This is a genomic window from Paenibacillus elgii NBRC 100335 (assembly GCF_004000865.1).
Lineage (GTDB): Bacteria > Bacillota > Bacilli > Paenibacillales > NBRC-103111 > Paenibacillus_G > Paenibacillus_G elgii.
Map to the genome: position 1 here is coordinate 1 of NZ_BIMB01000041.1, position 57,671 is coordinate 57,671.

Genomic DNA, 57,671 nt, shown 5'->3' on the forward strand with positions numbered 1-57,671 from the left:
TTGCGCTATCGGCATTCCGGTTTTTTCTTTGCTTCCACAGACACCGTCGAACGTCTTGCCCCCTCAATGTGCAGTACGGCCCCTTTCATTGGAGACTTCGATCAAATTGCCGTCGGGGTCCCGAAAATAGACCGACAGGATCGGTCCTTCGGCGCCGGTTCGAGCGACCGGTCCCTCCGTGACCGCAACACCGCACACATCCAGATGGCTTAGCACCTCGGCCACCGGCACCTTCGTCAGAAAGCAAAGATCCGCCGAGCCCGGCACCGGCTTGTCCGCCTTCGGCTCCCACTCGCGGCCTTGGGGGTGAAGATTGATCTTTTGACGGCCGAACCGCAATGCCTTCCGGCCTTCGCCGAAAGTTACGACCTCCATCCCCAGCACGCGGGAATAGAAAGCGCATGTCGCCTCCACATCCGCTACGGTCAATACCAAGTGATCCAATCGTTCGACGTTCATCCTCATCGCTCCTCTGTACCGTACTATGCTCCCAAGTTCCAATCCTACTCTTTTTCGGCATGGAAATCGACTTTTCGCACAACCCCGCCATCGGGCCATATAAAAAAGCGAAGGCCGCTACCCTCCCCTATTCCGGAAGGCATGGCACTTCGCTCCGTACACATGATGAAGTTAACTGAACACAACCGTTTTGTTCTGATGCACGATGACCCGGTCCTCGACGTGCCAGTTGACGGCGCGCGCCAGTACCGTACGCTCGATATGGCGGCCGATCCGCTTCAAATCGTCCACGTTGTCGCGGTGGCTTACCCGCTGGACGTCCTGCTCGATAATCGGTCCGCCGTCCAGCTCCTCCGTGACGTAATGCGCGGTTGCGCCGATAATTTTCACGCCGCGGTTGTACGCCTGCGCATACGGCTTGCCGCCCACGAAGGCCGGAAGGAACGAGTGATGAATATTGATGATTTTGTTCGGGAAGTGCTCGATAAATTTCGGCGATATAATCTGCATGTAACGGGCCAAAATGACGACGTCCACTTGACCGCTAACCAGCTCAAGCTGCCGCTTCTCCGCCTCCGCCTTCGTATTAGGCGTGACCGGAATATGATGGTACGGAATGCCGAGCGGCTCCACCAGCCCGCGCATATCGTCGTGGTTGCTGATGACCATGGCGATATCGGCATCCAGGTCACCCGACTGCCAGTGCCACAGCAGCTCCAGCAGACAATGGTCTTCCTTCGAGACGAAGATCGCGAGTCTCTTCTTGCGGCTTGCCCGGGTGATGCTCCACTTCATGTTGAATTCCGCGGCAACCACGGCAAAATCGGCCTTCAACTGCTCGCGGCGCGCATCCAGATTGTCCAAATCGAACTCGATTCGAATGAAGAACAACCCGCCTTCCGGGTCCATCGTATATTGATCGGACTGTACGATGTTGGCGCCGTGTTCGTACAGGAAGCGCGATACCGCAGCCACGATACCGGGGCGGTCCGGGCAGGACACGAGCATCCGCGCGCGATTCGTTAAATTCGTGCTTTTCGATTTGGAAGTAACGTTCGAAACCATGCGTTGTTGATCTCCTTCATTGTCAAAACATAGAATGTCTTTTCTTATACCGTAGCGAACAAATGCTCGCCCGCAAACCACGCGGTCAGGCGGTGGTTAATTTGTTCCTCGTTCAGCTCAGGGAACAGGCTGTCTGCGACGATCAGGTCGTACAAGCGCTCCATCGGCTCGCGGCCGTCCGCCTTTTTCGCTTTGGCGTCCGTCTTAAGCACTTCCCAGGTTTGCAGCACGTACGCTCTAGGATCGATATCCTGCTTCGTGAAGAAATGAGCCAGTCGCTCGACATCCGACAGGAAGCCGTCGCCGAAACGCGTTTTGACCGTACCGCCGAGCAGCGCGATTTCCGCTTCGTACATCGGCCGCTGCGAGCTGTCTTCCTTGCCGATCCACGGCGTCTCCAGAATGAACGGAAGATGCTTCAGCTTCTCATGGTGAACGACGTTATGCATCGCTTGGAAGCCGATCCAACCGGCGCCGACAGGGGCATGGCGGTCTTTGGATGCGCCTTTCGGGTTTTTGCTGTCGTTCAGATGCACGACGGCAATGCGGTCCAAACCGACCGTGCGGTCGAACTGCTCCAGCACGCCGTCGAGATCGTTCACAATATCGTAGCCCGCATCGCTGACGTGGCACGTATCGAGGCAGACGGTCAGCTTGCCGTTATCTTCTACCTTTTCGATAATAGTGGCCAGCTCCTCGAAGCTGCGGCCCATCTCCGTGCCCTTGCCTGCCATCGTTTCCAGCGCGATGTTGACATTCGTATCCTTCACGCCGCTCAGCACTTCGTTCAAGCCCTGCGCAATGCGTGCGAGCCCGTATTCGGCATCCTTGTCCGTATAAGCCCCGGGATGAAGCACGATCTGCTTCACGCCCAGATAATCCGTACGGCGGATTTCTTCCTGCAGGAAGCGGACAGCCAGCTCGTACGTGTCATCCTTGTAGGAGCCCAGATTGATAATATACGGAGCATGAACGATAATCTCTCCGATGCCATGCTGCTCCATCACGGCTTTGCCTTCTTCGATATATTGATTTTCGATCGGTTTGCGGCGCGTATTCTGCGGCGCCCCCGTATAAATCATAAACGTTCCGGAGCCGTAAGATACGGCTTCGTTGGCCGCATTCAGCAGCCCTTTATCCGAAAACGAAACGTGCGATCCGATTCTGACCATGACCGGGAATCACTCCTTTTTCATCTCACTTCCATCTATTTTACTAGGATCGGGACAAGAAATCTAGAATAGGAAATATTCTCTTGCAGGTTCCGTTTTCCTCCAGCGGAAAGTGAGGTATAATGGAAGGGAGGTGAACGTTTTCATGTGGTATGCGATGAACGATGCCCCGGCCGAGGGGTTTATGTGGTTTATCATTTTTTGGGTATTCGTGCTGCTGTTCATGATGTCGGTGGGCGGCTATTTTATGTTCCGAAAGTTTTTCAAGGTGCTTCCCCGGGAGGACGGCAAATCGAAGCTGGATTGGCAAAATCATTACGTCGAATCGTCCCGCCACCTGTGGACGGAAGACTCCAAAGCGTTCCTCGACATGCTGGTCGAGCCCGTGCCTACTCCGTTCCGCGACATTGCGAAGCATTCCATCGCCGCCCGGATCGGTCAAGTGGCGCTGGAGGCGAAGGCCGACGCGGTCACGCGGGAGCATTGCATCGAAGGATATATCTTGGCAACGCCCAAGCGCGATTACCGCAGTCTGACCTCGTATTTGGACAAAAAGCAGATCGACTACAGCCCCTTCAAGCATCTGCTTCAATAAATTGTTTTTTCGAGCAAACGTAACGAAGCCCGGACCTATTCGTCCGGGCTTCGTTGTCGTACATCAGGATCAGGGCTCGTCGAGAACCTTCTCCTCCTCATTCTGATCTTGGCGCGCAGCTTCGAGTACGTCTAGATCCGTCTCGCTCTGCCCTTGGATGGCGGCCGCCGCATCCGCCTGATTGGCGAGCTGCTCCTCCGCTTGTCCTATGCCGTGCGCGCCTTGATGTCCTCTGCTGGATGCCATGGGGAACCTCCGGTTTTGTCCGTTTTGTCGGGAAGACACCGTTTAGTATGATCCCTGCGGCCAGCCTTTATCCGGTTAATAAACCATTCCGCTTAGCCTAAGGCTTCGTAGAAGTCGATTTGGTCTTCTCCTTCTTCTTGCTCGGCTCTACGTCCGACAATTGCACCGACAGCGTCGTCAGATCGTCGGTCCGCTTGTTTTTGTCCGGATTGCGCAGCTGCGAGCGGAGGCCGACCGTCGTTACACCGCTGACTTGTAGCGTTAGCGGAAACTCCTCCTGCTTGACGAAGCCGACGCGGCCGTCAACGATCACGTACATATCGACCTTCTCATCGGACTTCAAGGTAATGGTCAAATATTTGGCGCCTTTTGGCTGCACGGCGGCCTCGATTTCGCCCTTCTGCTGCAGATTTTTCACGATAACGCCCTTGTCGTCAAAATAGTCGGTGACTCTAACGATCGATTTATCCGACCAATTGATCGTACCGTCCTGCGAATAGCCGCCGTTCGGAGGCGTGATCGTATTGCTGTTCGGGTTATTATTGAAGCTGCTGCTGCCGGAAGATCCGTTCGAACTGCCGGTGCTGCCCGAATCCGTCCCTGTCCCGGCCGGATTGAAAGGAAGCGCTAAATCCACCGTCGTATAATCCCAGAGCCAGCCGTTCTTTTTCAAATACGTGTACACACGGTCTAGAATCGTCACCGCTTCGGCGCGGGTCACGTAGTCTTTCGGACGGAAATAGCCCTGATCGTTCGGCGTCATAATGCCGCTTGCTTTTAGGCTGGCCAACGCTTTGGCCTGTACATTGGACAGCTCGTCCTTCCCCAGACTGCAATCCCCGGTGTTTTTGCCGAGAATGAGCGTGACGAACACATCGTTGCTTTCCACGTCCATCAAGCCGTCCTCGACATATCGTCCGTCCGCTTGAGCGACTTGGTACTCCGCTTCCGTTTTGAACATTTTGACCGGAACGTCTTTCAATTCCGAAACGACCGAGCATACGTCATTATCGCTAAAACGCTTTTCCATCAAACGATTGTCGAAATACGCATACAACAGCTGGGCAAGCTGCAGACGAGTCAGCTGCATATCGGGGCGAAAAGCCAAATTTCCGTCCCGGCTCAGCCCGTACCCTCCGATCTTGAACGAGCCATCGTAAATCTCCGATATGGGCTTATGCGCCCAATGCAGTTCAGGTACGTCGGTAAAATAAGTAATTTTTTGCATCCCGGTGGCCAGTGCGTTCGGACGATACTTATCGAATAACCGATACACCATAGCCGTCCATTCCGCCTTGCTGATCGTCTTGTTCGGACGGAAGTTGCCGTCGGGATACCCAGTCAGCACCTGCTTATTCGCCATGAGTCGGATCGACTCGACGGCCCAAGCATACTGCTTCGCATCAACATCCGGAAACACATTCACTTCCGCCGATGCGGGTCTGGGCCACAACGACAACAGCACAGACAACGACAGCAGTACCGCAAGCTTGCGGTACCATGAAGAATACATCTTGTTCATTGCGAAACCTCCCATCTCTTTCCTTATTATCGGACGAACGGGCGCAGAATGTTACCTTTTGACAAAATTGCCCACGAAAAAAAGCGCACAGGCATAACTGGACTCTTTTCATCCGTTGTGTGCCTATTGCGCTCCTTATTAAAATCCCCTTCAGGCCTTTTCTTCGTTCAACAAGTTTCTGAGTCGCCCCGGAAAGTCCGTAATGATCCCCGAAACGCCGGCATCGATAATCCGGCGAAGGTCTTGCGGTTCGTTGACCGTCCAAGGGTAGACCCGAAGGCCGTATCCTGTCGCTTCAGCCGCGTCCCCGGCATCGATCGTATGATGCTGCGGATGAATCGAATAGACGTTCAGTCCCTCGGCTGCCGCAGCCATCTGACGATGCGAGACGAAATTGGCCACATAGAGCAGCCCCGCCCGCAGATTGGGAATCGTCTCTTGCAGCTGTTTTAACACCTTATGGTTAAACGACGAGACAACCACGCTGTCTAGCCGATTGTACTGTGCAAGCAGCTCCGCCAGTCGTTCCGCCAGTCGTGGAGTATAGGAGCATTTAACCTCGACGTTGATCATAATTTCCAAAGGAACGAGCTGGAATACTTCTTCCAGCAAAGGCAGCCGCTCCCCGGTGAACCGTTCGTCGAACCAGCGTCCGGCATCCAGCCGCATCAGCTCCGCCACCGTCAGCTCCGCGATGGCCCCGGTACCGTCCGTCGTGCGTCCAACCGTATGGTCATGGCAAACGATTACTTCCCCGTCCGCCGACAGGTGCACGTCCAGCTCAATCGCGTCCGCACCTTGCCGAAGGGCTAGCTCGAATGAAGCCAGCGTATTTTCCGGCGCCTCGCCGGCAGCACCGCGGTGGCCGATTACTATAGGTTGTTGTATGGTCATATCCGTTTCCTCCCCTGGTTCAACCGCTTGGGTCTATTATCCGATGGAAGAAACGGAGAGGCAAGCCCTATTAGGCAAATCCGATGTAAAGAAACTGTAAATTCGTTAAATGGAGCCGTGTCCTAGTCAGGATTGCACGGATTCCTCCTGCAACTGGTGAATGATTGTTTTCCGCTTGACGAGGTAGAGCATAACAAGCGCGCCGACGCCGTATGCCGCCAATATCAGCGCATCGTTCGCAATCGTTGCAGCGTCGCCGATCGAAATCAGATGCCTGAATCCTTCTACCGCGTAAGTCATCGGCAGTGCCGGATGGATGAAATTGAAGAACCTCGCTTCCAGCTCGACCGGATACGAGCCGCTGCTGGACGTCAGCTGGAGCATGAGAATAACGATGGCAACAAAACGTCCCACATCGCTGCCGAGAATCGAGATCAGCATGAACAGAATCGCCGCGAACGTTAATCCGAGCAGCAGCGCGAACCCGTATAAGTTAATCGCCGGCAGCACCGTCGGAATCCCGAGTCCTGTATGGAGAATGAAGACCGACAGCACCGATTGAAACACGCTGACGGAAGCCAGCGCAAGATATTTGTTGATAAGGTACGAGATCGGCCGCTTCGGCATTGAGACGACCTTGTTCAGATCGATAACGAAAAAAAGCACCAGCGACCCTACCCACAAGGACAGCGCGATAAAATAAGGCGCAAATCCCGTGCCGTTGTTCGGCACCGGATGCAAGTTGTTCTCCGTTACCTTCACCGGGGAGACGATCGTATTGATCCGCTGCTCCGCTTGCCCGTCCATCGCCGCCATGCCCGCCGCCTCGCCAAGCTTCGCGGCAAGCTCCTGCTGGCCGGCGTTAATGTCCTTCAGACCGGCGGAAAGCTGCGTACTGCCGTCGTACAGCCTGGTCACGCCGTCCTGCAGCTGATGGAATCCGCTGCCGAAGGCATTGAGGCCTTCGACCAGCGCCGTGCTGCCTTGCTGCAGCTGATTGACGCCATTGGCGAGTTGGCCGAGCCGTCCGGACAAATCGTCCACCAGCTGCTTATTCCTGTTCAGTTGGTCCAAGCTGTTGCGAACGGTGGTTTGCATCGACTGCAGCCCGGCTTGCAGCTCGTTCATATGCGCCGAGAGCTGGTCACGGGCAACCTTGATCTGTTCGACCGACTTGGAGGTAGAGCTGCGCATCTGGTCAAGCGATGCCTTCACATCGCGCAAGGCCTGATCTAATTCAAGCCGCTGCGCATTCGCCGTCTTCAGTTTGTCGACCGCCCCCTTGAACCGCTCATTGCCGGTAATTTCGCTGAACTGCTCGCCAAGCGCCAGCAGATCTGCGATGGCACCGTCAAGCTGATCCTTTTGCTTCTGCAATCGGCCGCCTATGCCCGAATCCCAGACGCGCTGTAGCTCATCGATTCGGCGATTCGTATCCTGCAGGGACGCGCCGATCACATCCAGTGCGTTAAGCCCGAACTTCAGCGATTGATTGGAAGCGTCGATCACCTTGCTGAGCCGCTCCGCCTCAGCCGTCAGCTGATTGATCGGCTCCAGTATCTTCGATAGCTGCGCATTCAGCTTGTCGATCCCTCCTGCGCCTAATCCGACGGCCGTATCCAGCCGAATGATGCCGTTCTCCAGCTGGTTCGCGCCGTCCAGCAGCTTCGTCAGCCCGTCCGAGAGCGGCTTCATACCGTCCTGGGCTTGCTTCAGACCATCCTGCAAGGAAGTCGCGCCGTCCTGCGCCTTCTTCGTTCCTTCCGCCAGCTTGGCCGCCCCGTCGGCCGCCTTCTTCAGCCCCTCGCCGCCGTTAAGAATTTGGTCGAAGATGATGCGCACATATTTCTCCGTCATTTGCTTTTCCAGCTCGTGTGCAACCTTATCCATCACGCTGCGCACCACTTTGACGCCGAGCATGTTAGCCCCTTCGTTGACGGCGTACGAAAGCTGACTCGCTCTGGGCTGCGGCGTGCCCGGGCTATAGGCCGTTTCGGTGAAGTCCGGCGGGATTGTCAGCACCATAAAATAGCGCAGCTTCTCGATTCCCCCCGCTCCTTGCTCCGGACTGACTTCCGTCCAAGAAGTCTGCTTGTCGGCAAGCAGCTTGTCCGTTAGCTCCCGACCCAGATGAATCGGGTTGCCATTCTGTGACATTCCGTGATCCAGATTAACAATCGCCAGGGGCAAATGGGGCAAAAAGTCGGTCGGATTCCAAAACGCCCATAAATAAATGAAACTATACATCAGCGGCAGGACCATCAAGCCGAGCACCGAGCGGCGCGCCATGTTGGAGCTCCACATTTGCCGGATATCGTGCCATGCCATTTGAAAACCGTTCATCAATCGCTCCACTCGCTTTTGTCCATAGATTCTCCCGCCTGCATACGATTTCCTTATGCTGTGCTTTTAGTATTCTTCGATCCGCAAAACCTATCCTAATCGGTAACGCAAAAAAACCTGCCCAGGCTTCGGATTTACCCAAAGCGCAGGCAGGTTCATGCATACTTCATGTTTTTGAATAGGTGAGGCTGAGGGAGATCAGATACGAATATCCAAGTTTTTGCCCAAGTTCGGATGCTGTGCCGCCGCAAAATCCTGAAGCAGCGTTGCCGCTTGGGAAGCCTGGGAGTCCTTCATTTGACTTAGCAGAGCAATGCCGACCGCCTGCTTCAATGCGTCTCCGCCGCTAACGGCGTTCAATGCTGCGTTAATTTGCACAAGCTCGCCTCATTTCTTCGGAAGTGGAGCAAACGCCAAAAGTCCGTTCGCTAAGGCCAGTATAATCGAAATAAATAAGCCCTTCAATACAAATAAAGGAAATTGCCGTTTTCTGCCGAACCCTATTCCTATTGACATAATTCTTAGTAACGCGAGGTGTTTCCCCTGTCTATTCAGCCCTACGTCATCGTAATCGCCGGTATCCTGCTTGTGATTTGTTTGGCTGTCTTCCTTCCGAAGTTTTTCAGACGAAATCGATTCGGCCGGTCCGACGGTAAAACTCAAGCCAAACAAAGCTGCTCCTTTTGCCGACGAAAGGTTCCTTCGAAGGAGCTTGCCTTTTACGCCAGAGCCGGCAAACCCGTCGGCGTCTGTCGAGCTTGTCGGCCGAAAGCGGAGCGTCAGGACCTCATGCGTTTATGATCGTCCATCCGTTATGACGCTAGGAAGCGAATGGACTTTCTTTGAAGCAAGCAACCAGCCGGACGCCTTTCTTGTTCCGTTTCAGGTGCCCAGCACTTTTTTCCCGCGCGGCTCGGACCCACGGGAATCGGGCTCCAGCGTAATTCCGATGCCGTCGAAGGAAGTATCCTCAAGCCCCATGTCCCAAGTCAGCACTCCTGCTCCTTGAGAATCGACCTGGAACGTTCCGCAGTTGGAACGCTTCCCGTCGCGCAGCAGCCACACTTGATACGCCTGAACCCCATCCGTCGGCCGCAAACCGTGAAACTGTAGCACCAGCTGCGCTTTATTGCCTTGGCGCGTCAACCATCCCTGCCCGGCTGCCGACGGAAGCGCTTGGTCGAAAGCTTTCAGCCTGTATTGTCCGATCACTTCCACAGGAATGGCCAGCCGGGCTTCCGGCCGCTCGATAGAGGATTTGAACGGGAGGCTAAAGTCCCCGACGATGGCGGTTCCCGCTCCGCAAACGAAGAAGAACAGCGCAGCCGCCGTATACCCGAGCCCTTTCGTCCACCGTTTGCGGCGCCGTGCCGCCCCATCGTTAAGACGCCACTCCACGGTCGGCCGCTTATCCGCCGGACGCTCTTCAAGGAGCGTTTCCCCGCCCGCAGACACAGGCTCTCCAAGCACCTTTCCTAGCACCTGCTCTTTTAAGCCTTCAGGCAATTCCATCAGCTCAGCTTCAGCGGGCAGTGCTTGCCACGTCTGCCGAAGCTCCGCAAGCTCTTGAGTACAAGTCCGACACGCGGACATATGACGCTCGAACGCCCGCTTCCGTTCCTCCGAAAGCTCATCTAGAAAATAAGAAAAGCATAGCTCGCATCCCGATTCTTCTCGAACCATGTCGTTCACTCCTCTCTCCAAGACGTCATGTGCTTGCGCAGCAATTTCAAGCTTTGGTGGAGCCGGCTTTTCACTGTTCCGAGCGGCTCTTCCAACATCTCGGCAATTTCGCTTAAGGTGTAGCCCTCCCAATAAAAAAGCCGGATTAGCTTGATCTGTTGTTCTGACATATATCGGTATGCCTCTTCCAGCTGTTGCTTGAACAGCTTCCGAGAGACAGGATCTGCAAAAGGATGGACATCCGTCGCGCCTAATTCCGCTTCGATCCTATGCTCTAGCGGCACTAGGGCGGATTGCTTTCTTAATTTCCGCAGCTGGTCAATCGTCAAATTACGGGTAACGGTTAGCAGCCAATTGACGAATAGCCCCTTGGCCGGATCGTATCCGCTCTCCGTCGTCCAAATGCGGGTATATACCAACTGCACAACGTCCCGGGCAAATTCGGGGTCCTTCCTTGCTTTCATAGCGAACGAATAGACCAGCTTGGCATATCGGTCGTAAAGCGCATGAAGCGCTTCGCTTTGTTTGGCTTTGATTAGTTCCATCAACTGCTCGTCCGAATAATGCTGCACGTATCGGAACACCCCCGTCTCTGACGCCGCGTTCCTTGTTCCGGTTAAAAACGAATAACAGGAAGCGAATTGACTCCATATTCCGACATTTCTTTTCGTTTGGCAACATGCAATTTTTAGCCGTTCCACATCAAACAACCCGAGGCCCTCCTTGCGGCGGGTACCCCGGGTTAACGTTAAGTCACATCTTACTTGACGATAATCGTCGCTTTCATCTCTGCTTTATGCGGAGCGCAGTAATACGTATACGTCCCCGGCTTGGTCAGCGTGATCGTTTCGGATTCGCCTTCTCCCAGCAGCTTCGTTTCGAATACCGGCTTGCCGTTGTCGCCGAGCGTATCCGATACGGCATTATGCTTGACTTTATCTTTATTCGTAAACGTTACTTTCAAGCCCGCTTCGACCGTCATTTCTTTGACGGAGAAAGCGAACCCGGTCATCTGTACCTGATATTCCTTAGAAACAGCCGCCTGCTTATCTTCCTGCTTCGGGCTGACGCCTTCCGGTTTCGCTGTGAACCATACGTTGTTAACGCCTTGTCCGTTGACATCCCCCGCCTTCGTGTCTTTCAGGAAATAGTAAAGCGGGCTTCCCTTGTATGTCGTTTGCTTCGTGCCGTCCTCCCGCGTAATAACGCCAAAATCTTCTATGTTCAAGGACGCCGGAAGCTGCAGTGATTCCGCTTTGAATACCGGCCAGTTGACTGCGCATTGATCCTTGCAAGCGCTCTGGAACGGCGTGTCCTTCGTAAACGTGTAAAGCGCTTTGCCGGAACCGTCCGTCAAATAAGTACCGACCTTATCGTTCGTCGCGAGACGAACGGACGACGCGGCTGCAGCCGCCGCAGCTTCAGCAGTAACGACCTTTTGGCCAACGAGAGCATCCAGCAGCGTCTTGTCCCCGGCCTTTAGCTTCGCCCCGAGCGCCTCCACCGTTGCCGTAGCGATGTGCCCGTTATTCAGATTGCCCGCTTCGGCAATTTTTTTCAAGCCCTTGCCTTCCGCAAAGCGAATCGTATCTGCAAAAGCAAAATCGGTATCCTGCTTATAGCCAAGCGATTCCAAAATCACTTTGTAATACTGCTGCGCTGTGATCGAATCCATCGGTTCGAACCGTCCCGCGCCGGGCCCGGTCCACCCAAGCTGCGGATTCGCTTTCAAGTAGCCCAATACCGCCTGGTTGCTTTCATTGACCGCGCCGGCATCGTCGAAATTTGCGCTCCCTTTGAAGCCCAGAGCTTCGCTCTCCAAGCCCTTCAGCCGCAGAAACAAAATCGCCGCCTGCAAACGGGTCGTCGATTGGGACAAGTAGCTTGCCGTTACACCACTACCATCGCCCTGCAATACCCCCAGCTCCGCAGCGATTTGCGCATCCGTTTTGACAGCGACCGCCGTGGCCTTGGAATTGTCCGCAGCAGGTGCAGCGTTTGCAGACGTTGAGATCGTCAGGGCACTTCCCAGCAGTAGGACTGCACGTTTCCAGTGTTTGTTCATCATCAGATTCCTCCTCGAATTTTGAAGGCTATTGGTTCATTCAAATAGAGGAAACGCTGCCAAAGCGAAAACGGTTTGACGTTAAATGCAAAAAAGATTTTTTTGTCCGGAAAAAGCAAAAAGCCCTGAAGATTCAGGGCTTTGCACGACCAGTAGGCTATTTGGATATGCGGTTGAGAGGACTCGAACCTCCACGGGCGTACGCCCACTACCCCCTCAAGATAGCGTGTCTGCCATTCCACCACAACCGCGGATGTATTATTCATTGTATAGGTTTCACAGGAAAAAGTAAAGTGGCATCCTTTAGCAGAGCATTTCCCCCGGAAACGCCCGTAACAGACACAAGAAGCGAATCTGTCCCGAGGGAAACGGAGTTTGTCCGCAAAGTTTAGACGATCCCGCCTTTACATTCCCGCAGACCGCTGAAGCCTTCTCGCAATTTCCATAAACTCCTCTGGGCCGATGCCCGGAGCGAATTCTTCCTGCACCTCGTCCAGCTCCGGAACGGGTCCGCCTTCCGGCGTACCGTCAACCACTTCCAGCGGTTGCCCGTCCTCCGGATGAGAGCCTTTCCAGATTTGCCGTATCTCCTCATAAGCGTCGTCGCTGAAACGGTACAGCTTGCGATGGAGACCCTGTTCCTCGTATTTTCGGGTTGTTTCGAACGCCCGGTTGCTCAGATTAGGCACCGGAATGAGCTTCGTCATATCAACTCCAGTCGCGATTTCCAGCGCCTTGGCATAGGCAACGACATGCACGCCGCCGCGAACGAGCAGATAACCGACCATTTCGCGCGCCACGGGATGGTCCGTCATTTCATACACGCGCATTTTATGCGTCCTCGCCCCGCATTCCAAGAAAAAATTGTGCAGCAGGTCCAGCACCAGGTTGCCGCTATTGAACACGTAGTCCCCTGTCCAGCCTTTGCCCATGGAGTCCAACGGCAGAGCCGTTTGCGCCGAGGCGATAAAATGGTGCGAGTTCCGCTTGTCGAGCGCGTCCATCATCGGTGCCGCATTCGGATCGGTCGGCTGCGTAGACCCGGTCAAGCACAGGTTGATAGCATTCGTAACCAGCTCGACGTGGCCGAATTCCTCCGCCGTAATACTGCACACCAGATCGTAGAAGGGTTTCAGCTTTGTTTTGCCGCGAAAATTAAACGACTGAAACATGTAATTATTCAGCGTCGACATTTCCCCAAATCTTCCGCCCAGCAGCTCCTGAACGGCTGCCGCCGCATTCGGATCGGCGTGTTTCGGCTTCGGAAGCTCGATCGCAAGCTTATGAATACGTTTGAACACTCCTATCCCTCCCTGCTTGTCCCGACGGACCAAGTTATTTTTGCCACACTTGCGGCTCAGATTCCCCTTTGACGTATTCGATTCTCGTCGGATTCAGTTCAAGAACAATATAGTCCGGGTCGTGCGGCCCTTCAAACCAGCGGCTGAGTTCGTCGTTCCACAATTTCTCCTTCAGGTGGTTATCCGTACACAGCTTCGCTGTCGCTTCCATCTGCACGATTTCGGATGAGAGGGTTCCGTCATATCCTGTCAGAACAAATACGTTTGCATTTTCCCGCAGCTCGTCTACTTTGTCCGTTCGGCTGTTGGTCGCCAAATATACCGTGAGTCCTTCGTGAAACAACACCATGTACCGAATCTTTGGCCGATTGCCGTCGATCGTACCGAACGCGCAGACGTCATTCGCATCCAGCACCTTCATGATCTGCTCTTCCAGTTGCTCCGTCTTCAACATAAGAACATCTCCTTTCGGTTATGGAAGTCCGACTTCCTTCTTGATTACCCGAACGGCCGCAAGGCCAAACAAACCTTCGGCTCTCAAAAGAACTTGTTTCATAAGAGGACAGCCGGGTTAAATGCATAGTACATTTCTTCCAAAGGAGCTGATTCGAATGGATACTAACGTTTTGAAAGGAAAATGGAGGCAATTGAAGGGCGAAGCGCAAAAGCAGTGGGGCAAACTAACCGACGACGACCTCGATGTCGTTAACGGGGAAAAGGAAAAGCTCCTCGGGAAACTCCAAGAGAAATACGGGCATACCAAAGAAGCTGCGCAAGAGGAGTACGACCGCTGGGAAAGCGGCTGGCGCGACCGGCTTTAACTTTCCGCATGCTTAACTGCATGAAAAGTTTGCATCGCAGATAATTTATGGCACAAAGAGAAAGAGCCTACATCCGTTTGGATGCAAGCTCTTTCTCTTTGTGATGCGGTTGAGAGGACTCGAACCTCCACGAGCGTACGCCCACTACCCCCTCAAGATAGCGTGTCTGCCATTCCACCACAACCGCAGGTTAACGTAGGGATGCACCCGGCGGGTTCTCATCCCTACTATCTATGACCCGTAGGGGATTCGAACCCCTGTTACCTCCGTGAAAGGGAGGTGTCTTAACCCCTTGACCAACGGGCCATGCTGTGTATTAATGCCACCTTTTTGAGCGACAAGTGTTATTATAGCGGAATGCGTTGAGCTTGACAAGCCCCTTTTGCAAAAAAATCTCGCCTTTTTTGGAGGTCATCCTTCCCTATGTTACAATCAACTGCAAAAGGACCCCATTCCCCTACAGAGGTGTATTCGATGCTGGTATACAACCATGCTACCGGTCAAGTTACGGAACAGGAAGCCCGTTTTCCTGCCGACAATGAGAATGTTTGGCTCCATATGACAGCTCCAGAAGCCAAGCAGGTGGAACAAGTGCTTAAACATCAATTTCACTGCCATCCGCTTGTGGTCGAGGATTGCATCAAGCTAAAGCAGCGTCCCAAAGTGGACCGATACAAAGACCATGTCTTCATGACGTTCTTTGCCGTTGTGGACAAGCAGCTTACGACGGTCGAAATCGCTATCGTGATCGGTAAAAATTTTGTCATTACCATTTGTAAGGAACCGCTTCCTTTGTTCGACGAGCTGAAAACGCATTTGTTGCAGGTCGAGGGCAGCATGGAGCATAGCGGACGCATTTTATACTATTTGTTGGACCGCTGCGTGGATGACTATACCGACATCATCAATCAGATCGAGGACCGCGTCGACCGTCTGGAGCAAATGATTTACCGTAATCCTTACGTCCATGTAGCGCGTGAAATTTTTAAATCGAAACGAAAAATGCATCATCTCCGCCGTATTATTGCCGAAGAGAAAACGATGCTCGGCACGCTAACGCATCAGAACTTCCCTTACATCCGTCAGGAAGCGGATGTCTATTTCATCGACATCTATGATCACATTTCCCGTGTTGTCGATTCCTTGGATGTATTTCGGGAATCGCTAACCGGTCTGCTCGAGCTGCAGATGAGCATTAAGTCCGACCGCATGAACGAGATCATGAAGACGCTGACCATTATCAGCTCGATTTTTCTCCCGCTGACCTTTATCGTCGGCTTGTACGGTATGAATTTCAAAGATATTCCCGAGCTCAACTGGAACTTCGGGTACATATACGTTTGGATCGTTATGATCGTTGTTACGATCTCCATGTGGGCTATTTTTAAGTGGAAAAAATGGATTTAGCCCGGGGGAGCCTCCGGGGCGCATAGCTGCCGCTCCGACGCCCCCTTCGGCTCTCCGTAGACAATAAAAAAACCGCCTTTCGGCGGTTTCGTTTATTGTCTACGGAGAGAGAGGGATTCGAACCCTCGCACCACTTACGCAGTCTAACCCCTTAGCAGAGGGTCCCCTTGAGCCACTTGGGTATCTCTCCAAGAAAGAATGGCTCCCCGAACAGGACTCGAACCTGTGACAACTCGATTAACAGTCGAGTGCTCTACCAACTGAGCTATCAGGGAAAGACACTTTTAATTTATCATGAATGCGGCTGTAAGTCAAGGGAAAGCAGCTTTAATTTGCCTTTGCAGAAACCGCAGACGTACTTCTTCGGGTCGGTCTTGCGTTTACGCATATACTCCGCGCTGCAACTTGTACAAACGAGCTTGTACCGGTAAGGCTCGGTACGCTTCAGCTCCTGCGGGAGCGACCGGCAATAGCGCGTCCCTCCAACCTTGGCCAACAACCGCTTGAAATCATCATCCCGGTGCTGGTACCCTCCCCCAAGCAAATGCAGGTGGTAATGGCACAGTTCATGCTTAATAATTTTCTCCACGTCGGCGGCTCCGAACTGTTCATACTGCAGCCAGCTGATTTCGATATCATGCGTACGGGTGAAATAACGCCCTCCCGTCGACCTTAATCTCCGGTTGAACCTCGCCCGATGCAAAAAAGGACACCCAAACGACGACAGCGATATTTGCTCTACCCACAGCTGCAGCTGTCGGTCATCCATCGTTTTCCCACCCTTACTCTCTGGTTTCTCTTTGTTTTCTCTCTTGAATTGTAACCGCAGGTTAGGCTAAACTGTCAAGTAGGAATCTGGAATTGATTCGGACGAATTGTCGTTTTGACCCATAGAGAGGAGTTTAACCCGATGTTCAAAAAGAAATGCGCCCTGCTTAAGCTGGAGGACCAGATCGAATTCGTGGAAATGCCCGCTACCCATATGTACCAACTGGCTGCGCTTAATCAACGGCTGCATAAGGAGCTGGACAAGCTGACTGCCCCCAATGCTCCCAAACTGCCGGTGTTCATCGCAGAATTCGACGGACTTGAGCTTGTGCATCCGGGCTATACGCTCCAGCACGGCCTGGACTACATCAACCGCCTGGAACAGACGTTCAGCGCAATTCAAGAGCAGGAAAAAGAGTATCCGCTCGTCTCCCTCTTGACCGAGATTCGCGCGCTTCAGGCACAGCTTGAGCAGTGGTACGAAGAGGAAGAGGATTTCGCCTAAAAAAGGACCTGCACCCGCAGCGGCTCCCGCCCATATGCTGTATAGTGTACAGCAGCTAGATGGGAAGGGACTGATGGTGTTGCCACAATGGCTTTGCAACCAGCTGATGCGAGCATTTTACAACAAAAACCGCCGGCAAATCCGTTTGCTGAACGATTGCTGGTTTTTTTACCGCACCCGCAAAAGCGAGACGGACCCCACGACATCCCAGCTTCAATAAAAGATGAGCTCACGCTCAAAAACAAATAGAGCATACGCCAGAGTGAAGGACGCGGCTTCCGCTACATCCCTTTTCTCCGGCTTATGCTCTATTTTATGCTTAAGAAGGCTTTTTCATCGTTAGCCCGACGCGGCCCTTTTTCAGGTCGACGTTGAGCACCCGTACCGTTACGACATCCCCTACGGACACGACGTCCATCGGATGCTTCACGTAGGAATCGCTTAACTGCGAAATATGAACGAGTCCGTCGTTTTTGATGCCGATATCGACAAAAGCGCCAAAATCGATCACGTTGCGCACGGTTCCCTGCAGCTCCATGCCCGGTTTCAAATCTTCGATCTGCAGCACGTCCGTACGGAAAATCGGCGCCGGCAGCTCCTCCCGCGGGTCCCGTCCCGGCCGCTGTAGCGAATCGAGAATATCGCGCAGCGTCGGTACCCCGACGCCAAGCTTCGTAGCCAGCTCTTCGGGCTCTAGGCTTTGCAGCATCGCTTTCAGCTCGGCACTGCCAAGCTGCGACAGCTCCAGCTTCAGCTCGCGGAACAGCTTGTCCACCACGTCATACGATTCCGGGTGGATCGGCGTGTTGTCCAGCGGATTACTGCCATCCGCGATCCGCATAAAGCCGACGCACTGCTCGAACGCCTTCGCTCCGAGCCGTGGAACCTTTTGCAGCTGCGCCCGGCTGGTGAACTTCCCGTTGTCGTCGCGGTATTTTACAATATTTTTGGCAAGCGTGCTGTTGACGCCCGATACATACGATAGCAGCGACGGAGACGCTGTGTTCACGTCCACGCCCACGTGGTTCACCGCCGACTCGACGACAAACTTCAGGCTCTCTTCGAGCCTTTTTTGCGTGACGTCATGCTGGTATTGGCCGACGCCGATCGCTTTCGGTTCGATTTTGACAAGCTCTGCCAGCGGGTCCTGCAGCCGCCGCGCGATAGAGATCGCGCTACGTTCCGCCACGTCCAGGTCCGGGAACTCCGTCTGTGCCAGCTTGGAAGCCGAATAGACACTCGCACCCGCTTCGTTGACGATCAAATACTGAAGCTTCCGTGCCTTGATCTCGCCGATCAGCTCGGTTACGAATTGCTCCGTCTCGCGGGACGCTGTCCCGTTGCCGACGACGATCAATTCGACGCGGTAAGCGTCGATCAGACGCTTGAACGTCGCTTTCGCTTCCGCTATTTTATTGTTCGGCGGCGTCGGGTACGTGACGGCAATCTCCAGCATTTTGCCCGTATCGTCGACGACGGCCAGCTTGCAGCCTGTCCGGTACGCGGGATCGACGCCAAGCACCACCTTGCCCTTAACCGGCGGCTGAAGAAGCAGATTGCGCAAATTTTCGGCGAATACCTCGATCGCTTTTTCCTCGGCCTTCTCCGTCATTTCATTGCGCACTTCCCGCTCAATGGACGAGGCGATCAGCCGCTTGTACGCATCTTCAATCACAGCCGTCAACGTGTCGCGGACGATAGAAGGCCCCTTGATCACTTGCTTCGCGATATACTCGTGAATCCGCTCGACCGGAACGTCCAGCGCCACCTTCAGCACTTCTTCCCGCTCTCCGCGGTTGATCGCCAGAATCCGGTGCGGCGGCAGCTTACGAACCGGCTCCTGATAGCTGTAATACATCTCGTAGACGGATTCCTGCTCGGCGTCCTTGGCTTCGGTCCGCAGGATGCCCTGCTCGAACGTGTGACGGCGCACCCACGCCCGGATTTTAGCATCGTCGGCGATTTGCTCCGCAATGATATCCATCGCGCCTTGTACGGCTTCCTCGACCGTCTGGACGCCTTTCTCCTCGCTGACATACTTGCCCGCTTCGGCAAGCAGCTCGCCCTGCTTGGGCTGCGTCTGAATCCAGAGCGCCAGAGGCTCGAGACCTTTCTCCTTCGCCACGCTGGCGCGCGTCTTGCGCTTTTGCCGGTACGGGCGGTACAAGTCCTCGACTTCCTGCAGCTTAACCGACTGCTCGATTGCCGTACGCAGCTCGGCCGTCAACTTGCCCTGCTCGTCGATCAGACGGATGACCTCCAGCTTCCGGTCCTCCAGATTGCGAAGATACGCCAGCCGCTCTTCAATGTCCCGCAGCTGATTTTCGTCGAGCTCTCCGGTCATTTCTTTCCGGTACCGGGCGATAAAAGGAATCGTATTCCCCTCGTCCAACAGGCCGACCGTCGTCTTCACCCGCCCCGCCGCGATTTGCAGCTCGGACGCGATCTGCTTCAGAATGCGCTCCTGAATCGCCGCTTTCATCTCTACCGTCAGTTCCACAACTGCCCGAACTTCTTCCGTCTGTCCCGTTTGCTCTTTTGCCATCCGACTATTCTCCTCCCAGACATAAAAAAGCGAGGGTACCCGCACCCCCGCCTCGTCAGCATGTTAAAACTCAATCAGACCTACGCTTATTTGCAAAGCTTCATCGACCTTGCGCATGGTTTCCTCATCCAAGTGCGTGATTTTGTCCGTCAGGCGCTGCTTATCGATGGTCCGAATCTGCTCCAGCAGGATGACCGAATCCCTGTCAAAACCGTGCGCTTCCGCGTCAATCTCCACATGCGTCGGCAGCTTGGCTTTTTGAATCTGCGCCGTAATCGCCGCTACGATCACCGTAGGACTGAAGCGATTGCCGATATCATTCTGAATGATCAGTACGGGCCGAATGCCGCCCTGCTCCGAACCGACGACCGGTGAAAGATCCGCGAAAAAAACATCGCCACGTTTGACAATCAAGTGTCACACCCCGCTTACCAGGCGGTCCAGCGTGTTGTCCGCTTCTTCCTCCGCCTGAAACGCTTCCGAGGCCATGTTCAGGTTGATCTTAGCCATTTCCATATAGCCGCGCTGCATCGATTCGCGCAAATGCCGTTTCTTACGCTCCAACAAGTAAAGCTTCATCGCCTGACGGATAAACTCGCTGCGGTTGGAATTTTCCTTCTCCACCAGATGATCGACTTCCTGCAGCAAATAATCCGGCAAGCTGATCATGATTCGCTTCGTGTTATGCGCACCCGCCACCTATACATGCACCCCCAAAAACATACAAGAACCTATTTCCATTATGGCAAACATCCAGATAAAATATACAAAATCAATATATGCCGAAGGTATAGCATATATGTTATACCTTGACGCGCTCCGCAGCATTTTGCCTCTATACTTATTCGCGGCAAACCAAGAAAATCCTCTCATGTTAGGAGAAAAAATTCAATGGCAAATGCAGCCAGTTCTTTTTTTGGACAAAAAGTATGGCTTTCTACAATGTGCTTGCAGAGGCAGCAGAACCCTTGTTACGACTCCGGCTCCCATACGTGCCGCAGCAGCGGATTCACTGACCGTGCAGCGCAGCCTTCCTTCATATATACGCGGGGCACTCGGTGCGAAATCATGCAGACGACCTCGTAATTGATCGTTCCGAGCCATGCGGCATGCTCTTCCGCCGTAATCCGGTCTTCACCCTGGCTGCCCAGAATTACCACTTCTTCTCCCATTGGAATATCAGGTATTTCGGATACATTCAGCATGCATTGGTCCATACAAATTCTACCTACTACAGGCACACGCCGCCCCCGAATCAATACTTCTGCCTTACCGGTCAGCATCCGGGAAAAGCCGTCCGCGTACCCGATCGGCAGCGTCGCAATCGTCTCCTCGCCCTGTGTCCGGTATACGATGCCATAGCTGATGCCTGAACCCTCGGGCACTTGCTTCACCATGACGACGCTGGATTTGACGCTCATTACCGGCTGCAAATCAACCTGCTGCTTATTCACCTCTTCGGACGGATACAATCCATACATCGCGATCCCGAGCCGTACCATGTTAAAGGATAAATTCGGCGTATCAATCCCCGCAGCGCTGTTCCCGGCGTGAACGTACGGAAATTGAATTCCTTTTTGCGTAAAATGCTCAACGACCCGCTCGAATCGACCGTACTGCTCAAGCGTATAGCTCTTGTCCGTTTCATCCGCGCAAGCAAAATGGGTAAACAACCCTTCCACTCGAATCCCCGGCGTCCGCACCGCCCGTTCGATCAGCGCGATCGCCTCTTCCGCGTCCGTTAACCCGAGCCGGTTCATTCCGGAGTCGATTTTAATATGAATGTTTAATGGGCGCTCTTTAGCCCCTAATCGTTCCCACGCGTCCAGCAGCTCATGGGTATATATATTGAGAGTAATCCCGTTAGCCCAAGCGGTTTCCAGCCCTTCCGGGGGCGTGTAGCCCAATACGAGGATCGGGGCTGTAATGCCTGCTTGCCGAAGCTCCAAACCCTCATCCAAAAAAGCGACCGCAATATATTCCACGCCGCATTGCAGCGCCTCCCGGCATACCTCCACCGCTCCGTGTCCATAGGCATCCGCCTTGACGACTGCCATCATGCTTACATGCTCCGGAAGCACCCGCCGAAACTCGCCTAAATTATGGCGCAGCGCATCCAATGAAATCTCCACCCGGGTCGGCCGGTAAAACGAATCCACCTGATCCACCTTCTTCGGTCTCATAAAATCAAGGGAAGCCGCTTACAAGGCCACAGCTTGCACCTGTAAAGAAGCTTCCCGCTTAAAAATTCATATGATCATGGTAATGCGTACCGCAGGGCCCTGTCAACGAACAAAATAGTAACATCGTGTCCGTCAGTTTTTGATTATTAGCGGTTCGGTTCGTGTATAAAGGAACCGAATCACAATCGCTGGATTGCCGGTTTCAACTATTTACCGATTTCCCCCTGCACCGCTTGCGCCACCTTAATCATCTCCGTCTCCGGCAAGTCCCCTGTAGATAAGCGGAATTCGATGCCGTCGTAGGTCCAGGTCAATGTTTTCTTCGCATCCCCGGTTACAACGCCGAGCGTAAAGCCCAGATCCAAAATATCCCCCGGTAAGATTGACACCGTCTGTACCTGCGGACGGGACTCCATCAACGTATAGTTGTATTTTCCGGAATAACGGAGCATGACCGCTTGATCTTCACCCAGCTTAAGCTCCGTCACGTCTTGCTTCTTCACGCCGCTCGGCATGTAACGCGGTTCGATGATACCGAACGATTGCTGCTTGGAGGTGTCTTTTTTGGCGCCTGTGGCTGCCGCTTGCGCTCCGTTGGCCGCAGTGCCCTTGTCACTTCCAGCTTCCGCCGCTGTGCCTTGGTTGCCGCTGGCGCTGCTCGTCTTCGAGCTGTCGCTGCTGGATCCGGGTGCGGTAGCACCTTTGCTGTCACCTGTAGCTGTGCCTGCTGCATTGCCCTTGCTCGTGCCCGCTGCTTCGCCTTTTGCATCAGATCCCGCCCCTTGTCCCGTAGCGGTTCCGTTTGTTCCTGTCCCCATACCGTTACCAGTCGCCGTACTTTTGCCACCAGCCGTCCCCGTGCCGGCCTTGGAATCGGTCGCTCCCGATTTCTCCCCAGTTTTCGAATCCCCTTGCATCATCGTGGGCAGTGTCTTCAGGTTCCAGCCCGTCATATTGCGCTGCATGTCAAACTGATCCTTTTCAAACTTCGTACCGAATTCAAATTGATCGAATTTTACAATGACCATCACATTGGAGTTGGCATCCGACACTTCCACATGCTGCGGAGCATAGTTTCTCTTGTCCAGCCACACCTTCTGACGCGCTAAAGAGCCATTCTGGTAATTCGCCACTACATCGAATACATACGCCTTCTCGTCCGACGTAAAATGCCGTTCATTGTCCATCAGAATGCTTTGGACGAGCGACTGGTATAAGTAAACTTGGCCTTGATTCTCCGGCCAATCGCTTTGGAAGCGGAAGCTTTTGTTCAAATGTGGCGTTAGCACGAATACTCCGTCATCGTTGCGCAGCACAATTTGCGTAATATCCTTCTTCGCATTCGTCAGCGAGATCCGATAAAACGAAGGGGCCTGAAAACTAACCTCCACGTCGTATTCCTGAGGATCCTGCCCCGTACGCAGCGTCATCTGCCCTTTTCCGTGATAGCTCTGCAGCTTACTCATCACACCGTCCAATTCCTTTACCACCGATCCTGCATCCTTTTTGCCGCACCCGGACACTACCAGGCTTAAACAAACCATCACAAGGGCCACCACCCACGTGAACCGCCGCATCGTCTCATCCCCTCCACCACATAATCAATCCAGATTGATACCATGTCTATGTGGGGACTTGGCCAATTATGCAGACAAGGTTTGGCGAGGAAATAAAAACTCCTATAACCGGTTGGTTATAGGAGTTGGGCTTAATAAGCATTTTTATTAACAAAGCCATTAATAATCGTCTTCCAAATAATCTTGATGTCGAATAAAAAGCTCCAGTTCTCGATATAGAAAATATCGTACTTGATCCGATCCTCGATGGACGTATCGCCGCGAAGCCCGTTGGACTGAGCCCAGCCGGTAATCCCTGGGCGGATATGATGCTTTACCATGTACTTCGGAATTTCTTCCTTAAATTGTTCAACGAAATAAGGGCGTTCTGGCCGGGGCCCGACAACACTCATATGTCCGAACAATACGTTGAAAAACTGCGGCAGTTCATCCAAGCTTGTTTTCCGTAAGAATGTACCGAACTTTGTTTTCCGCGGATCGTTTTCCGTCGTCCATTGGGTATCGGAAGATTGTTCCGTTTGTACCCGCATCGAGCGGAATTTATACATCATAAAATTCCGTCTGTTTAAACCGACGCGTTCTTGCTTAAAGATGATCGGTCCCGGCGAAGTGATTTTCACGCCAATAGCTATAAGAATCAATAATGGCAGAGTAATAAGGATTGCAGCTAACGAAAATGCAATATCAAACGCTCGTTTGAAGAAGCGATTTCTGAATTCATCCAACGGAATGTCCCTAACATTAATTAACGGAATGCCTGCGAAATTATCGAAATACGGCTTGGACGGAAGATAATCGAAATAATCAGGAATGATTAACGTTTTGACTCCGGCCTTCTCACAAGTATTAATAATTTTTCCGAACTTATGATGAGCGTCCAATGGCAAAGCAATGATCACTTCGTCAATCAGTGTCTTTTCCAGAATAGCCTCAAGTTCATCGACCCGGCCAAGGATGGGCTTGTAGGTTTCAAAGCCGGTCTCATGACAATCATGAAAATCATCCAAAAAACCCGCTACTTCATAACCTAATTCGGGATACTGTAATAAATTCCGATAGAACCTTTTTCCGATCGAACCGGCACCGAGAATTAGTACGAATTGTTTATTGTATCCCTTCTGTCTCAAACGTTTCAAAGATGTCTTAAGGATATAGCGGTAAAAGCTGATGGCCAGTATGCTATTTACTAAAAATAAGAAAAGAAACGAACGCGAAATATCAATTGCCTTAAATATGAACAAAAAACTTAGCAAAATAAGTAAGCTTATTGTGTAAACTTGAACAATAGTGAATAATTCATAAGAAAATTTTTTTCTTCGTTTCGGGGTGTAGAAATTAAAGGCGTAACTTAGAAAAATTGCGATTCCCCCGTAAATTAAGCCCCATACTACATAATTTTGAAAAGGGAGCCGATCATCGTCAAATGGAATCAATCCACTTTTAAATTTTAGCCACCATGAAAACAAGAAAATAAGCTGCACACAAATAAAGTCAGTTAAAGAATAAATTTGCGATAAAAAACCTTGGCTCTGACGTACCATTTACTCACCTCATTAAAAACAAAAAAGGTATCTTGAAAAGTGTAGTAGCTTTTATAAAATATAACACATTTATGGCTAGACTAAAAATACTTAATTTATGTAATAAGGTGTCTCTTTCCATCCTTTCCGTCAAATCACACTTCTTATTTTAAATTTAAATTAATGACTTCTAAAATTGATGTAGTTGAGTTTATAAAAAAAAGAAAACAGCACTAAGGAAATCGTTAAAGTGATACTTGGATAACTAGACATATGCTCGTCTGAATCGCCGCAACCACAGCGAAAATGTAACCAGTCTTTCAAACGCTATTACTGACGCTTCATTCGCTTTATGAGCAGAGCAATGGATAAATGAATTTTGCTTTTGGACCTATGCCATATCACATAGGTTTGCGGCGATTTGTGACAAAAACTTTTTATCTAAAGGAAATTTTTCACTTCGTATGTATATTATCAACAAACTATATTTTAAAAGATAGTTACTTAAAAATAAATGTTTTCAAAATTGTACACATCACTTTAATCTTGGGTCTATCCAGTAGGCTTGATCGAAGTCATTGCCGTCTCCTGAATCCATTGTTTTTAATTCCAACTTATTAACGCTACTCAAATTTACAGTAACATTTTGAATAAAATCATTTTTTCTTATTATATCACTCTCATACAATAAGCGGCCATCGCCAAGAACAGAAAATATTACGGTCCCTTTTTCGCTTGTATTATCGAGACCCAGTGAAAACGTTAAAGATTTATATTTTTTTTCTAAATCATAAATAATAGATGAATTGGCATGAGCAAAAATAAAATTTTTGTTCTTTAAATTAGTATCTTTAACTTGATAAGCTAAATTGCTATTAGTTACATCTGTAGTTATCTGGCCAAACTGTGAGTATTGTTGTACTGGGTTCTCCAGAACTATACTTCTACCATTTTCGTTATCTTTAAACGCTAATTTTAAATCTAATAATTCATTATTATTACCGTCTACTATCTTGAGTTTATTTCTTTCGATCTGTATCATTCTTTGACCGTCGTATACATAATAATGTATTTCAAAACCTTCTTTTTGCATCTCTCTTACCTTATCCAAATCATACAACCAATTTTCATATTTTATATTAATTTTATCTTTCTGTGTATAATAACCATTTGACAAATATACCTTAACATTTGAGGGGATCAAATTTGCTTTTCTTATACCTTCCGGAACCCATCCTAAATTTATCGAAGAACGTCCATTAAAACTTTTTGGAAAAACATACCCTAATGGTTCTTGTATATTTAAAAAAACTAAAGATTTAGTATTTAAGTGGGAATATTCTTCTTTTTGGAAATCTATAAAATTTGTGACGTATCTTTTTAAATCATTAATATGAAGAAGCTCGTCACGAATATATTTATGAGCCGAGAATAATGATATTATTATCAGAAATGTAATGCTAATAAAATATATGAATCTATTTTTTTTCATTTCCAGTTTAATTAAGAAATCAAAACAAATACCAATCAGGAGAAATAAATAAAAAATAAAAAAAGAATTACAAATATATAAAAATCTTAATTCCACCCATCCAGAAAGAAGTGAAAAAGGAGATAAAAGAAACACTAAAAAAAATGGAAATAAAGTTACGCCTAGCAATATTTTTTTGTCAAAAAACTTTTTTAATAAAGAATCAGTTCTTAGTAATATAAAAAAGAAAACAATAAATAATAATGTTAGAAATATATACATCAACGAAGTAGTTGAGCCAACAATCATTTCGATCATTTTCACATAAGATTTTGTAATGGAATTAACACTGAAATTTTTTGCATATTGTTGTGTTGCCGTATCTAAATTATACTTAAAATAAAGAATACATCTATAAATAATATAAGGAGAAGACCATGAACCCCCTACAAGCAAAATTTTAAATAGATAAAATTTAAACGTTCCCTTATCTATGTTTGAGAGTGGGGCTATTAATATAACAATAAAATATAAGGGGAAAAATAGAAATCCCTGTTCATTAGTAAAGTAAGCAAAAGATGAAAAAAGTACAAATAAAAAGAGCCACTTGTTTTTATCATTATTTATATACTTATATAAAAAAATACACGATACTAAGGAAAAAAAAGTAACAAAGACAGGATATGCCCCTGTAATCCATAGGATACTTTCGATATTTAACGAGTTACAATATAAAAAAAGTAAAAATAAAATATTAAATAAAGAACCTAGATAAACCTTAAATATTTTTTTAAAAAAATAAATGAAAATAAAACCATTTAATAAGTGAAAACCTCCTATTACAAAGTGTGCAGCCTCACTGCTTTTGAGAAAGTTCAACAAAAAAACTAATAAATAATCCCACAAAACACCTCTTGCATAAAATGGAATTGATAAATCTATTCGTTCAAGCATCCCAGTTGGTAAATGAGAAAAATCGTCGCTCATGTAAGGAGCCTTCGATAGTTGAAAAAGATAAAAAACAAAAAAAATGGTCATTAAACCATAAGAAATTTTTAATTGAATTTGCTTATATTTTGTAAAAAACATAATATTGCCCCCTTTAAAATAAGTGGGTAATTCTTTCCTCGTTATTACCCACTTATTTAGTGACGCCTGATTGTCGATGAGCTAAACAATACACCTACTACTCTTTCTTTCTTACAAGCAAAAATAAAATTACTGCTAATAATATTGTAGAAATCGCTAGAAGTATACTATGAATTGCATAATTTTGATGATATTCAAACCATTCTTTACTTAATCCGTATACAGGATTATCAATCTTCCAATTTAAATTTTTAACAAAAATATAATTTTTATACACAAAGATCCAGCAAGTAAGTAGGAAACTAAAAATAAGCCATCTTAATACTTCATACCTCTTGGATTTTTCATTTAAAGATCCTAACGATGTTATAATAGAACTTAACCCAATAACCCCTATAATAATTAGATAAGGAAGTACTGGAAGCATGTACCTATCTACCGCAAAATTTGTAAGACTATTAAATATAATATGAGCAATATTTATACTAGCAAAAATAAATATACTTACTTTAGTGTGGTATTTTAGACTTGAAAATGGAACATAGGACAAAGAGATCATACAAATAATTGTAAATATCCCTATATTAAAGGTACTTGGCAAAAAGGGAATTATTGAGTTGAACATTATATTTGATGATGTATTTTTGTACCCAAAATAATCGGCATCACTTCGAATAATAGAATTCTTAAAAATATCTTCTTTTGACATCAATCGTTTTTCTTGGTTATTTGAATCGTAATTTAAGTAACCTCTAATATCTGAATAATATTTATACGACATGTCATGAAAGTATATTTTTTTGAATTCATGTAAGAAATGATAAGCATAATTTAATGGATGATTTAGTACCCCCTCCTTGGTTAATGCGAAAAGTAGTTGATCTTTTTCACCTTCATTCATTTTCAAAGGCAAGCTATTTATTAGTTTTATTCTTACCCCATTAGGATCCCAACCTAAAAACTTTGCTAAATCTATTAATTCGCCATTATACTGTTGGTTTGTTTTAAAAACCGCATTTTTAACTACTTCTTTACTCTGAGTAAAAGTTGATGTTGATTCAACATCAATAAGGTTGCCTGCAACTAATACTAATCCGAGACCATTTATCGCTGTTGTACCAAAATAATTATATTTACTGTAATTCCATAAATTCCAAGATAAAACAACAACGATAATAGGCAAGCAGTACATAATACATCTTTTAGCAATGATTTTTAACGTATCCTTGTTAAATTTGCCCAATAAAAATATTAGAACAAAAACAATAGGAATCAAATAGTACCCGGCTGGTCTTACCATAACTAGTATGGCAACAAATATTCCCCAACTAAAAACCCTTTTTATACTAAGTCTTTTAGAAGATAATATTGTAGAATTCAAATGATATACAAATAATAGTAATATAAATGTAAACAATACATCGGTTAAGACTGTATGTTCATATATTATTAAATGAGGCGAAAAAATTATTAATATAAATCCAATAAGTGAAAAATATTTATTAATATGTGAATTTAGAATGTTATAAACTAAAATAGAAATATAAATTCCCAATAAATGCTGCACTATTACAAGAAAAAATGATTTGTAAGGAAATATAACAGAAATTAAGTAAATAAAAACTCCATAACCTGGTGTTCTATCTAAATTGGTTTGCAAAGACATTTCCTTAGCCAGTGATGAAGCCGTTTCCATATAGCCAGCACTATCATTGAAAAAAAAGCCATGGGGAAAATCGACCACTAAAATTATTCTTACAAGAAAACCCAAACCAAGAATTAGGTAAAACAAAAAGTTATATTTCTTTCTGTTTTTTGAAAAATTTTCATATATTTTAATTAACAAAGTTATAAATAAAAAAGTTATTATAACTCTTACTATACATTGGAGTATTATGTCAGTTTTATTTCTTTTATTATAATCTTTATTAAACTGAAACACATTATTACCACTATTATCAATTTTTATAATATTATTTCCTGATTCGATAAATGCATCTTTAACTACAACATTTTGATCATTATTAGGAATTAGCGATATTTTATCAATTTCTTGAGCAGACAAATTAAATTTATAATTATAAAAATCAGGTTCATGATTTTGTATCTTAAACAAGTAACTTGTTTGATTTGGTGAATACAAATTAATTATGTCTACTTTATTATCGATTTTTAATTGAACTTTGCCAGAATAATCGTGTTTCAAAAAATCAATCTCTAATTTTTCTTTGTATTTCACATCCAATATTAATTTAGTCTCTCTCTCATTCATATAAGAAAGTAATGTTTTATTTTGTTGCCCCCTAGAATCCTCTCTTAGTTCCCAATTACCTACTGTCTTGATTTTATCCCAATTTACTAACTCATTATCTGCCTTTATACTGAAAATCCACAACTCGCTTCCTTTTGAATTGGCATCTCTTTCAAATAAGTTAGTAATCTCAATATGATGGTTCATTTCCGTATTTTCTTTATACTTCACATTTTGTTGGGCATTCATTGCATTATTTTCATTTCCATAGCTAATGGAAACTTTCTCTCCCCCTTCTACTTTCATATTAAGATTAAGGGTTGATGTTGAAAACTTTGAAAAATCGTTGCTAAAATAAATTAATAATGAATAAATAATTGAAACTACTAAAATAGTAAGGGTTTTTCTTTTCATTTATTTTTATACCTCGATTTCACAATGTTACTTTTGTTATTTTACCCTGATTGTTTTCGTAAACGATATCGCAAGATGAACATTTAAAAGAAGGTAATAAAGCTTCACCACATTCACAAATATATCCCCTAAATCTGGCGGGATTACCGTACCATAACGTATGATCAGGAACAGATTTTGTAACTACTGCTCCTGCTCCGATCATAGCATATCTACCAATTGTGTTCCCAGCTATGATAGTAGCATTAGCTCCAATAGAAGCCCCTTCGTGAATAGTTGTTATAGCAAAACTATCAGGATACCTTTTGGACCTAGGCTTTAGATCATTAGTAAATGTAACATTAGGTCCTACAAACACATTACTTCCAAGCCTTACTCCATCCCAAATATATACACCACATTTTATAGTGACATTATCGCCAATGATTACGTCATTTTCAATAAAAGTCTGATCACAAATATTACAATTAGCACCAATTGTTGCACCGGACAATATATGAGCAAATGCCCAAATTTTCGTATTTTCTCCCACTTTATTAGTTTCAACAATAGCATTCTTATGTATAAACACATTTTTTAAGTTCATAATTTATTCTCCCGCCTTTTTAAAATAAATTTACTTAAAAGAAAAGTAATTGGGATTGTTATAACTATTATTAAAATTGGAGCTATTTTCTCATTAACATAATTAACAAAGTAAGATAACAAAGCTACGTTAATAAGATACTGAATTATATACACAATTGGGTAAAATAATATTTTTTTCACAGAAATTGATGATTTAAAAACAATTATAGTATTTAAAATGTATGAAAAAGCTATACCCAATATATAAGAAATACTGTAAGCAATTTGATATTTAAAGAACAATAGTAAAAACAGATAAGCCAAATATGTTATTAATGTATTAGTTATTCCAACAATTAAAAATTTTACGAAAGAATTATTCAAATACTTCATCAATAATATAGGCTGGTCTTTTCCGGCTTTCATCTAATATCCTCCATAAATACTCCCCAATAATACCAAGCATAATCATAATCATTCCAAGTAAGAATGTTACAATAGCAATTATAGTTGTCCAGCCTTGAATACTAATAGACCCAAAAATAGCGTTAAATACTACAAAGATGCCATATAAAAAACTTAATGTCGCTACTAAAAAACCAACAAATGACATAAAACGAATAGGGGCGTAGGAAAAACTAACAAATGAATCAATAAATAGCTTTATCTTTTTTGAAAACGTCCATTTTGATTTACCTAATTTTCTTTCTTGACGAACATATGGAATAAATTCTTGTTCATACCCTAACCAAAATATTAAACTCATTATATTAGTATTTTTCTCACTAATACTTAAAATTTCTTTTACGATTTGACGATCAATTAATACAAAATCAAAACCACCATTCGGATATCCTTTTATTGCAAATTTATCCATTAAATGGTAATATGTGTTTGAAAATAGTATCTGGAAAATAGATTCTTCTCTTTGTTGCCTTGTTGCCATAATAACCTTTTTTCCTTTAATCCATCTATCGATCATGTCCACAAATAACTCTGGTGGATCTTGTAGATCAGCTGAAATAATTCCTACACAATCACCTGTTGCATACTTTAGACCGGCTTGAATTGCAGACATAGAGCCAAAATTCTTGCTAAGTTTAACCAATTTGATTCGCGAATCATTTTCTTTTTCATTAAGCAAAAGCTCAAAAGATTTATCTTTTGAGCCATCATCTACAAATACGTATTCTAATTCGAAATTTGGTAATAATTTTTGAAGAGATTTTAGTCTAGGAATAGTATGTGGAATGTTAAGTTCATTAAAGTAAATTGGAATTACAATAGAAAATTTTTTTTTATTGGCTTCTGTAATCATTGACAGCTCTCACTACTTTCTCTATTTGTAACGAACTCATAACAGGACTAATAGGTAAACTGACAACCTCTTCATGAATTTTCTCAGAAGTTGGATAGCTTAAATTATTCCATTCCTTATAAGCTAATTGTTTGTGAGGGGGTATAGGGTAATGAACTAAAGTTTGTATCCCCTGCTCCATCAAAAAATTCTGAAAATGAGTTCTTTGGGAAACTCTTATAACAAAAAGATGCCACACATGTTCCTCTTCGTTTTTCGGCTTTTTAGGAAGAATCACATAATCATTACATATTTTATCAATATAATGATTGGCAATCTCTCTTCTAGTATTATTCTCATTATCAAGATCTGTTAATTTAATACGTAAAATGGCCGCTTGCAATTCGTCTAATCTACTATTAACTCCTTTATAAAGATTTTCATATTTTTTATGGGAACCATAATTTCGCAAAGCCATTATTTTTCGAGCAAGTTCTTCGTCATCTGTTGTTACTGCTCCACCATCTCCGATACAACCCAAGTTTTTTCCAGGGTAAAAACTAAATGCTGCTGCATGCCCCCAATTTCCGACTTTTTTATTATGATAAATCGCGCCATGAGCCTGCGCACAGTCTTCAATTACTTTTAAATTATATTTACTTGCTATATTCATAATTTCTTCCATATTGCAACTTAAACCATATAAGTGAACAATCAAGATGGCCTTGGTATTTTTTGTGATATTGGCTTCTATTTTATTCGCATCTATATTATATGTTTCTAACTCAGGCTCAACCAACACGGGAGTAGCGCCATTTGCAGATATTGATAAGATTGATGCAATATAAGTATTAGAAGGTACTATTACTTCATCTCCTGGACCAATTCCATATGCTTTTATAATCAAAGAAAGAGAATCAAGGGCATTAGCTGTCCCGATACAGTATTTACTTCCACAATAAGCTGCAAATTCTTCTTCAAATGCACGTACTTCCTCCCCCATAATGTACCATCCGGAATGAAGCACTTTTGACATAATATCTATAATTTTTTCCTCATACTTCAAATTAATTTGTTTCAGGTCCAAAAAAGGAATCATTTTTACATCTCCTTTATTACTCATATACTTCAACAAATTTATTATATGAATGAATATAATCTTCAGCATCATAATAATGTGAAGCCATTACAAGTAAAACGCAATCACTCGAAAATTTGTACATTTCGTGCCAATCATTCGGTTCTAATATTAGTATATCAGAAGGATTAGTCAATTCTATTTCGGTTTTTCTTTTAAGATTATCCAAACTAATAGTACAATACCCTGATAATGCAATTAGTGCTTGCCTTGTTTTAAAATGCGCATGCCCTCCCCTTACAACATTAGAAGGGGTATTATAAATATAGAAAATCCTCTTTATTTCGAAAGGAATGTCGGTACTCGCTTCTAAAACGGCTAATTTCCCCCTATTATCTTCAAACTCTTTAATTTTTATAACTTTACTTAGTAAATTCATCTAGGTACCACTCCACTGTTTTTCTTATACCGCTTTCGAAATTTTCTTTTGCCTTCCATCCGAGCTTATTTTCGATCTTGGTTGCATCGATACCGTATCTTTTGTCATGACCCGGTCGGTCTTCCACAAAATTTATCAAAGATTTATAACTTCTATTCTGAAGTGGGCGAAGCTCATCAAGAATTTCACAAATCATATTGGCAATGTATATATTTTGACGTTCGTTTCGTCCACCAATATTATATGTTTCCCCTGTTTCCCCTCCGTGAAATACTAAATCAATACCAGAACAATGATCATCTACATAAAGCCAATCCCTAACATTCTCTCCCGTTCCATATACGGGTATTTTCTCCAAATCGACTGCCTTTTTTATTATTGTTGGAATGAATTTTTCGATATGTTGCTTCGGTCCATAGTTATTTGAGCAGTTTGTTGTCACAACATTTAAACCATATGTGTGAAAATAACTTCTAACCAACATATCAGAACTTGCTTTACTTGAACTGTATGGACTATTTGGTGCATATGGAGTTTCTTCCGTAAAGAGACCAGTTTCCCCAAGTGAGCCATATACTTCATCGGTTGAAATATGATGAAATCTTGCTCTTTTGTAATTTTCTTTCACCTGAAAAGAAGCTTCCATCCATTGATTCCTACAAGTTTCCAATAAACGAAAAGTTCCAATAATATTAGTATAAATAAAAGATTCAGGCGATTTTATTGAGTTATCAACATGAGATTCAGCAGCAAAATGAATTACTCCTTCTATTGAATACGTTTTAAATATATCTTCCAGTAATTCTTGATTGCAGATGTCTCCCTGGACAAATTTATAGTTTTTGTTCTTATCTAGCGATGACAAATTATTCAAATTCCCAGCATAAGTCAATTTATCAATATTAATAACTGAAATATCGTTGTATTTATTTAATAAATAACTAATAAAATTGGAACCAATAAAACCTGCTCCACCTGTAACTAATATTTTTCTCATCGCAAAAGCCCCATTTCCTCTTTATCCGCTAAATCCACGATATACATTCCGTAATCGCTTTTTGCTAATTTCTGTCCTAATACTCTCAAGTCAGATAAAGAAATGTAGCCCATATTATATGCAATTTCTTCCAAACAGGCAACTTTAAATCCCTGTCTTTTTTCAATAGTCTCAATAAATTGGGAGGCCTCTAAAAGAGAACTATGGGTTCCTGTATCCAACCAAGCAAAACCCCTGCCAAGTATTTTTACATTCAATTTCCCTTCATTCATGTAATACCTATTAATATCTGTTATTTCCAACTCCCCCCTAGGAGAGGGTTTAATTTTTTTAGCAATGTTTACTACGTTGTTATCATAGAAATATAACCCTGTTACCGCATAACTCGATTTTGGACTCTGAGGTTTTTCTTCAATTGACAGGACATGATAATTTTTATCAAATTCAATGACACCGAATCTTTCAGGGTCTTTCACACGATATCCAAAAACAACAGCACCTTCTTTAAGAGAAGCGGCTTCTAAAAGTATCGGTTTAAAGCCCTGTCCATAAAATATATTATCACCCAGTACTAGCATCACCGAATCGTTTCCAATAAAATCTTCTCCTATTATAAAAGCGCTCGCTAGTCCATTAGGATATTCTTGTATTGCATAACTTATTTGGAGACCTAACTCCATCCCATTACCAAACAACTGTTCAAATCTGGAGGTATCTTCTGGAGTGGAAATTATTAGTATTTCGCGAATTCCAGCAAGCATCAGTACAGATAAAGGATAATAAATCATAGGTTTATCATAAACAGGTAATAATTGTTTAGATATAGATTTAGTAAGAGGAAACAATCTAGTTCCACTTCCACCAGCAAGTATAATCCCTTTCATCTAATGATTCCTTCCATTTAATCTAATGTTATTTTTGCAGGCAATAAAACCTTACTCCATACGCGTACATCTTCTTTAGTTCTAATAGTTAAAATTTTTGCGCGGTCTATCCAATCGTAATAGTATTCATTCCAAGTTGCTTTATCTTCACTCATTGCACCTAATGCAACTGTGATTGAATACGTACCAGGTTTCAAGTAAAAATTGGGAAAATCAAAATTTAACACAAATCTAGATCCTTGCTTTGCAGAAGGAAGTAGTACTTTATGGTTCCAACTATCATCACCTAATATATCAATACCTTTATCATCCTTGAATAACAAACCAACATTAATCTCAGTTGAAATATCCATAAAATATTCTACGAGGAACTTTACATTAAGCTTCTCAGCATATACTATATTATCCAAAGCTCTTCCATTAGCATCTTCCAATAATAACTTTACAATCTTTGCTTCACCTAAACCGTGTCTCTCACTACCAATAAATGATTCTGCCGTCCAATCAAGTGATTTATTAGTAACTTCATATAAAGAACCGACGTTATCTTGGATTTGTTTTCTTTTATCCAATTGTTCTTGATGAATCAATTCAATGTAATTATTAGCTATTTCGTCTGCAGTTCCTTGTGAATGAACTTCTCCTTTGTTTAAAAGAATTGCTGAATCACATAAACTCTTTACGGAATCAATATCATGACTAACAAATAGTATAGTACATCCATTTGATTGGAGTTCTCTTAATTTAGCCATACATTTATGTTGGAACTGTACATCTCCAACGCTTAGTGCTTCGTCTATAATCAAGACTTCTGGACTAACATTAATTGCGACAGCAAAAGCTAACCGAACAAACATTCCTGATGAATAAGTTTTTACAGGATAACGAATAAATTCTCCTATCTCAGCAAAATCTAAAATTTGTTGATACCGTTGTTTGATTTCTTCTTTCGATAAGCCAAGTATTGAACCATAAAGAAAAACATTTTCCTCACCTGAAAACTCCATATTAAAACCTGCGCCTAATTCCAAAAGCGCAACAACTCTACCTTTAATTTTCACACTACCAGTTGTAGGAGAAAGTGTTCCGGCAATAATTTGAAGTATGGTTGATTTCCCCGCGCCATTTCTACCAACTATACCAACAGTCTCTCCTTTATTTACATGAAAAGAAACATTTTTCAATGATGCTACTTTCTTTCCTTTTTTTGTCCGAAAAAACAATTCAGCTATGCGATCAGTAGGTTTATCATAGAGAGTATAAGTTTTTGAAACGTTGGTAACTTCTATTATTTTATCAGATGACATCTGAAAACGTCTCCTTACTTTTGTTAAAGAGAGTGCTTCCTAAAAAAAACAAAAACAGACTTATAATTAACATAACTATATAATTCATCCAGTTAGGTTGAGTATTATATATAGTTATTGCTCTAAATGATTCAACAAAAAAAGTTAAAGGATTTAGATTCATATAAATTTGAAATTCTTTCGGTACAGCTGTTACAGGATAGAATACAGGAGAGATATAAAATAAGATATTCATTATAATCCCCATTGCTTGCCCTAAATCCTTAAAGAAAACGCCTAACGTTGTCACGATGTAACTAAAACCAAGTGTAAACAAGGTTAAAGGTAATATTAAAACAGGAATCAATAGTAAATTCCAACCGACAGGGTACTGATAAAAAAACAGGGTTGCAATAAGAATTATCATACTGAACATATTTAATATAATTCCACTGAATACTGCAGATGTAGGAAGAATTTCAAGCGGGAAAACAACTTTTTTAACATAGTTACTATTTGCAGATAGGATAGCCGTTGAGCGGTACATTGGCTCTGAGAAAATTTGAAATATGATTAATCCTGCAAAGGTAACCATTGCAAAATCGAGTTTAGAAACCCCCTCTGCGTTTCCCCATTTCACTTTAAATATAACTGAAAATACGAATGAGTAAACAACTAACATTACGAGAGGTTGAACGAGTGTCCAAACTAACCCTAAATAAGACCCTCTGTATCTGGCAACGATGTCTCTCTGAACAAACTGAAACAATAAGTTACGATGATTAAATAAATTGCGAAGTACAGACGTCATCGTCTTCCTCCCAATACTTTTCGTACTTTATTTTTGATTTTCCTGAAAGTAATAGCAAACTTCCAAGCTTTTGATTCTTTTATTGAATTTAATTCGCTAAAATTATAATAGTTTGACATATGAGCATCAAAAAACATTTTGTCCTTTTCCACTACGACATAGCTTAAAGATTTTTGATAGCTTGTATAATGATGTTCAACTAGTTTTTCAATCAGATAAGAGCGGTTTTTCTGAGAATTTGATAACATAGATTCTTGATGTTTGCGGTAGAAAAACAACGGTTCAGGTATGCATTTTCCCTTCCAACCGTTTTCAACCATATAAATCCAAAAGTCCCAATCCTCAAAGCCAAAAGTCATGTCTTCTTTATAACCGCCAATCTGGTCAAAGGCATCGTGTCGAAATAGTGATGAAGCTACGCACAGATTAGATATTAATAATAAATTAGGGTCAAATTCCGGAGTCTTCCATATTCCACTTGCCGCGCCAAAAAATTGGACGTAAGTATAAACAAATCCTATATTCTCATCTTTTTGAATAGCTTCTACCGTTTTTTCAAAAAATAAGGAATCGATAATATCATCCGCATCTAAAGGAAGAATAAACTCTCCAATAGCATTATTTATACCTGTATTTCTAGCAGCTGATAACCCAGAATTTTCTTGGTGCAAAACTTTAACTCCACTTTTTTCAACGTGGTCTAAAACTCTTAAAGTCTCTTCATCTGTGGATCCATCATTCACAATAATGATTTCAAAATTCTTGTATGTGTTTTTCTTGATACTTTCAATAGTTTCTTCAATAAATTTTCCGTGGTTATAACATGGTATAATTACAGAAATAAGTCCTTTTTCATAATTTGTACTTCTGTTCTTTTTGGAAATTCCTTTTAAGTTATTAAAATAATTTTCTTGCAATTTATTAACAGCTTGTACGCTATAATGATCCTCTACTCTTTTTCTAGCTTGTAAGCCCATATTTTTACGTTCTTCAAAAGAAAGCTTACATGCATATTCTAATTTTTCAAACAAATCTTTTATATTTCCCGCCTCGAAAATAATACCGGATTTTTTATCTTCAACCATTTCAGCCATTCCACTAAAATCCGATACAATTACTGGTACCGAAGAGGCCATCGCTTCCAAACAAACATTCGGAAAGTTTTCAAAAAGTGACGGAAAGATACTTACCTTTGACTTGCTGTATTCTTTCAACACTTCTTCTCTAGGCAACCGATCTATAAAATGTATTCTCTTTTTTAGTTCTTTTGGAATTAATGATTGAAGATGAAGCTTCAAGGAACTCCCGTCTGGAGCTGAATTCGTATCCCCACCAATAAATTTCAGTTCTAGCTCTGGATATTTAGTCATTAATTCAATTGTGGCGATTACTAGATCTTTAACACCTTTTCTTAATTCTAGCCTTCCAACATATAAAAGTGTATTACTATCTACATAATCATTTATTGCAATAGATTCAATATCTATCGGATGTGGAACTATTTCAATGTTTTTCCTTAATGCGAGTTCTTGGACCGTCAGTTTGGCAAGCACATTCGATGGAGAAACAATTTCATCAGCCAACAGCATTGAAAAATTTTCGAATTGTACGAGTTGCTCCATACCTGGATCATTTATTACGCTATTGTACTTATTTAATACAAATAGAGGGGTATGAAGTCTTATAATCAACTTAGTATTTCGGAACTCTCCACGAGTTCTTTTTGCAAGCATTGAAAAATAACCTTCGCCTCTATAATCACAGAATTCCACGATATCAAACGAATAACGATTAGTAAGTTCTTTTAACTTCCAATACACTTTTTCACTATAATGTGACCAATATAAAAGAGTTGACAAATTTGCCGAATCCGCATTATTAATCACTTCCATCTGCGGTCCATCCATTTTAATTCTATGGATATTTACACCTAAGATATTTTCTTGGTCTGGTAAATTTTCAGGATTAAAAGTTATTACATGTATTTCATGACCTTGGATCGCCAAATTTCGACTAATATTGCCAACGTAAGTACCAATCCCCCCACCGAATTGGGGGGGGTATTCAAAAGAAACGTAACAAATTCTCATCATGCACCTCAAATTTTATATCGGGAATTATTTTGATAATTTTTCTTCTAATTTTTTTATATAACTCGTATGAATTTCCCATGCTTCTGATAGCTTTTTATTGTTTTCTTCTAAGTTTTTAATATACTCGGTATGCCTATTCCAAGCCTCGGCCAATTTCTCATTTTCTAATTTATAATCTTTCAATTGCTCTTCGTATATTTTAATTGTTTCGGAATATTCAGTTATTGTTTGCGTATGTTCCTCCCACGCTTTGGATAATTTAGAGTTTTCAGCTTCCGTTTTTTTGATAAATTCAACTTGTTCATTCCAAGCGATAGCTAATCTCGAATTTTCATCTTCTAATTTTTTAATAAGCTCAACTTGAAAATTCCATGCATTTGATAATTTTTGATTTTCTTTATACAAAGAATTTATGGTATCTTGAACTTCTTTAACATATTGGCTATATGTTGTGAAAAATGATATTACTGGAACGGACGGTATTTTCAAATCAGTATCACTGCAAACCAAAATCCATGTATCAGCCTGTTCATCATCCTTAGGAGTTATTGGATGTGCATTACTTAGAACAGCCGATTGATTTACACTGGCATCTAGTACATGTTCCGGCCTCATTATTGAAGTACCCGTAGTATTGTTTTGCACCCAAAACGATGTGGTACTAAAATGTTTTTCAACCAAGCTAATAAATTTATTTTTATTATAGATATCCACATGAAAGGGGTTTTCTGGGTTAAAAATATTATCATTTGGACATGAAATAATTAATCGGCCATCCTTTTTTAAAACTCTCTTTATTTCACTTAATAAAGAGTCTACCCCCTCAATATGTTCAATAGTCTCAAAACAAACGTATGTGTCAACAGAATGATCCTCAATAAATTGTAAATCAAGCGCATTGCCCAAAGTATATGTTAAATTATCTGCTTTGTAATGGGTTCTACAAAAATCGATAGCTTCTTTCGAAATATCTATTCCTTCAACAGATCCCGCACCATTTAATGCCAAATAGTAGCTACCGTAGCCATTTCCACAAGAACAATCGACAACTTTTTTATCCTTGCAAAATTGCAAAGCGAACATATATCTGCCATAATGTTCGGGAAACATCAAATCATTTTGATTTAAAAATGGATTCATGCGCTCAATATGATCCATAATAACAATCCTCTCCTTTATTTGATTATATTAACTTGTCGTATACATCTTGGTACTTACGAGACATCGATTCCGCAGTGTACTTTTCCATAACAGTTTGGAATGCATTAGATACTATCTTTTGTTTGAGTTCATCATCGTTCATTAATTTTGTAATAATTTCAGCATAAGCATGAATGTCATCTTGCGCTACCAGAAAACCATTTATTCCTGTGCTGATCAAATCACTCCAACCTCTAACGTCTGAAGCAACCACAGCCGCTTTACTAGCCATTGCTTCGATCCCTACAATTGGCAAACCCTCCATTAACGATGGCGCAATAAAAATCGAAGCTTTTTCAAGCAATAATTGTTTAACTTTTTCTTGATAGCCCATTAGTGTTATGGAGTTTGTCAATCCCAGTCGCTCAATTTTTTCTTTTGCTTTTTTATATAGTGGTCCATCACCAATTAAAAGAAATCTTGTTTCGGGGAACATTTCAAGAACTTTGTGAGCAATATCTATAAATAATAGTGGTTGTTTTTGTTTTACTAACCTTCCTACAAATACAATGTATTTTTTTTCTTTTGTGTTACTGGTACTAAAATTATCATCTTGCATACTAATGCCATTTTCAATAACAACCACTTTATTAGCACTTTCTTTATAATATCCAACTAGTCTTTCGGATAGGAAATTAGTAATGACAACTCTTTTATGAAAATTCATTGAAAAAGATTGACTAAACCTAAAATAATCCCAAGGTTCATAAGGTTCTTCCATATGCAAAGTATCTAAGAGTTTGATATTAGGAAAAGAACTTCTCAACATTCCAGAAACACGATATCCGAATTGTGTATTACTGATGTGTATGCACTGAACTTCATTCACACTAACATAATCCAACAAAAATTGCACCATTTCATTTTCGTCATTAGTAAAAGCCGCTAAATGGAATATTTGGTCTACAACTTCTTTAAATTTATATTCCCACTCGTTTACATCTTTTATACTTGTCATTAAGGTAATAGAAAATCTACTTCGATCTATATTCTTAAACAGATCAAGAAATACTTTCTCGACACCTCCAACTTTAAGCCAAGGAAGAATAAAGACTACCTGTATTTTATCCTGGTTTCCTGAGATATAAAGAATCTTTTTATTATAACTTTTATTAATTGTTATATTTAAGGGCTTTATATTGGCTTTCTTTAATTTTTTCAAAAATTTATTTTTTCTCAAAAAACTTTTAAAGAATTGTAAAACTCTAAAAATTATTTTATAACTTTTTCGCAGTACATATTTATTATAAAGCTTATATTGCCACTTAAATGTATATAAATTCGTATGTTTTTCTTTTATATAACTTACAATTTCATTATGTCTTAATCTTGAGTCAGATAACATTGAAACACCATGTTTCCGATATAAAAAAAGAGCTTCATTTATTCTTCTCCCCTTCCACCCAAAAGAAAAGGATCTAATCCAAAATTCCCAATCTTCGTATCCGATAGTCATCGATTCATCATAACCGCCAATTTGTTCCCACATTTTTTTTCTATAAAGAGCAGTTGCAGGGATATAATTATGATGTAACAGTATATCTGGATCAAAGGATTCGGTGATCCATAGCTCGTTAACTTCCCCAAACAATTGTACTAATGAATAAACAAATCCTATCGTCGATTCTTTTTCCAACAGCCAGACGCCCTTCGTTATAAAAGAAGGTTGAATTAGATCATCAGCATCTAAAGGTAATATATATTCTCCTAAAGACTCTCGTATTCCAGTGTTCCTTGCCGCTGGAAGTCCTTTATTATCCTGATGTATAATTTTTAATTTTGTATTCAACTCCAGTTGTTGTAGAACTTCAATTGTATCTTGATCGGTTGAACCATCATTAACGACAATTATCTCGATGTTGTTATAATATGATGACAAAACTGAATCAATGGTTTCCTTAATATAGTTTCCATAATTAAAACAAGGTATAACTACAGAAACTAACGGAGATTCCTTTTTCATTTAATGGACACCTATTTCGTTAAATTATACAAACTAATGCAAAAATCTGTTTAGAAAAACTAAGGAGCAGATAGATAAAGATTTTTTAGTTTTTCTATCATATTTTCAATATTGTATTCTTGATTTATTATTTCTTTTGCATTTTGAGTTAATTTTTTTTGTTTATCACTGTCTGGAAGTAGCTCCTCAATTATACTAGCCAACCTCTCGTAATCATTAGGCGGAACAAGAATACCTGTGATATTATTTTTAACAATATCTGTAACACCTGATATTTCTGTTGCAATTACAGGAATTTCTTCTTCCATAGCTTCCAAAATGGCATAAGGCATACTTTCCCAAAGCGAGGTGCTTACAAAAATATTGCAGTATCCAAGTACTTCCCTGACATTGGATATTTCTCCAAGGAATAATATTTTGTCAGATACACCAAGTAAATTTACTAATTCGGTTAAACTTTTTTCTAAAGGACCTGTTCCCATAATAAGTAAGAGAACATCATCCATTTTTATTTTTTCAATTGCCCTTACGATCATTTCAGGATTCTTCTGAATACTTAGTCTTCCAACAAATCCTATTACTTTCTTGGAATAAGTAATTCCCTTGATTTCAAGCAAATTCTTTTTTTCGCGAGTCATACCTTTTTTCTTAAGCTCAACACCATTAGGGATTACAACCATTTTTTTTTCATTTGAGACTTTCATTTGTAATGCTAAATAAAATTCACCTGCGGATACACATATGACTTTGGTTGTAAACAAGGTCATAATTTTTTCAATAAATGCATAGATTGCATTTTTTAGTTTTGAATTAAAAATATTAAATGAAAATGAATGAGGAGTGTAATAAATAATTTTGCACCCTGTCATGTATGCTGCCATTCTTCCTAATACGCCTGCTTTTGAACTATGACAATGTATAATATCAAATTTATTGGTCTTGAGAATTTTTATTATCTGAAATAAACTTTGCAAGTCAGCCCACGGTGATATAGTCCTAGCCATATCAACTATAAACAAAGGATGTCCCAAAAAAGAGTTAGTTTGAGACAATGTTGAGTTTTTTTTTGAGGAAAGTATAAAGGATTGTTCGAAAACGTCAGCATCCAAGTTTTCTGCAAGCTGGGTTAAGTGCGTTAAAACACCACCTGAAGTTGCTTCACTTATGTGGCAGATTTTAATTTTCAAAACATACTTCACCGCCATGACCTTAGTTCGCAACTGAACTCTTATTAAGGAGAATATTATTGTTCCGAAGTACTACCAACTAAATTAAGACCTAATTTCATAGAATATGCTATTAATTAATAAATTTTTAACCTTCGTAACAATTCAATTAAAAGAAATGTTACATATTGTATTCGCCATGCAAAATAGAGATCCGGATGTTTTTCTCTAATAAGACGTCTTAGTTGCTTATTTTGTTTCCTAGAGTTTTCTAGCATACTGCCTTTATGTTTACGGTAATAAAAAAGTGTTTCATTTATATGAAAGCCAAAGAAGCGTGATTTGGCGAGTCTTAGAATAAACTCCCAATCCTCGTATCCGTCACGCATTGACTCATCATATCCATTCACAACTTCCCAGCAATCTTTCCTCATGACAATGGTGGCAGGTACCACATTACGAAACTTTAAGTATGATAAAGGAGCTTTAAATGTTCTCCAAACCTTATTCTCTTCACCAAAAAGCTGCACTAACGAATAGACATAAGCCACATCACTGTTCTGCTCAAGAATCCATACAGCTTTTTCTATAAAAGTATTCTCGATTTTATCATCGGCATCCAAAGTAAGAATATACTTGGCCTGTGTAAAATGAATCCCCGTATTTCTGGCCGCTGACAATCCACCATTAACTCTTCTGACAATTTTAGTTAATGGTTTGGCCTCCATTTTACTCAAAATGTCAATAGTATACGAATCTGTTGACCCGTCATCGACTATAATAATTTCAATGTTTTTGTATGTGGATTTCAGCACGCTATCGACTGCTTCCTCAATGTATAGCCCATAATTATAGCAGGGAATAACAATGCCTACCAATGGTTCCATAGTACCTCCGAAATACTCCACCTAAATAATCAATTTATTTTTTTCAAAAACTTCAATTAAATACTTGAGCATCTCTTGTCTTAAGTCATCTCTCTCTAAAGCAAAATCAACGGTAGTTTTAATAAAGCCCATTTTTTCTCCAACATCATATCGAATACCTTCAAAATCATATGCGTAGACATTTTCGAGTTTTGCTAATCGAGAAATGGCATCAGTGAGTTGAATTTCTCCACCTGTGCCGGTTTCCTGACGATCTAATAACTCAAAGACTTCGGGTGTCAAAATATAACGGCCCAGAATAGCCAAATTCGAAGGAGAAGCTTCCCTTTTAGGTTTCTCAACCAAAGAAGAAACCGAATAAATTCGCCCCTTTATATTAGAACCATCTACAATCCCATATCTCGATACTTCATCGTAACTAACCGGTTGAACCCCGATAATGGATGACTGATACTCCTCATAAAGCTCCATCATTTGCTGCAGACATGGTTTTTGGGCTTGGACGATATCATCCCCTAAAAGGACAGCAAAAGGTTCATTCCCTATAAATTTACGGGCGCACCAAACGGCATGCCCAAGACCTTTTGGTTCTTTTTGCCGAATATAATGGATATCCACCATCTTGGAAGGCTTCTGAACTTCGTTTAATAAATCCAACTTTCCTTTTTCCAACAAATTTTGTTCAAGTTCAAAATAATTATCGAAATGATCCTCTATAGCTCGTTTGCCTTTACCAGTAACAATAATAATATCTTCAATCCCTGATTCCACTGCTTCTTCAACAATATATTGAATCGTTGGTTTGTCTACAATAGGAAGCATTTCCTTGGGCATCGCTTTTGTTGCTGGTAAAAACCTTGTGCCCAGCCCCGCGGCCGGTATAATTGCTTTCCGCACTTTTAAGCCCATAATAAATCCTCCAATTTCATTAAAAAACACAAAATAAAGTAATAAATTGACGAATTTCCTCGAAGTTATTCTATCAAATTTACTATTTAATTACCAGCACTACAAAAATCCAAAAGAATCCTTGAGCTTATGTAATGTACCCATTTATTCTACTTTATGATAAGATAAATGTCGTAATTTAGATAAAAAGGAGAGAAACCATGAGCGGCAAGAAGAAGTATTATGTCCCTGATCATGCAGTGGGCGACAATGCTCTTGCAAGTGATGATAAACATTCCATTCTATTCTGGATCTTAACCGGCATTACTCTGTTGATTTTAATGTGGGCTCCTTTTCAGAAGGCATTGTTTAATGGAAATAATTTTGATTTTGAACGATCTATCTATTCTACGTTTGTATGGTCAGCGATTATGCTGCTTCTAATTTCTATCTTTGCATTCTATAAATGGAATATGAATCGATGGTCCGATTTATTGAGTATTTTGATCTGGTTCGTTCCATTAACCTTTTTTGTCTCATCTATTTCTCCGGCATCTAATTATAGTGCTACCAATATGCTCTTCATTACTTTTGTTTATGCCAGTTTTTATTTGGTTGGTTTTTTTCTAGCTAAAAGTGATAGCGGCAGCTCCATTCTTATCAATGGAATAATGGTCTCCGGGTATTTGGTTGTTTGGTTTGGTCTAATGAACTGGTTTGGACATAAGGAGACAGCCTTCGGAATGGTTAAATGGTTTGCTTCAGATATGGGGCAATTTAACTATTATCAGCATGCTATTATGGCCGACGATAACGGTGTTAGATTGACTTCCGTATTTCAATACGGAAACGCATATGCTGCTTTCTTGATAGCACTGCTGCTCGGCTCTCTATATCTAATATCAACATCTAAAAAGTTAGCCTCTACCATAATTCATGGATTTATGATAGTCCCAATTCTGATTTCTTTTTTCCTTACTTTGTCCCGTGGTGCGCTAGTAATCTTGCCGGTTATCTTTTTAGTTGTAATCATCTTTCTAAAAATGAAAAAGCAGCTCACTTTACTCATTCACACCATTGTAGCTTCCATCGCCGCTGTGGTTATTCTAGGTCCAGTTACAAATGTTGGGGTCGAGCAAGTAAAACAATACAATGGAGCTCTCGCTTTAAAAGGTTGGACTGCTCTATTAGTCGCCGCATTGCTTTTTACAGGGATTGCTGCGGTATTGCAAAGGTTTGTTGTTCCGCGTATTGAGGAAAAGCTGCATTCGATAAGCGATAAAAAAATCTCATACTTTATTATTCCGGCAGGAATCATTTTGCTTTCTGCGCTCGGAGCTTTCTTATTGCTGGGTAATACGGGCATTCTTAATCTTTTTCCAGAGAACATTAAACAACGTATCGAAAACATTAATTTTGAACAAAACAGTGTTTTGGAAAGGGGAACGTTCTATAAGGATGCTCTGAAGCTATATTCAGATTATCCTGTGATCGGTGCCGGCGGAGGGGCCTGGTCAGCTCTCTACGAGAAATACCAAAACAACCCTTACGTAAGCCGACAAGCACACAACTTCTTCCTCCAGTATCTAGTTGAAGTCGGAACTATTGGTTTTGCTGTATTTATCGTTATTTTATTGGCTGTCTTTTGGTTGTTCATGCGTAAGTTTCTTAAAGATTCCGACGATCATTCAAGTTCAAGATATATTTATTTCATTATAGCGATATCTCTACTCATCCATAGTATGCTTGATTTTGATCTCAGTTTCGTCTATTTGGGAATCCTTTTATTCCTAAGCTTAGGGGCTATGATTGCCAATAGCAACTTTGAAATCATAGGAATATGGAAGCAAAGCATTCAAAAAATCAAATGGGCTTACCCTGCTCTGCTGATAATTCTTTCTTTAATATTTTTCTTTAACGGAGCCCAACTGTTAAGTGCCAACAGTAACTTTAATAATGCACGAATGCAGGCGTCAACCAGCAAGAACTACAATGATATTGTACTTCCGTTAGATAAAGCCCTTAGTCAGCATCCAGGTCATCCTGATTTTGCAGCGTTCAAGATTGATATTTTGTTGCAAGTATATAACCAAACTAAAGACGAGAACTATTTCAATGAGGCGAGCCGGATCATAACAGAAACTTTAAAGAAGGAGCCTCATAATAGAGCCATCATTGAGAGAGAACTTACCACTCTAGCACTGAAAGGTAAGACTGCTGAAGCCTTAAAGCGAGTCAATGAAGAAATCAATAATTTCCCATGGGATATCTCCTTGTATGAAAGAAGCATTGTTTTGAGCACAGATCTTGGGAACGCAGCGCAGACAACAAACAACGTAAGCGAAAGGGATAGTTACTACGATCAAGCTTTCTCTATTTACTCTAAGGTAGAATCAAGAATCAAGGAACTCTCTTTGTTGCCAAAAGGACAATTACAGGGCAGAGAATTTAATGTAACCCCAGTCATAGGGCTTGCCTTAGGTCAGATTCAATATATCAAAGGGAATTATAGCGCGGCTGAAGCAATGTTCCATATAGGAATTGATGGATCTATCGATAATCAGACTACCCGTCAAATTCTTCGTTGGTATCTAGCCTCGCTTCAAAAACAAGGCAAAACTGACCAGGCGCTTTTTGATAAACTAGTGTCCAAGGACCCGAACGAGCGCCAAGAGATTCAAAATCTAGCAAACGCAAAATTTTAAAATAAACTTCATAAAAAATGGTAGCTAAATTTACACTACAATTTGCTACCATTTTTTTGCCTATGGTGCTAAAATAGATTCTAGGCCTTAAAGACGATTTTTTAATCGAAGAAGGTATTGCTAAATCGATTCTGCTCAGGGAGGGAGGTGAAATGCGAAATGAGTCAAATAGAGAAAAAAAATGTTTACAATCGTGAAAGGAGCAAGACCCAAGTGAAATCGACTGTATTGAAAAAAACATCCCAAGCGTTGGCTGGATTGATGATCGGCTCGACGCTGCTTCCTGTGCTTGCATTTGCTGGTATTGATTTTGGTAGTTTATCCTACGATAAGTACAGTAAAACAATTACAGGTTCCGTTTATACTAACACTTATCAACAAGATAAAAACGTTACATTTGGTGTATATGAGGATACCTATCTTCAGAATGTGCTTGGCTCGACTTACTCTGTAACTTACAGAAATACTGATTCTGTTTCTGGTGCTACATACTTCGACTTCAAAATCAATTTGTCGAGTGCATCCGTTCCGGATACTGTTTACGTACAAACATACTACGGTGCCGGTTATGGTATCGGTAACGAGTATGATCTAGCTTACGTACTGAACAGCGGCCAAACACCCATTAACTCTACCGGTTCTAGCGGTTGGGGCGGCGGAGGCGGCGGTTCTATCTCCAACGACGGTGTTATCGAAGTATTTGGAGATTCTGTAGATGCCTTCACCTTGCAAAGAGCTTTTGAAAACTCTAAAGAAGTAAAACTCAAAATCAAAGGTGAAAAGCTGGCTATCCCGGCTGACGCACTGGCAGAAGCGCTGAAAAAAGGCGGAGTATCTGTAACAATCATTAACGACAACGGCACTTATACGCTTCCGCTGGCAGCTATGAAATTCGAAGCACTCGCGAAAGAACTGGGCGCTGAACTGAAAGATACGAAAATCAACGTAACGATTGCTAAAGTTGCTGACGCTACTGCTGAAGACGTAACGAAAGCAGTTTACGCTGCTGGTGGCAGCCCAATTAAGAACGCTGTTGACTTCAACGTAACGGCTTCCGGCAACAGCAAGTCTGTTAATGTTGACTTCGGTAACACGTATGTTTCCCGTACGTTGAATGTTAACAAAAACCTGGATGCTAAAAAAGCAACTGGCGCTCTTTACAATGAAACAACGAAGAAGCTGAGCTTTGTTCCTTCTACGTTCCAATCGAAAGACGGTCAAACCGTAGCTACATTGAAACGTAACGGCAACAGCATCTACACAGTAATCGAAGCAAACAAATCGTTTGAAGATCTCGCTTCCCACTGGTCCAAAGCAGACGTTGAAATGCTTGCTAACAAATTGGTGGTTGAAGGCGCAGCCGACAAACAATTCCAGCCAGACCGCAACATTACTCGTGCTGAATTCGCAGCATTGGTTGTTCGTTCCCTGGGTCTGAACTCTGTAACGGCTAATACGTATTTCACTGACATTAACTCTTCCGCTTGGTACGCTGGTGTAGTAGCATCGGCATCCAAAGCAGGTATCATCAATGGCTATGAAGACAATACGTTCCGTCCGGATGCACAAATCACTCGTGAAGAACTGGCTGCTATGATCATCCGTTCCCTGTCTTATGCAGGCGTAGCTTCCGAAGTTTCCGAGTCGAACCAAGCTCAACAGCTTGCGAAATTCAAAGACTCTTCCAAAATCGTTTGGGCTAAGAAAGAAATTGCTGCTGCCGTGAACGCTGGCATCATCAATGGTCTGACTGACGACACCATCGGTTCTGCTGAGAAAGCAACTCGCTCGCAAGCAGCTACGATGCTGAAACGTTACCTCAAACTGGCTGACTTCATTGATTAATCTTTAATGCTTTAGGAGACCTGGTACCAATGGTACCGGGTCTTATATTTTTTAACCTTAATAGTGCAAGGCTTTACGAGCATATCAACGTTAAGTGGGCAAGGTATGCCTAGAGACACGAATACCGCCCTATTAAGACCGTAAAATACTTAATTAATCCTCTGGGCCTATTGTTTCTTTTTAAGCCCTGAAAATCGCATCTGGCAAACTTTCAGAGAACCACTCCTTCCTAGACAACATAACAAAAACGGCAGCTATCCCAAAGGATGCTGCCGTTTCTATCCGGGCTAGGGTCGGATTAGAATCCGCCCATGCCGCCCATTCCACCCATGCCGCCCATGTCAGGCATGGCAGGTTTGTCTTTTTCCGGTTTGTCTGCGATAACGGCTTCGGTTGTCAGGAACATAGCTGCAACGGAAGCTGCGTTTTGCAGAGCGGAGCGAGTTACTTTCGCCGGGTCAACGATACCCGCTTCGATCATGTTCACCCATTCGCTGGTAGCGGCGTTGTAGCCGATGCCAACGGATTCTTTCTTCAGGCGCTCAACGATAACGGAGCCTTCTTGACCTGCGTTTGCTGCGATCGTGCGAACAGGCTCTTCCAGAGCGCGCAGAATGATGTTTACGCCTGTTTTCTCGTCGCCTTCAGCTTGCACAGCTTCTACAGCTGCATAGACGTTCACGAGGGCCGTACCGCCGCCTGCAACGATACCTTCTTCTACTGCTGCACGGGTAGCGTTCAGAGCGTCTTCGATGCGCAGTTTGCGCTCTTTCAGCTCGGTTTCGGTAGCAGCGCCGACTTTTACGACAGCTACGCCGCCAGCCAATTTTGCAAGGCGCTCTTGCAGTTTTTCTTTATCAAAATCGGAAGTGGTTTCTTCCAGTTGAGCACGGATTTGCGATACGCGCGTACCGATGTCTTTTTTGTCGCCTGCGCCGTCAACGATGATCGTGTTTTCTTTCGTAACACGGATTTGACGAGCGGAACCGAGTTGGTCCGGAGTCGTGGATTTCAGCTCAAGACCGAGCTCTTCGGTGATCACTTGGCCGCCAGTCAGGGCAGCGATGTCGCCGAGCATAGCTTTGCGGCGGTCGCCGAAGCCAGGAGCTTTAACCGCTACGCAAGTGAACGTGCCGCGCAGTCTGTTCACGACGAGAGTCGCCAGAGCTTCGCCTTCTACGTCTTCTGCGATGATCAGAAGCTGCTTGCCGGATTGAACGACTTTCTCCAGCACAGGCAGGATTTCTTGAATGTTGGTGATCTTTTTGTCCGTGATCAGGATGTACGGGTTATCCAGAACGGCTTCCATTTTGTCCGTGTCCGTGATCATGTACGGGGAGATGTAGCCGCGGTCGAACTGCATACCTTCAACCACTTCCAGCTCCGTTGCGAAGCCTTTGGACTCTTCTACGGTGATTACGCCGTCTTTGCCTACTTTTTCCATAGCTTCTGCGATCAGTTGGCCTACTTCGTCGTCAGCAGCGGAGATTGCCGCTACTTGAGCGATGGATTGTTTGCCTTCGATCGTTTTGGAGATTTTCGCGAGCTCTTCTACCGCTGCACGAACAGCTTTGTCAATGCCTTTGCGGATAACCATCGGGTTAGCGCCGGCCGTTACGTTTTTCAGACCTTCGCGAATGATCGCTTGAGCCAGAACCGTAGCCGTCGTCGTACCGTCACCGGCAACGTCGTTTGTTTTGGTCGCTACTTCTTTTACAAGTTGAGCGCCCATATTCTCGAAAGCATCTTCGAGTTCGATTTCTTTCGCGATCGTCACACCGTCATTCGTGATGAGCGGGCTGCCGAATTTTTTCTCCAGCACGACGTTGCGGCCTTTCGGTCCCAAGGTAACTTTTACGGCATTCGCAAGCGCGTCAACCCCGCGAAGCATCGCGCGGCGAGCGTCTTCACTGAACTTAATTTCTTTTGCCATGAATGAACCCTCCCGAGAATTAATCGTATATTTTTAACGGTTCGAATATTTTCGTAAGTAAATTACCAAAACTTAAGTATCGAATCGAGGCGTTGGTTCTTAAGCCAGAACGGCCAGAACGTCGCTCTCACGCATAATCAGCAGCTCGCGGCCTTCGAATTTTACTTCAGTACCGGCGTACTTGGAGAAAATCACGCGGTCGCCTTCTTTCAGCTCAAGCGCAACGCGCTCGCCGTCTTTGAGTGTACCGCTGCCTACAGCTACGACTTTACCTTCTTGCGGCTTCTCTTTCGCCGTGTCAGGCAGTACGATACCGCTTGCGGTCGTTTCCTCCTTAGCGATGGCTTCAATGACTACGCGATCACCCAACGGTTTGATCATGAGAAAATAGCCTCCTTTTGATATTAGGGTAACGATGGTTTATCTTATTAGCACTCAAACGTCTTTAGTGCTAACAACAATTCTTATGATAACTATTTCCCATCAATTTTGCAAGTGGTTTTACAACATTTTCACACCTCAATCATTGTCTCCAGCCTTTACCAAAATATACCGCAAGAAGACAAACAAAAAAGCCTGTCATTCGACAGACTTTGCGGAGCTTTCCGCCTCCCAGGCTTGATCCTGCAGCAGCTGCTTCCGGTAGACGAGCGCCGACAGGTAGACGCTGAACTCGTATAGAATAATCATCGGCACAGCGACGATAATGGCGGACACGGCATCCGGCGGCGTAATCATCGTGGCAATCACGACGAGCGCCAAATACGCGTAACGGCGCAGTTTTCGGAGAAGCAGCGGATTGAGCAGGCGGATTTTGGTCAAGAACATCACAACAATCGGCAGCTCGAAGACGAGCGCGATCGGAATCAATATATTGAACATGAACGTAAAATATTGCGCGATGCCGAAATTTTCGTTCAGCTCCAAGCTTTGGCTGATCGCCGTCGTAAATAAGAACGCCATTTTAAAAACGATAAAATAGCCAAACGCCAAGCCAAGCAAAAACATAAGAAACGCAAAGGGGATGAAGATTAATGAGGCTTTTTGTTCTACTTCACGGAGCCCCGGTTTCAGGAAAGCCCAGATCTGGTATAAAGCAAACGGAAGCGTAACCAAAAGACCGGTAACCAGAGAAAAGCTCATATACATCTTAATCGGGTCCCATGGGGAAAACACATACCAGTTCATGTTCGCGATCGGAGAAACGCTTTTCAAATAATTAATTAACGGCTTGGCCACGAGCAGCCCGATCACCATGCCGACAATCAGGACAAGCAGCACCCAAATAATTCGTTTGCGCAGCTCCGCCAAATGCTCCACCAGCGTCATGCCTTCATCATGTTCCATAACGGTTCACCTTCCACACGGTCAAAATCGAGAGTACAGGTGCCTCCCTAATCCGGCAAACGACGCGAGTCTTGTCGCGCTTCTGGCTGTACAGCTTGCGGCTGTGACTGCTGCGCAGGCGCCGGCGGCGTAACGTCTTGACGCGGCGGCTGAGGCGCATCCGTATTTATCAGATCGCGGGCGCCCTGCTTGAACTCGCGCAGCGTCTTGCCTAGTGCCCGGCCAAGCTCCGGCAGCTTGTTCGGGCCGAACAATAGTAGAGCAATGAGTCCGATGAGCAAAATTTCGCTGAATCCTATATTTCCGAGCATATCGAGTATCCTCCTTCAATGGAGATGTTGCCTGTTCATCAACTAGCAGCCGTAAAGCCCGCCGTAACCGAGCTCGGTAATGTCCGCCCGGGTAATGGTTTCTCCCGCGCAAATGCGCGGCAGCAGAACGTCAAACGACGTGTACGGGTCGTGCATGACACAGCCGGGCAGCCCCATAATTGGAACGCCGTCCAGATAGCCCATCAAAAGCATGGAACCAGGAAGCATCGGGGTGCCGTAGCTGACAACGGACGCTCCGGCACGTTTGATGGCGCCGGGCGTCCGATCGTCCGGATCTACGGACATGCCGCCGGTAACGAGAATAAGATCCGCGCGGTCTTCCTCCAGGAAGCGGCGGATTTCCTGTACGATCGTTTCGCTGTCGTCCGGCGCAAACCGCTGCTCGATCACTTCCGAGCCGAGGGCCGCAAGCTTGTTTCGTACGACGGGACCGAACTTATCCTCGATCCGGCCCTTGAACACTTCGCTGCCGGTTGTGATCAGTCCTGCCCGCAGCGGGCGGAACGGCTTAACTTCGACCAAGGGCTGTCCCATGGAAGCGGCGATACGCTCAACTGCCATAATGCGGTCTTCTTCTATAACAAGCGGAATGACGCGAGTCCCCGTCAAGGAACGGCCGGGCTCCGCCACCGTATTCGTCTTTACGGTCGACATGATGACTTGATCCAGCGAGTTGACCTGGTCGATCCGGTCTTTGTCGATCTTGACCAGACCATGGATTGCGGACTTAAGCGTGACTTTGCCTTCATGCGGCTCGGTCAACGTGACACCGGCTCCCTGCGCGGCCTTCGCCATCCGCAGGGCCGCTTCATCTTCGTGCAGATAGCCCTGCTGCAGACGAAGCGTGTAAATATGCTCCTTGCCGATGCTGAGCAGCGCCGGGATATCCTCCTCACGGATCACGTGTCCTTTTTTAAACAGGCGGCCCTTGAACTTGCCGGGAATGATCTGAGTCAAGTCGTGCGCAAGCACCATGCCTACGGCTTGTTCCACAGGAACCTCTTCGAGCATTGAATCATGCTTCATCGCCGTGGTCTCCCTCGCGTCCGGTCAGAATGGCAAGCGCGTGAGGCAGTTGATCGATAACGGCGGATAAATTTTCCGAAACCCCCTTGGGGCTGCCGGGCAAGTTCAGGATCAGCGTCTTGCCGCGAATCCCGGACACGGCCCGGGAGAGCATCGCACGCGGCGTCTTTTGCAGCGAATACATGCGCATCGCTTCGGCAAAGCCCGGAGCGTGACGATCGATGACGCTCAAAGTCGCTTCCGGCGTGACATCCCGCGCCGCAAGACCCGTGCCTCCGGTTGTCAAAATGAGATCGGCCCGGAAATAATCCGTCATTTCGATCAACGCCGCCATAATTTCGTCTTTCTCGTCAGGCACGACACGGTATTCGATAATTTTTCCGTTCATTTCTTCTTCAATCAATTCCCGAATGACCTGTGCACTCGTGTCTTCCCGCTCTCCGCGCGAACCACGGTCGCTAGCGGTCAAGATAGCCACTTTCCAGCGCATACATCTGCTCCTCTCCCGGATCTCATCAAGTCTCTATGGGACTGCGTGAAAATCTCCGCTCTTGCCGCCGGTCTTGCTCAGCAGCAGCGTCGGTCCGATCTGCATCGTTTTCTCCGCAGCCTTGCACATATCGTAGACCGTCAGCGCCGCGGCCGATACGGCCGTGAGCGCCTCCATCTCCACACCAGTCTGTCCCTTCGTGCGGACGGTCGCTTCGATGTATAATTGCCCTTCCCCGTTATCGCTAAACCGGACATCGACGCCGGTTAATGCAATCGGATGACACATCGGAATCCAATCCGACGTTTTTTTAGCAGCCATGACCGCGGCAACCTGCGCGACGGCCAGCACGTCCCCTTTACCGATGCCTCCCTGCCGGATCAGCTCCAGCGTAGCCGGAAGCATCGTAACGGTCGTGCGGGCCGTCGCCGTACGGACAGTTTCCTGCTTGTCCGAGATGTCCACCATGCGCGCACGGCCTTGCTCGTTCAGATGGGTAAGCGGCTGGCGCTCCTCAGCCATGGACATCCGCTCCCTTCTCCGTCAAAATGCGGGTTTCCGTCACCAGCTCGTTGATCCGGAAATCGAACAGTCCCATCGGGACTTCCGGGATCAACTGTTCCTCGTACGCCGCTGCCAAAATATAAGGCTTCGGCAAGCCGGTACGGACATACTGCTGCATAAAACGGTCGTAGAAGCCGCCGCCGTAGCCAAGCCGGCCCATATGGGCATCGAACGCGAGTCCCGGAACCAGCGCGACATCCACCTGCCGGATATCGAATAGCTGCTGCGCTTTGGCTATCGGCTCGCGGATTCCCCACGTTCCGCGCTCCAAGTCGGCGTACGAACGTACCTCGAACAGCTTCATTTGCTTATAGGCGGGCACGACCTTCGGGACGACGACGCGCCAAGGACGGTCCCAGCAAGCTTCCATGACCGGGGTCACGTCCACTTCGGTTTTAACCGGCATATAGGTAAGCAGCGTCGGACGTCTTCTCATCGACGGCTCTGGACGAAGCAGCGCTTCCAACCGTTCGATCAGCTTGCCACTGATGATCTCGGACTTACGCTTCCGCTCGTCCTCGGGAATGGCTGAACGAACCGCTTCGGCCTGGCGGCGAAGTTCGATTTTTTTCTCTTTAATATTCATGAAACGGCCTCATTTCATCGGGTCGATTCTGGGTTAACAACATTCTAATGGGTACCATGCTCGATGGCAAACCCCTTTTGGGGCATTTTCTCCTAGTTTAACATAAATCGAAGCAAAATAACGAATTTCTACGATTTTACCCAAAAACTCGCGGCAAAATAAAAAATGTTCTTACATAATAAAAAAAGTCTGCCCGAAGGCAGACGTGTATGTAAAAGCAAACTTCATAGATGAACGTGAAAACGGAAAATTCCATCGTAAAAATCCTACTCTAGGGGAATTCCTTCCCCTGTTAACCGTTCCGGCAGGAACACTTGACGCACGGAGGCGATAATCAGGGTCGCTGCCGCAGCCTTGATCGCATCGCCGATCAAATACGGGTAACACCCGGCAACCATCGCTTTGGAGAGCGACATGCCCGTCACATAGGCGAGCCACGGTACTCCGCTTACATATAGCAGCAACGAGCCGAACAGCACGAGCAGAAGAAAGGACGCAGCGTATCCCCATACGCCGCGAATCCGTATCCGCGGCAGCAGCCAGCCGATCAGGAGCGCGGAGATCGGCCACATAAACACATAACCTCCGGTCGGCCCGAGCAGAACGCTCAATCCTCCTGTGCCGTGCAGCAGCGGAAATCCGATGGCCGTCAGCACCACGATTAGCGCCATGCTAAAAAAGCCATATCGTGCACCGAGCAGCCCGCCTGCCAGCATAACAGCCAGCGTCTGCAGGGTGATAGGCACCGGCGTAAAGCCGAGCGGAATGCTGATAAATCCAAAAAGCACGACGAGTGCAGCGAACAGCGCACTAAAAACAATGCCTCGAAGCGTAAGCTTCATATTGATGAATGCCTCCTTTTTTGGTATGGTTATGATGACTTAATCGTCAACTAACAAAGATAATTACAGGTTAACAATTGAGGATTATAGCACACAGTTTTTAAAAACGAAAGGATTTTTTACCTATGTCTTCTTCGTTCTTCATAGCCTTGCAGGAAGCATCCGTGAAGTACCCGACTGGCTCGGGCGCGCATACAGCTTTGGCCAACGTTACGCTGCTCATCGAGCCCGGGGAGTGGGTTACCGTTGCAGGTCCGAACGGCAGCGGCAAAAGTACGCTGGCCGGCGTACTGCTTGGTACGTGCCGGCTTACGGCGGGGCGGATGGTCCGGAAAGAGCATATGAACATCCGCGGTGTGCTGCAGCATCCGGAGTCCCAGCATATTGGCGATACGCCGGCCGAAGAGCTTGCTTTCGCGTTAAATGACCGTCATTTGAGCAAGGAGGAACTGAGGCAGATCCAAAAGCAAGCGCTGCTTCGGGTGGGGCTTGAATTGCCCCTCGAGACGCCGCTGAACTCCTTGTCTGGGGGGCAAAAGCAGCTCGTCA

The 57,671-nt window shown here is 44.2% G+C and carries 54 protein-coding genes and 5 tRNA genes (1 of these 59 running past the window's edge); 8 read left to right on the top strand and 51 right to left on the bottom strand.

The annotated features are described in order from the left end of the window. Positions 1–63 precede the first annotated feature (63 nt). From PEL01S_RS24540 to PEL01S_RS24550, 3 genes are all read right to left on the bottom strand, one after another. A complete protein-coding gene (locus PEL01S_RS24540) occupies positions 64–459 on the bottom strand; it encodes a VOC family protein (RefSeq protein WP_127462128.1) in 396 nt (131 codons plus the stop codon). A 171-nt stretch (positions 460–630) separates the two neighbouring features. Further along, positions 631–1,524: a formyltetrahydrofolate deformylase gene (purU, locus tag PEL01S_RS24545; protein WP_127462129.1), complete on the bottom strand. Its 894-nt coding sequence runs from the start codon at positions 1,522–1,524 to the stop codon at positions 631–633. Positions 1,525–1,568: 44 nt separating this feature from the next. Next, entirely contained in the window at positions 1,569–2,696 is a 1,128-nt protein-coding gene (locus PEL01S_RS24550; RefSeq protein WP_063188390.1) for a deoxyribonuclease IV, read from the bottom strand. A 145-nt stretch (positions 2,697–2,841) separates the two neighbouring features. On the opposite strand from PEL01S_RS24550, the gene PEL01S_RS24555 reads away from it, so the two are divergent. Continuing rightward, positions 2,842–3,291, top strand: a complete 450-nt coding sequence (locus PEL01S_RS24555) for a DUF2621 domain-containing protein (protein ID WP_082420497.1) — start codon at positions 2,842–2,844, stop codon at positions 3,289–3,291. A 69-nt stretch (positions 3,292–3,360) separates the two neighbouring features. Here the strand turns inward: PEL01S_RS24555 and PEL01S_RS34625 are convergent, their stop codons facing one another. The 11 genes from PEL01S_RS34625 to PEL01S_RS24605 form a co-directional block, all read right to left on the bottom strand. After that, entirely contained in the window at positions 3,361–3,537 is a 177-nt protein-coding gene (locus PEL01S_RS34625; RefSeq protein WP_010494577.1) for a hypothetical protein, read from the bottom strand. A 97-nt stretch (positions 3,538–3,634) separates the two neighbouring features. Next, positions 3,635–5,059, bottom strand: coding sequence for an S-layer homology domain-containing protein (locus tag PEL01S_RS24560; RefSeq protein WP_163768074.1), 1,425 nt, complete (start codon positions 5,057–5,059; stop codon positions 3,635–3,637). 150 nt (positions 5,060–5,209) lie between these two features. Then, on the bottom strand, positions 5,210–5,953 hold the full coding sequence (locus PEL01S_RS24565; protein WP_127462131.1) for a glycerophosphodiester phosphodiesterase: 744 nt from the start codon (positions 5,951–5,953) through the stop codon (positions 5,210–5,212). Between the two features lie 126 nt (positions 5,954–6,079). Further along, the gene (locus PEL01S_RS24570; protein WP_127462132.1) at positions 6,080–8,296 is read right to left on the bottom strand and encodes a YhgE/Pip domain-containing protein; all 2,217 of its coding nucleotides are present in this window, start codon (positions 8,294–8,296) and stop codon (positions 6,080–6,082) included. Positions 8,297–8,494: 198 nt separating this feature from the next. After that, a complete protein-coding gene (locus PEL01S_RS24575; protein WP_010494568.1) occupies positions 8,495–8,674 on the bottom strand; it encodes a putative motility protein in 180 nt (59 codons plus the stop codon). Between the two features lie 504 nt (positions 8,675–9,178). Continuing rightward, entirely contained in the window at positions 9,179–9,979 is an 801-nt protein-coding gene (locus tag PEL01S_RS24580) for an anti-sigma factor (RefSeq protein ID WP_127462133.1), read from the bottom strand. Between the two features lie 5 nt (positions 9,980–9,984). Further along, entirely contained in the window at positions 9,985–10,551 is a 567-nt protein-coding gene (locus PEL01S_RS24585; protein WP_127462134.1) for a sigma-70 family RNA polymerase sigma factor, read from the bottom strand. 188 nt (positions 10,552–10,739) lie between these two features. After that, complete coding sequence (locus tag PEL01S_RS24590) at positions 10,740–12,044, bottom strand: plastocyanin/azurin family copper-binding protein (RefSeq protein ID WP_218032555.1); 1,305 nt, start codon at positions 12,042–12,044, stop codon at positions 10,740–10,742. Positions 12,045–12,212: 168 nt separating this feature from the next. Continuing rightward, positions 12,213–12,295, bottom strand: a tRNA-Leu gene (locus PEL01S_RS24595). Positions 12,296–12,448: 153 nt separating this feature from the next. Continuing rightward, positions 12,449–13,345 (bottom strand): manganese catalase family protein, encoded by an 897-nt coding sequence (locus PEL01S_RS24600; RefSeq protein WP_063188407.1) that lies wholly within the window; start codon positions 13,343–13,345, stop codon positions 12,449–12,451. Positions 13,346–13,379: 34 nt separating this feature from the next. Beyond that, positions 13,380–13,799, bottom strand: a complete 420-nt coding sequence (locus tag PEL01S_RS24605) for a pyridoxamine 5'-phosphate oxidase family protein (protein ID WP_108530868.1) — start codon at positions 13,797–13,799, stop codon at positions 13,380–13,382. A gap of 157 nt (positions 13,800–13,956) precedes the next feature. Between PEL01S_RS24605 and PEL01S_RS24610 the strand changes: the two genes are divergently transcribed. Beyond that, complete coding sequence (locus PEL01S_RS24610) at positions 13,957–14,166, top strand: CsbD family protein (RefSeq protein WP_127462136.1); 210 nt, start codon at positions 13,957–13,959, stop codon at positions 14,164–14,166. Between the two features lie 104 nt (positions 14,167–14,270). On the opposite strand, the gene PEL01S_RS24615 is transcribed toward PEL01S_RS24610, so the two are convergent. Both PEL01S_RS24615 and PEL01S_RS24620 read right to left on the bottom strand, forming a co-directional pair. Continuing rightward, a tRNA-Leu gene (locus tag PEL01S_RS24615) sits at positions 14,271–14,353 on the bottom strand. Positions 14,354–14,400: 47 nt separating this feature from the next. Continuing rightward, positions 14,401–14,472: transfer RNA gene (locus PEL01S_RS24620), tRNA-Glu, on the bottom strand. Between the two features lie 168 nt (positions 14,473–14,640). Between PEL01S_RS24620 and corA the strand changes: the two genes are divergently transcribed. Continuing rightward, positions 14,641–15,573, top strand: a complete 933-nt coding sequence (gene corA / locus PEL01S_RS24625) for a magnesium/cobalt transporter CorA (RefSeq protein WP_127462137.1) — start codon at positions 14,641–14,643, stop codon at positions 15,571–15,573. A gap of 102 nt (positions 15,574–15,675) precedes the next feature. Here corA and PEL01S_RS24630 read toward each other — a convergent pair. The 3 genes from PEL01S_RS24630 to PEL01S_RS24640 form a co-directional block, all read right to left on the bottom strand. Continuing rightward, positions 15,676–15,763, bottom strand: a tRNA-Ser gene (locus PEL01S_RS24630). Between the two features lie 9 nt (positions 15,764–15,772). After that, a tRNA-Asn gene (locus PEL01S_RS24635) sits at positions 15,773–15,848 on the bottom strand. A gap of 17 nt (positions 15,849–15,865) precedes the next feature. Next, complete coding sequence (locus PEL01S_RS24640) at positions 15,866–16,342, bottom strand: SprT family protein (protein ID WP_127462138.1); 477 nt, start codon at positions 16,340–16,342, stop codon at positions 15,866–15,868. A 141-nt stretch (positions 16,343–16,483) separates the two neighbouring features. On the opposite strand from PEL01S_RS24640, the gene PEL01S_RS24645 reads away from it, so the two are divergent. Both PEL01S_RS24645 and cmpA read left to right on the top strand, forming a co-directional pair. Next, on the top strand, positions 16,484–16,846 hold the full coding sequence (locus PEL01S_RS24645; protein WP_010494558.1) for a hypothetical protein: 363 nt from the start codon (positions 16,484–16,486) through the stop codon (positions 16,844–16,846). A gap of 73 nt (positions 16,847–16,919) precedes the next feature. After that, positions 16,920–17,066, top strand: a complete 147-nt coding sequence (gene cmpA, locus PEL01S_RS24650) for a cortex morphogenetic protein CmpA (protein WP_010494556.1) — start codon at positions 16,920–16,922, stop codon at positions 17,064–17,066. A 99-nt stretch (positions 17,067–17,165) separates the two neighbouring features. Here cmpA and PEL01S_RS24655 read toward each other — a convergent pair whose 3' ends face one another. From PEL01S_RS24655 to galU, 23 genes are all read right to left on the bottom strand, one after another. Further along, positions 17,166–19,391 (bottom strand): Tex family protein, encoded by a 2,226-nt coding sequence (locus tag PEL01S_RS24655; RefSeq protein WP_127462139.1) that lies wholly within the window; start codon positions 19,389–19,391, stop codon positions 17,166–17,168. A 63-nt stretch (positions 19,392–19,454) separates the two neighbouring features. Further along, a complete protein-coding gene (locus tag PEL01S_RS24660; protein ID WP_010494553.1) occupies positions 19,455–19,805 on the bottom strand; it encodes a type II toxin-antitoxin system PemK/MazF family toxin in 351 nt (116 codons plus the stop codon). A gap of 3 nt (positions 19,806–19,808) precedes the next feature. Continuing rightward, positions 19,809–20,090, bottom strand: a complete 282-nt coding sequence (locus tag PEL01S_RS24665; RefSeq protein ID WP_010494551.1) for a CopG family ribbon-helix-helix protein — start codon at positions 20,088–20,090, stop codon at positions 19,809–19,811. A gap of 272 nt (positions 20,091–20,362) precedes the next feature. Further along, a complete protein-coding gene (gene alr, locus PEL01S_RS24670; RefSeq protein WP_127462168.1) occupies positions 20,363–21,550 on the bottom strand; it encodes an alanine racemase in 1,188 nt (395 codons plus the stop codon). A 230-nt stretch (positions 21,551–21,780) separates the two neighbouring features. Next, positions 21,781–23,151 carry an outer membrane lipoprotein-sorting protein gene (locus tag PEL01S_RS24675; RefSeq protein WP_127462140.1) on the bottom strand — a complete coding sequence of 457 codons (1,371 nt, stop codon included), beginning with the start codon at positions 23,149–23,151 and terminating at the stop codon, positions 21,781–21,783. A gap of 131 nt (positions 23,152–23,282) precedes the next feature. After that, entirely contained in the window at positions 23,283–24,692 is a 1,410-nt protein-coding gene (locus PEL01S_RS24680; protein WP_127462141.1) for an undecaprenyl-phosphate glucose phosphotransferase, read from the bottom strand. A gap of 514 nt (positions 24,693–25,206) precedes the next feature. After that, positions 25,207–27,231 carry an NPCBM/NEW2 domain-containing protein gene (locus PEL01S_RS24685; protein WP_127462142.1) on the bottom strand — a complete coding sequence of 675 codons (2,025 nt, stop codon included), beginning with the start codon at positions 27,229–27,231 and terminating at the stop codon, positions 25,207–25,209. 97 nt (positions 27,232–27,328) lie between these two features. Then, on the bottom strand, positions 27,329–29,896 hold the full coding sequence (locus PEL01S_RS24690) for an ArnT family glycosyltransferase (protein WP_127462143.1): 2,568 nt from the start codon (positions 29,894–29,896) through the stop codon (positions 27,329–27,331). 19 nt (positions 29,897–29,915) lie between these two features. Beyond that, positions 29,916–30,482 (bottom strand): acyltransferase, encoded by a 567-nt coding sequence (locus PEL01S_RS24695; RefSeq protein WP_127462144.1) that lies wholly within the window; start codon positions 30,480–30,482, stop codon positions 29,916–29,918. Then, positions 30,479–30,889 carry a GtrA family protein gene (locus PEL01S_RS24700; RefSeq protein WP_239551388.1) on the bottom strand — a complete coding sequence of 137 codons (411 nt, stop codon included), beginning with the start codon at positions 30,887–30,889 and terminating at the stop codon, positions 30,479–30,481. The genes PEL01S_RS24695 and PEL01S_RS24700 overlap by 4 nt, the downstream gene beginning before the upstream one ends. Then, positions 30,840–31,781, bottom strand: a complete 942-nt coding sequence (locus tag PEL01S_RS24705; RefSeq protein ID WP_127462145.1) for a glycosyltransferase family 2 protein — start codon at positions 31,779–31,781, stop codon at positions 30,840–30,842. The genes PEL01S_RS24700 and PEL01S_RS24705 overlap by 50 nt, the downstream gene beginning before the upstream one ends. After that, the gene (locus tag PEL01S_RS24710) at positions 31,762–32,859 is read right to left on the bottom strand and encodes a DegT/DnrJ/EryC1/StrS family aminotransferase (RefSeq protein ID WP_127462146.1); all 1,098 of its coding nucleotides are present in this window, start codon (positions 32,857–32,859) and stop codon (positions 31,762–31,764) included. The genes PEL01S_RS24705 and PEL01S_RS24710 overlap by 20 nt, the downstream gene beginning before the upstream one ends. Positions 32,860–32,875: 16 nt before the next feature. Then, the gene (locus tag PEL01S_RS24715) at positions 32,876–33,277 is read right to left on the bottom strand and encodes a sugar 3,4-ketoisomerase (protein WP_127462147.1); all 402 of its coding nucleotides are present in this window, start codon (positions 33,275–33,277) and stop codon (positions 32,876–32,878) included. Beyond that, the gene (gene rfbB, locus PEL01S_RS24720; RefSeq protein ID WP_127462148.1) at positions 33,261–34,274 is read right to left on the bottom strand and encodes a dTDP-glucose 4,6-dehydratase; all 1,014 of its coding nucleotides are present in this window, start codon (positions 34,272–34,274) and stop codon (positions 33,261–33,263) included. The genes PEL01S_RS24715 and rfbB overlap by 17 nt, the downstream gene beginning before the upstream one ends. Beyond that, complete coding sequence (rfbA, locus tag PEL01S_RS24725; RefSeq protein WP_127462149.1) at positions 34,271–35,158, bottom strand: glucose-1-phosphate thymidylyltransferase RfbA; 888 nt, start codon at positions 35,156–35,158, stop codon at positions 34,271–34,273. Before rfbA ends, rfbB begins: the two co-directional genes overlap by 4 nt. A gap of 17 nt (positions 35,159–35,175) precedes the next feature. Next, positions 35,176–36,465, bottom strand: coding sequence for an ABC transporter ATP-binding protein (locus tag PEL01S_RS24730; RefSeq protein ID WP_127462150.1), 1,290 nt, complete (start codon positions 36,463–36,465; stop codon positions 35,176–35,178). Further along, positions 36,455–37,255: an ABC transporter permease gene (locus tag PEL01S_RS24735; RefSeq protein WP_127462151.1), complete on the bottom strand. Its 801-nt coding sequence runs from the start codon at positions 37,253–37,255 to the stop codon at positions 36,455–36,457. Before PEL01S_RS24735 ends, PEL01S_RS24730 begins: the two co-directional genes overlap by 11 nt. After that, a complete protein-coding gene (locus tag PEL01S_RS24740; protein WP_163768084.1) occupies positions 37,252–39,345 on the bottom strand; it encodes a glycosyltransferase in 2,094 nt (697 codons plus the stop codon). The genes PEL01S_RS24735 and PEL01S_RS24740 overlap by 4 nt, the downstream gene beginning before the upstream one ends. A gap of 27 nt (positions 39,346–39,372) precedes the next feature. Then, complete coding sequence (locus tag PEL01S_RS24745; protein ID WP_127462153.1) at positions 39,373–40,506, bottom strand: class I SAM-dependent methyltransferase; 1,134 nt, start codon at positions 40,504–40,506, stop codon at positions 39,373–39,375. A 25-nt stretch (positions 40,507–40,531) separates the two neighbouring features. Next, positions 40,532–42,511 (bottom strand): glycosyltransferase, encoded by a 1,980-nt coding sequence (locus PEL01S_RS24750; RefSeq protein WP_127462154.1) that lies wholly within the window; start codon positions 42,509–42,511, stop codon positions 40,532–40,534. Positions 42,512–42,570: 59 nt separating this feature from the next. Beyond that, entirely contained in the window at positions 42,571–43,698 is a 1,128-nt protein-coding gene (locus PEL01S_RS24755; RefSeq protein ID WP_164824316.1) for a glycosyltransferase family 4 protein, read from the bottom strand. 116 nt (positions 43,699–43,814) lie between these two features. Next, complete coding sequence (locus PEL01S_RS24760; protein WP_127462156.1) at positions 43,815–44,564, bottom strand: glycosyltransferase family 2 protein; 750 nt, start codon at positions 44,562–44,564, stop codon at positions 43,815–43,817. A 21-nt stretch (positions 44,565–44,585) separates the two neighbouring features. Continuing rightward, positions 44,586–45,473, bottom strand: a complete 888-nt coding sequence (gene galU / locus PEL01S_RS24765) for a UTP--glucose-1-phosphate uridylyltransferase GalU (protein WP_127462157.1) — start codon at positions 45,471–45,473, stop codon at positions 44,586–44,588. 200 nt (positions 45,474–45,673) lie between these two features. Here galU and PEL01S_RS24770 point away from each other — a divergent pair, with 200 nt between their 5' ends. Both PEL01S_RS24770 and PEL01S_RS24775 read left to right on the top strand, forming a co-directional pair. Then, on the top strand, positions 45,674–48,157 hold the full coding sequence (locus PEL01S_RS24770; RefSeq protein WP_127462158.1) for an O-antigen ligase family protein: 2,484 nt from the start codon (positions 45,674–45,676) through the stop codon (positions 48,155–48,157). A 159-nt stretch (positions 48,158–48,316) separates the two neighbouring features. Next, on the top strand, positions 48,317–50,002 hold the full coding sequence (locus tag PEL01S_RS24775; protein ID WP_127462159.1) for an S-layer homology domain-containing protein: 1,686 nt from the start codon (positions 48,317–48,319) through the stop codon (positions 50,000–50,002). A gap of 298 nt (positions 50,003–50,300) precedes the next feature. On the opposite strand, the gene groL is transcribed toward PEL01S_RS24775, so the two are convergent. From groL to PEL01S_RS24820, 9 genes are all read right to left on the bottom strand, one after another. Next, positions 50,301–51,935 carry a chaperonin GroEL gene (gene groL / locus PEL01S_RS24780; protein ID WP_054974092.1) on the bottom strand — a complete coding sequence of 545 codons (1,635 nt, stop codon included), beginning with the start codon at positions 51,933–51,935 and terminating at the stop codon, positions 50,301–50,303. A 99-nt stretch (positions 51,936–52,034) separates the two neighbouring features. After that, positions 52,035–52,316, bottom strand: coding sequence for a co-chaperone GroES (gene groES / locus PEL01S_RS24785; RefSeq protein ID WP_010494510.1), 282 nt, complete (start codon positions 52,314–52,316; stop codon positions 52,035–52,037). Positions 52,317–52,514: 198 nt separating this feature from the next. Next, positions 52,515–53,282: a twin-arginine translocase subunit TatC gene (gene tatC / locus PEL01S_RS24790; protein ID WP_063188465.1), complete on the bottom strand. Its 768-nt coding sequence runs from the start codon at positions 53,280–53,282 to the stop codon at positions 52,515–52,517. A gap of 47 nt (positions 53,283–53,329) precedes the next feature. After that, on the bottom strand, positions 53,330–53,593 hold the full coding sequence (locus PEL01S_RS24795) for a twin-arginine translocase TatA/TatE family subunit (protein ID WP_127462160.1): 264 nt from the start codon (positions 53,591–53,593) through the stop codon (positions 53,330–53,332). Positions 53,594–53,635: 42 nt separating this feature from the next. Beyond that, a complete protein-coding gene (locus PEL01S_RS24800) occupies positions 53,636–54,640 on the bottom strand; it encodes a molybdopterin-binding protein (protein WP_127462161.1) in 1,005 nt (334 codons plus the stop codon). Beyond that, positions 54,630–55,130, bottom strand: a complete 501-nt coding sequence (gene mog / locus PEL01S_RS24805; protein WP_063188478.1) for a molybdopterin adenylyltransferase — start codon at positions 55,128–55,130, stop codon at positions 54,630–54,632. The genes PEL01S_RS24800 and mog overlap by 11 nt, the downstream gene beginning before the upstream one ends. 33 nt (positions 55,131–55,163) lie before the next feature. Beyond that, entirely contained in the window at positions 55,164–55,652 is a 489-nt protein-coding gene (gene moaC, locus PEL01S_RS24810; RefSeq protein ID WP_108530906.1) for a cyclic pyranopterin monophosphate synthase MoaC, read from the bottom strand. Continuing rightward, positions 55,645–56,280: a 5-formyltetrahydrofolate cyclo-ligase gene (locus PEL01S_RS24815; protein ID WP_127462162.1), complete on the bottom strand. Its 636-nt coding sequence runs from the start codon at positions 56,278–56,280 to the stop codon at positions 55,645–55,647. Before PEL01S_RS24815 ends, moaC begins: the two co-directional genes overlap by 8 nt. Before the next feature lie 266 nt (positions 56,281–56,546). Further along, positions 56,547–57,122: a biotin transporter BioY gene (locus PEL01S_RS24820; RefSeq protein WP_174807002.1), complete on the bottom strand. Its 576-nt coding sequence runs from the start codon at positions 57,120–57,122 to the stop codon at positions 56,547–56,549. A 125-nt stretch (positions 57,123–57,247) separates the two neighbouring features. On the opposite strand from PEL01S_RS24820, the gene PEL01S_RS24825 reads away from it, so the two are divergent. Further along, positions 57,248–57,671 carry the 5' portion of an ATP-binding cassette domain-containing protein gene (locus PEL01S_RS24825; RefSeq protein ID WP_127462164.1) on the top strand. It continues 407 nt past the right edge of the window, so only the first 424 of its 831 coding nucleotides appear in the window; the start codon lies at positions 57,248–57,250; its stop codon lies beyond the right edge, outside the window.

What these genes read in the sequence shown, in the direction of transcription:
- PEL01S_RS24540 (WP_127462128.1), bottom strand. Translation starts at nt 459, where the DNA reads ATGAACGTCGAACGATTGGATCACTTGGTATTGACCGTAGCGGATGTG.
- purU (WP_127462129.1), bottom strand. Translation starts at nt 1,524, where the DNA reads ATGGTTTCGAACGTTACTTCCAAATCGAAAAGCACGAATTTAACGAAT.
- PEL01S_RS24550 (WP_063188390.1), bottom strand. Translation starts at nt 2,696, where the DNA reads ATGGTCAGAATCGGATCGCACGTTTCGTTTTCGGATAAAGGGCTGCTG.
- PEL01S_RS24555 (WP_082420497.1), top strand. Translation starts at nt 2,842, where the DNA reads ATGTGGTATGCGATGAACGATGCCCCGGCCGAGGGGTTTATGTGGTTT.
- PEL01S_RS34625 (WP_010494577.1), bottom strand. Translation starts at nt 3,537, where the DNA reads ATGGCATCCAGCAGAGGACATCAAGGCGCGCACGGCATAGGACAAGCG.
- PEL01S_RS24560 (WP_163768074.1), bottom strand. Translation starts at nt 5,059, where the DNA reads ATGAACAAGATGTATTCTTCATGGTACCGCAAGCTTGCGGTACTGCTG.
- PEL01S_RS24565 (WP_127462131.1), bottom strand. Translation starts at nt 5,953, where the DNA reads ATGACCATACAACAACCTATAGTAATCGGCCACCGCGGTGCTGCCGGC.
- PEL01S_RS24570 (WP_127462132.1), bottom strand. Translation starts at nt 8,296, where the DNA reads ATGAACGGTTTTCAAATGGCATGGCACGATATCCGGCAAATGTGGAGC.
- PEL01S_RS24580 (WP_127462133.1), bottom strand. Translation starts at nt 9,979, where the DNA reads ATGGTTCGAGAAGAATCGGGATGCGAGCTATGCTTTTCTTATTTTCTA.
- PEL01S_RS24590 (WP_218032555.1), bottom strand. Translation starts at nt 12,044, where the DNA reads ATGAACAAACACTGGAAACGTGCAGTCCTACTGCTGGGAAGTGCCCTG.
- PEL01S_RS24605 (WP_108530868.1), bottom strand. Translation starts at nt 13,799, where the DNA reads ATGTTGAAGACGGAGCAACTGGAAGAGCAGATCATGAAGGTGCTGGAT.
- PEL01S_RS24610 (WP_127462136.1), top strand. Translation starts at nt 13,957, where the DNA reads ATGGATACTAACGTTTTGAAAGGAAAATGGAGGCAATTGAAGGGCGAA.
- corA (WP_127462137.1), top strand. Translation starts at nt 14,641, where the DNA reads ATGCTGGTATACAACCATGCTACCGGTCAAGTTACGGAACAGGAAGCC.
- PEL01S_RS24640 (WP_127462138.1), bottom strand. Translation starts at nt 16,342, where the DNA reads ATGGATGACCGACAGCTGCAGCTGTGGGTAGAGCAAATATCGCTGTCG.
- PEL01S_RS24645 (WP_010494558.1), top strand. Translation starts at nt 16,484, where the DNA reads ATGTTCAAAAAGAAATGCGCCCTGCTTAAGCTGGAGGACCAGATCGAA.
- cmpA (WP_010494556.1), top strand. Translation starts at nt 16,920, where the DNA reads ATGGTGTTGCCACAATGGCTTTGCAACCAGCTGATGCGAGCATTTTAC.
- PEL01S_RS24655 (WP_127462139.1), bottom strand. Translation starts at nt 19,391, where the DNA reads ATGGCAAAAGAGCAAACGGGACAGACGGAAGAAGTTCGGGCAGTTGTG.
- PEL01S_RS24675 (WP_127462140.1), bottom strand. Translation starts at nt 23,151, where the DNA reads ATGCGGCGGTTCACGTGGGTGGTGGCCCTTGTGATGGTTTGTTTAAGC.
- PEL01S_RS24680 (WP_127462141.1), bottom strand. Translation starts at nt 24,692, where the DNA reads ATGGTACGTCAGAGCCAAGGTTTTTTATCGCAAATTTATTCTTTAACT.
- PEL01S_RS24685 (WP_127462142.1), bottom strand. Translation starts at nt 27,231, where the DNA reads ATGTTTTTTACAAAATATAAGCAAATTCAATTAAAAATTTCTTATGGT.
- PEL01S_RS24690 (WP_127462143.1), bottom strand. Translation starts at nt 29,896, where the DNA reads ATGAAAAGAAAAACCCTTACTATTTTAGTAGTTTCAATTATTTATTCA.
- PEL01S_RS24695 (WP_127462144.1), bottom strand. Translation starts at nt 30,482, where the DNA reads ATGAACTTAAAAAATGTGTTTATACATAAGAATGCTATTGTTGAAACT.
- PEL01S_RS24700 (WP_239551388.1), bottom strand. Translation starts at nt 30,889, where the DNA reads ATGAAAGCCGGAAAAGACCAGCCTATATTATTGATGAAGTATTTGAAT.
- PEL01S_RS24705 (WP_127462145.1), bottom strand. Translation starts at nt 31,781, where the DNA reads ATGATTACAGAAGCCAATAAAAAAAAATTTTCTATTGTAATTCCAATT.
- PEL01S_RS24710 (WP_127462146.1), bottom strand. Translation starts at nt 32,859, where the DNA reads ATGATTCCTTTTTTGGACCTGAAACAAATTAATTTGAAGTATGAGGAA.
- PEL01S_RS24715 (WP_127462147.1), bottom strand. Translation starts at nt 33,277, where the DNA reads ATGAATTTACTAAGTAAAGTTATAAAAATTAAAGAGTTTGAAGATAAT.
- rfbB (WP_127462148.1), bottom strand. Translation starts at nt 34,274, where the DNA reads ATGAGAAAAATATTAGTTACAGGTGGAGCAGGTTTTATTGGTTCCAAT.
- rfbA (WP_127462149.1), bottom strand. Translation starts at nt 35,158, where the DNA reads ATGAAAGGGATTATACTTGCTGGTGGAAGTGGAACTAGATTGTTTCCT.
- PEL01S_RS24730 (WP_127462150.1), bottom strand. Translation starts at nt 36,465, where the DNA reads ATGTCATCTGATAAAATAATAGAAGTTACCAACGTTTCAAAAACTTAT.
- PEL01S_RS24735 (WP_127462151.1), bottom strand. Translation starts at nt 37,255, where the DNA reads ATGACGTCTGTACTTCGCAATTTATTTAATCATCGTAACTTATTGTTT.
- PEL01S_RS24740 (WP_163768084.1), bottom strand. Translation starts at nt 39,345, where the DNA reads ATGAGAATTTGTTACGTTTCTTTTGAATACCCCCCCCAATTCGGTGGG.
- PEL01S_RS24745 (WP_127462153.1), bottom strand. Translation starts at nt 40,506, where the DNA reads ATGGATCATATTGAGCGCATGAATCCATTTTTAAATCAAAATGATTTG.
- PEL01S_RS24750 (WP_127462154.1), bottom strand. Translation starts at nt 42,511, where the DNA reads ATGAAAAAGGAATCTCCGTTAGTTTCTGTAGTTATACCTTGTTTTAAT.
- PEL01S_RS24760 (WP_127462156.1), bottom strand. Translation starts at nt 44,564, where the DNA reads ATGGAACCATTGGTAGGCATTGTTATTCCCTGCTATAATTATGGGCTA.
- galU (WP_127462157.1), bottom strand. Translation starts at nt 45,473, where the DNA reads ATGGGCTTAAAAGTGCGGAAAGCAATTATACCGGCCGCGGGGCTGGGC.
- PEL01S_RS24770 (WP_127462158.1), top strand. Translation starts at nt 45,674, where the DNA reads ATGAGCGGCAAGAAGAAGTATTATGTCCCTGATCATGCAGTGGGCGAC.
- PEL01S_RS24775 (WP_127462159.1), top strand. Translation starts at nt 48,317, where the DNA reads ATGAGTCAAATAGAGAAAAAAAATGTTTACAATCGTGAAAGGAGCAAG.
- groL (WP_054974092.1), bottom strand. Translation starts at nt 51,935, where the DNA reads ATGGCAAAAGAAATTAAGTTCAGTGAAGACGCTCGCCGCGCGATGCTT.
- groES (WP_010494510.1), bottom strand. Translation starts at nt 52,316, where the DNA reads ATGATCAAACCGTTGGGTGATCGCGTAGTCATTGAAGCCATCGCTAAG.
- tatC (WP_063188465.1), bottom strand. Translation starts at nt 53,282, where the DNA reads ATGGAACATGATGAAGGCATGACGCTGGTGGAGCATTTGGCGGAGCTG.
- PEL01S_RS24795 (WP_127462160.1), bottom strand. Translation starts at nt 53,593, where the DNA reads ATGCTCGGAAATATAGGATTCAGCGAAATTTTGCTCATCGGACTCATT.
- PEL01S_RS24800 (WP_127462161.1), bottom strand. Translation starts at nt 54,640, where the DNA reads ATGAAGCATGATTCAATGCTCGAAGAGGTTCCTGTGGAACAAGCCGTA.
- mog (WP_063188478.1), bottom strand. Translation starts at nt 55,130, where the DNA reads ATGCGCTGGAAAGTGGCTATCTTGACCGCTAGCGACCGTGGTTCGCGC.
- moaC (WP_108530906.1), bottom strand. Translation starts at nt 55,652, where the DNA reads ATGGCTGAGGAGCGCCAGCCGCTTACCCATCTGAACGAGCAAGGCCGT.
- PEL01S_RS24815 (WP_127462162.1), bottom strand. Translation starts at nt 56,280, where the DNA reads ATGAATATTAAAGAGAAAAAAATCGAACTTCGCCGCCAGGCCGAAGCG.
- PEL01S_RS24820 (WP_174807002.1), bottom strand. Translation starts at nt 57,122, where the DNA reads ATGAAGCTTACGCTTCGAGGCATTGTTTTTAGTGCGCTGTTCGCTGCA.